54 protein-coding genes (1 of these 54 cut by a window edge) are annotated in these 56,704 nt (G+C 67.8%); 41 read left to right on the top strand and 13 right to left on the bottom strand.

The annotated features are described in order from the left end of the window. From araH to ABIC51_RS31370, 5 genes are all read left to right on the top strand, one after another. Positions 1-875 carry the 3' portion of an L-arabinose ABC transporter permease AraH gene (gene araH / locus ABIC51_RS31390; protein ID WP_060359803.1) on the top strand. It extends 142 nt beyond the left edge of the window, so only the last 875 of its 1,017 coding nucleotides appear in the window; its start codon lies off the left edge, out of view; the stop codon is at positions 873-875. 30 nt (positions 876-905) lie between these two features. Continuing rightward, positions 906-1,712 carry an SDR family NAD(P)-dependent oxidoreductase gene (locus ABIC51_RS31385; RefSeq protein WP_175897931.1) on the top strand — a complete coding sequence of 269 codons (807 nt, stop codon included), beginning with the start codon at positions 906-908 and terminating at the stop codon, positions 1,710-1,712. Positions 1,713-1,761: 49 nt separating this feature from the next. Next, a complete protein-coding gene (locus tag ABIC51_RS31380; protein ID WP_059697857.1) occupies positions 1,762-2,823 on the top strand; it encodes an aldose 1-epimerase in 1,062 nt (353 codons plus the stop codon). A 39-nt stretch (positions 2,824-2,862) separates the two neighbouring features. Continuing rightward, positions 2,863-3,690: an orotidine-5'-phosphate decarboxylase gene (pyrF, locus tag ABIC51_RS31375; protein ID WP_059697855.1), complete on the top strand. Its 828-nt coding sequence runs from the start codon at positions 2,863-2,865 to the stop codon at positions 3,688-3,690. A gap of 232 nt (positions 3,691-3,922) precedes the next feature. Next, positions 3,923-4,981: a hypothetical protein gene (locus tag ABIC51_RS31370; RefSeq protein ID WP_027788409.1), complete on the top strand. Its 1,059-nt coding sequence runs from the start codon at positions 3,923-3,925 to the stop codon at positions 4,979-4,981. Positions 4,982-5,016: 35 nt separating this feature from the next. Here ABIC51_RS31370 and ABIC51_RS31365 read toward each other — a convergent pair whose 3' ends face one another. Genes ABIC51_RS31365 through thiL form a run of 3 tightly spaced genes read right to left on the bottom strand, consistent with a single transcriptional unit; the run spans position 5,017 to position 7,088 of the window. Next, positions 5,017-5,517 carry a CinA family protein gene (locus tag ABIC51_RS31365; protein ID WP_021161868.1) on the bottom strand — a complete coding sequence of 167 codons (501 nt, stop codon included), beginning with the start codon at positions 5,515-5,517 and terminating at the stop codon, positions 5,017-5,019. A 31-nt stretch (positions 5,518-5,548) separates the two neighbouring features. Next, positions 5,549-6,100: a phosphatidylglycerophosphatase A family protein gene (locus ABIC51_RS31360; RefSeq protein WP_175897930.1), complete on the bottom strand. Its 552-nt coding sequence runs from the start codon at positions 6,098-6,100 to the stop codon at positions 5,549-5,551. Next, entirely contained in the window at positions 6,090-7,088 is a 999-nt protein-coding gene (thiL, locus tag ABIC51_RS31355) for a thiamine-phosphate kinase (protein WP_175897929.1), read from the bottom strand. The genes ABIC51_RS31360 and thiL overlap by 11 nt, the downstream gene beginning before the upstream one ends. Positions 7,089-7,222: 134 nt before the next feature. On the opposite strand from thiL, the gene ABIC51_RS31350 reads away from it, so the two are divergent. The 6 genes from ABIC51_RS31350 to ABIC51_RS31325 all read left to right on the top strand — a co-directional run bounded on the left by ABIC51_RS31350 (position 7,223) and on the right by ABIC51_RS31325 (position 13,590). Then, the gene (locus tag ABIC51_RS31350; protein ID WP_027788406.1) at positions 7,223-9,565 is read left to right on the top strand and encodes an NADP-dependent malic enzyme; all 2,343 of its coding nucleotides are present in this window, start codon (positions 7,223-7,225) and stop codon (positions 9,563-9,565) included. A gap of 376 nt (positions 9,566-9,941) precedes the next feature. After that, positions 9,942-10,373, top strand: a complete 432-nt coding sequence (locus ABIC51_RS31345; RefSeq protein ID WP_006476946.1) for a guanyl-specific ribonuclease — start codon at positions 9,942-9,944, stop codon at positions 10,371-10,373. A gap of 16 nt (positions 10,374-10,389) precedes the next feature. After that, positions 10,390-10,953 (top strand): barstar family protein, encoded by a 564-nt coding sequence (locus ABIC51_RS31340; protein WP_021159266.1) that lies wholly within the window; start codon positions 10,390-10,392, stop codon positions 10,951-10,953. Between the two features lie 215 nt (positions 10,954-11,168). Then, on the top strand, positions 11,169-11,906 hold the full coding sequence (locus ABIC51_RS31335) for a hypothetical protein (protein WP_175862010.1): 738 nt from the start codon (positions 11,169-11,171) through the stop codon (positions 11,904-11,906). A 35-nt stretch (positions 11,907-11,941) separates the two neighbouring features. Then, complete coding sequence (locus ABIC51_RS31330) at positions 11,942-12,697, top strand: hypothetical protein (RefSeq protein WP_226129132.1); 756 nt, start codon at positions 11,942-11,944, stop codon at positions 12,695-12,697. A 62-nt stretch (positions 12,698-12,759) separates the two neighbouring features. Further along, entirely contained in the window at positions 12,760-13,590 is an 831-nt protein-coding gene (locus tag ABIC51_RS31325; protein WP_175862011.1) for a hypothetical protein, read from the top strand. Positions 13,591-13,647: 57 nt separating this feature from the next. On the opposite strand, the gene ABIC51_RS31320 is transcribed toward ABIC51_RS31325, so the two are convergent. From ABIC51_RS31320 to speE, 3 genes are all read right to left on the bottom strand, one after another. After that, positions 13,648-14,415, bottom strand: a complete 768-nt coding sequence (locus ABIC51_RS31320) for a 16S rRNA (uracil(1498)-N(3))-methyltransferase (RefSeq protein WP_027788401.1) — start codon at positions 14,413-14,415, stop codon at positions 13,648-13,650. Positions 14,416-14,432: 17 nt separating this feature from the next. Next, on the bottom strand, positions 14,433-14,849 hold the full coding sequence (locus ABIC51_RS31315) for a VOC family protein (protein WP_021159271.1): 417 nt from the start codon (positions 14,847-14,849) through the stop codon (positions 14,433-14,435). 159 nt (positions 14,850-15,008) lie between these two features. Further along, positions 15,009-15,866, bottom strand: coding sequence for a polyamine aminopropyltransferase (gene speE / locus ABIC51_RS31310; RefSeq protein WP_027788400.1), 858 nt, complete (start codon positions 15,864-15,866; stop codon positions 15,009-15,011). Between the two features lie 259 nt (positions 15,867-16,125). On the opposite strand from speE, the gene tkt reads away from it, so the two are divergent. Both tkt and gap read left to right on the top strand, forming a co-directional pair. Continuing rightward, entirely contained in the window at positions 16,126-18,153 is a 2,028-nt protein-coding gene (gene tkt, locus ABIC51_RS31305) for a transketolase (RefSeq protein WP_175897926.1), read from the top strand. Between the two features lie 86 nt (positions 18,154-18,239). Then, complete coding sequence (gene gap, locus ABIC51_RS31300; RefSeq protein ID WP_006485712.1) at positions 18,240-19,250, top strand: type I glyceraldehyde-3-phosphate dehydrogenase; 1,011 nt, start codon at positions 18,240-18,242, stop codon at positions 19,248-19,250. A 75-nt stretch (positions 19,251-19,325) separates the two neighbouring features. Here the strand turns inward: gap and ABIC51_RS31295 are convergent, their stop codons facing one another. After that, positions 19,326-20,216 (bottom strand): LysR substrate-binding domain-containing protein, encoded by an 891-nt coding sequence (locus ABIC51_RS31295; RefSeq protein ID WP_021159274.1) that lies wholly within the window; start codon positions 20,214-20,216, stop codon positions 19,326-19,328. 151 nt (positions 20,217-20,367) lie between these two features. Here ABIC51_RS31295 and ABIC51_RS31290 point away from each other — a divergent pair, with 151 nt between their 5' ends. The 4 genes from ABIC51_RS31290 to ABIC51_RS31275 all read left to right on the top strand — a co-directional run bounded on the left by ABIC51_RS31290 (position 20,368) and on the right by ABIC51_RS31275 (position 24,838). Beyond that, positions 20,368-21,141, top strand: a complete 774-nt coding sequence (locus ABIC51_RS31290; RefSeq protein WP_027788397.1) for an SDR family NAD(P)-dependent oxidoreductase — start codon at positions 20,368-20,370, stop codon at positions 21,139-21,141. 153 nt (positions 21,142-21,294) lie between these two features. Next, the gene (locus tag ABIC51_RS31285) at positions 21,295-22,743 is read left to right on the top strand and encodes an MFS transporter (protein WP_175862012.1); all 1,449 of its coding nucleotides are present in this window, start codon (positions 21,295-21,297) and stop codon (positions 22,741-22,743) included. Positions 22,744-22,812: 69 nt separating this feature from the next. Further along, on the top strand, positions 22,813-23,769 hold the full coding sequence (locus tag ABIC51_RS31280) for a 2-hydroxyacid dehydrogenase (RefSeq protein WP_059697838.1): 957 nt from the start codon (positions 22,813-22,815) through the stop codon (positions 23,767-23,769). A 10-nt stretch (positions 23,770-23,779) separates the two neighbouring features. Continuing rightward, positions 23,780-24,838, top strand: a complete 1,059-nt coding sequence (locus tag ABIC51_RS31275; RefSeq protein ID WP_226129130.1) for an L-idonate 5-dehydrogenase — start codon at positions 23,780-23,782, stop codon at positions 24,836-24,838. A 105-nt stretch (positions 24,839-24,943) separates the two neighbouring features. Here the strand turns inward: ABIC51_RS31275 and ABIC51_RS31270 are convergent, their stop codons facing one another. Beyond that, a complete protein-coding gene (locus ABIC51_RS31270) occupies positions 24,944-26,143 on the bottom strand; it encodes an MFS transporter (protein ID WP_027788393.1) in 1,200 nt (399 codons plus the stop codon). Positions 26,144-26,455: 312 nt separating this feature from the next. On the opposite strand from ABIC51_RS31270, the gene cynR reads away from it, so the two are divergent. Beyond that, positions 26,456-27,346 carry a transcriptional regulator CynR gene (gene cynR, locus ABIC51_RS31265; protein ID WP_027788392.1) on the top strand — a complete coding sequence of 297 codons (891 nt, stop codon included), beginning with the start codon at positions 26,456-26,458 and terminating at the stop codon, positions 27,344-27,346. A gap of 45 nt (positions 27,347-27,391) precedes the next feature. Here cynR and ABIC51_RS31260 read toward each other — a convergent pair whose 3' ends face one another. Next, on the bottom strand, positions 27,392-28,114 hold the full coding sequence (locus tag ABIC51_RS31260; protein WP_021159281.1) for a FadR/GntR family transcriptional regulator: 723 nt from the start codon (positions 28,112-28,114) through the stop codon (positions 27,392-27,394). 213 nt (positions 28,115-28,327) lie between these two features. Between ABIC51_RS31260 and ABIC51_RS31255 the strand changes: the two genes are divergently transcribed. From ABIC51_RS31255 to ABIC51_RS31245, 3 genes are all read left to right on the top strand, one after another. Next, positions 28,328-29,650: a C4-dicarboxylate transporter DctA gene (locus ABIC51_RS31255; protein WP_021159282.1), complete on the top strand. Its 1,323-nt coding sequence runs from the start codon at positions 28,328-28,330 to the stop codon at positions 29,648-29,650. A 106-nt stretch (positions 29,651-29,756) separates the two neighbouring features. Next, complete coding sequence (alc, locus tag ABIC51_RS31250; RefSeq protein WP_175897920.1) at positions 29,757-30,764, top strand: allantoicase; 1,008 nt, start codon at positions 29,757-29,759, stop codon at positions 30,762-30,764. A gap of 14 nt (positions 30,765-30,778) precedes the next feature. Further along, positions 30,779-31,303: an ureidoglycolate lyase gene (locus ABIC51_RS31245; RefSeq protein ID WP_027788390.1), complete on the top strand. Its 525-nt coding sequence runs from the start codon at positions 30,779-30,781 to the stop codon at positions 31,301-31,303. 222 nt (positions 31,304-31,525) lie between these two features. Here ABIC51_RS31245 and fur read toward each other — a convergent pair whose 3' ends face one another. Further along, positions 31,526-31,954 carry a ferric iron uptake transcriptional regulator gene (gene fur / locus ABIC51_RS31240; protein ID WP_006400349.1) on the bottom strand — a complete coding sequence of 143 codons (429 nt, stop codon included), beginning with the start codon at positions 31,952-31,954 and terminating at the stop codon, positions 31,526-31,528. A 142-nt stretch (positions 31,955-32,096) separates the two neighbouring features. Here fur and ABIC51_RS31235 point away from each other — a divergent pair, with 142 nt between their 5' ends. From ABIC51_RS31235 to ABIC51_RS31195, 9 genes are all read left to right on the top strand, one after another. Beyond that, on the top strand, positions 32,097-32,912 hold the full coding sequence (locus tag ABIC51_RS31235) for an outer membrane protein assembly factor BamE (RefSeq protein WP_059697831.1): 816 nt from the start codon (positions 32,097-32,099) through the stop codon (positions 32,910-32,912). A gap of 62 nt (positions 32,913-32,974) precedes the next feature. Continuing rightward, positions 32,975-33,772, top strand: coding sequence for a 4-hydroxy-tetrahydrodipicolinate reductase (dapB, locus tag ABIC51_RS31230; protein ID WP_021159286.1), 798 nt, complete (start codon positions 32,975-32,977; stop codon positions 33,770-33,772). Positions 33,773-33,790: 18 nt separating this feature from the next. Then, a complete protein-coding gene (locus ABIC51_RS31225; RefSeq protein WP_027788388.1) occupies positions 33,791-34,459 on the top strand; it encodes a MotA/TolQ/ExbB proton channel family protein in 669 nt (222 codons plus the stop codon). Positions 34,460-34,483: 24 nt separating this feature from the next. After that, positions 34,484-34,945 carry an ExbD/TolR family protein gene (locus tag ABIC51_RS31220; protein ID WP_175897919.1) on the top strand — a complete coding sequence of 154 codons (462 nt, stop codon included), beginning with the start codon at positions 34,484-34,486 and terminating at the stop codon, positions 34,943-34,945. Positions 34,946-35,235: 290 nt separating this feature from the next. Beyond that, positions 35,236-37,830 (top strand): leucine--tRNA ligase, encoded by a 2,595-nt coding sequence (gene leuS, locus ABIC51_RS31215; protein WP_059697827.1) that lies wholly within the window; start codon positions 35,236-35,238, stop codon positions 37,828-37,830. A gap of 38 nt (positions 37,831-37,868) precedes the next feature. Further along, a complete protein-coding gene (locus ABIC51_RS31210; protein WP_027788385.1) occupies positions 37,869-38,423 on the top strand; it encodes an LPS-assembly lipoprotein LptE in 555 nt (184 codons plus the stop codon). An 18-nt stretch (positions 38,424-38,441) separates the two neighbouring features. After that, the gene (gene holA / locus ABIC51_RS31205) at positions 38,442-39,536 is read left to right on the top strand and encodes a DNA polymerase III subunit delta (protein ID WP_027788384.1); all 1,095 of its coding nucleotides are present in this window, start codon (positions 38,442-38,444) and stop codon (positions 39,534-39,536) included. Positions 39,537-39,671: 135 nt separating this feature from the next. Continuing rightward, positions 39,672-40,943 carry a glutamate-5-semialdehyde dehydrogenase gene (locus ABIC51_RS31200; protein ID WP_354006770.1) on the top strand — a complete coding sequence of 424 codons (1,272 nt, stop codon included), beginning with the start codon at positions 39,672-39,674 and terminating at the stop codon, positions 40,941-40,943. Between the two features lie 19 nt (positions 40,944-40,962). Continuing rightward, entirely contained in the window at positions 40,963-41,385 is a 423-nt protein-coding gene (locus ABIC51_RS31195) for a CopD family protein (RefSeq protein WP_011350935.1), read from the top strand. 96 nt (positions 41,386-41,481) lie between these two features. Here the strand turns inward: ABIC51_RS31195 and ABIC51_RS31190 are convergent, their stop codons facing one another. After that, positions 41,482-42,330, bottom strand: a complete 849-nt coding sequence (locus ABIC51_RS31190) for a MurR/RpiR family transcriptional regulator (protein WP_021158790.1) — start codon at positions 42,328-42,330, stop codon at positions 41,482-41,484. A gap of 294 nt (positions 42,331-42,624) precedes the next feature. Between ABIC51_RS31190 and edd the strand changes: the two genes are divergently transcribed. The 4 genes from edd (at position 42,625) to ABIC51_RS31170 (ending at position 47,226) form a co-directional block, all read left to right on the top strand. Continuing rightward, positions 42,625-44,481 (top strand): phosphogluconate dehydratase, encoded by a 1,857-nt coding sequence (edd, locus tag ABIC51_RS31185; RefSeq protein WP_175897918.1) that lies wholly within the window; start codon positions 42,625-42,627, stop codon positions 44,479-44,481. A 19-nt stretch (positions 44,482-44,500) separates the two neighbouring features. Further along, positions 44,501-45,127: a bifunctional 4-hydroxy-2-oxoglutarate aldolase/2-dehydro-3-deoxy-phosphogluconate aldolase gene (gene eda, locus ABIC51_RS31180; protein ID WP_175897917.1), complete on the top strand. Its 627-nt coding sequence runs from the start codon at positions 44,501-44,503 to the stop codon at positions 45,125-45,127. Between the two features lie 220 nt (positions 45,128-45,347). Further along, complete coding sequence (locus ABIC51_RS31175; protein ID WP_027788381.1) at positions 45,348-46,709, top strand: GntP family permease; 1,362 nt, start codon at positions 45,348-45,350, stop codon at positions 46,707-46,709. A 13-nt stretch (positions 46,710-46,722) separates the two neighbouring features. Next, positions 46,723-47,226: a gluconokinase gene (locus tag ABIC51_RS31170; protein ID WP_027788380.1), complete on the top strand. Its 504-nt coding sequence runs from the start codon at positions 46,723-46,725 to the stop codon at positions 47,224-47,226. 73 nt (positions 47,227-47,299) lie between these two features. Here ABIC51_RS31170 and ABIC51_RS31165 read toward each other — a convergent pair whose 3' ends face one another. Further along, positions 47,300-47,947 (bottom strand): TetR/AcrR family transcriptional regulator, encoded by a 648-nt coding sequence (locus ABIC51_RS31165; RefSeq protein WP_027788379.1) that lies wholly within the window; start codon positions 47,945-47,947, stop codon positions 47,300-47,302. Positions 47,948-48,223: 276 nt separating this feature from the next. Between ABIC51_RS31165 and ABIC51_RS31160 the strand changes: the two genes are divergently transcribed. Then, a complete protein-coding gene (locus ABIC51_RS31160) occupies positions 48,224-49,645 on the top strand; it encodes an NAD(P)/FAD-dependent oxidoreductase (RefSeq protein ID WP_226129128.1) in 1,422 nt (473 codons plus the stop codon). Positions 49,646-49,720: 75 nt separating this feature from the next. Here ABIC51_RS31160 and purB read toward each other — a convergent pair whose 3' ends face one another. Beyond that, on the bottom strand, positions 49,721-51,109 hold the full coding sequence (purB, locus tag ABIC51_RS31155; RefSeq protein ID WP_027788377.1) for an adenylosuccinate lyase: 1,389 nt from the start codon (positions 51,107-51,109) through the stop codon (positions 49,721-49,723). A 230-nt stretch (positions 51,110-51,339) separates the two neighbouring features. Between purB and ABIC51_RS31150 the strand changes: the two genes are divergently transcribed. The 6 genes from ABIC51_RS31150 to ABIC51_RS31125 form a co-directional block, all read left to right on the top strand. Further along, a complete protein-coding gene (locus ABIC51_RS31150; RefSeq protein WP_027788376.1) occupies positions 51,340-52,293 on the top strand; it encodes a LysR substrate-binding domain-containing protein in 954 nt (317 codons plus the stop codon). Positions 52,294-52,571: 278 nt separating this feature from the next. Next, complete coding sequence (locus ABIC51_RS31145; RefSeq protein ID WP_175897915.1) at positions 52,572-53,858, top strand: Glu/Leu/Phe/Val family dehydrogenase; 1,287 nt, start codon at positions 52,572-52,574, stop codon at positions 53,856-53,858. Between the two features lie 218 nt (positions 53,859-54,076). After that, positions 54,077-54,970, top strand: coding sequence for a glutamate/aspartate ABC transporter substrate-binding protein (locus ABIC51_RS31140; protein ID WP_027788375.1), 894 nt, complete (start codon positions 54,077-54,079; stop codon positions 54,968-54,970). Positions 54,971-55,054: 84 nt separating this feature from the next. Continuing rightward, positions 55,055-55,795, top strand: a complete 741-nt coding sequence (locus tag ABIC51_RS31135; RefSeq protein WP_027788374.1) for an amino acid ABC transporter permease — start codon at positions 55,055-55,057, stop codon at positions 55,793-55,795. Next, positions 55,795-56,472, top strand: a complete 678-nt coding sequence (gene gltK / locus ABIC51_RS31130; RefSeq protein ID WP_027788373.1) for a glutamate/aspartate ABC transporter permease GltK — start codon at positions 55,795-55,797, stop codon at positions 56,470-56,472. The genes ABIC51_RS31135 and gltK overlap by 1 nt, the downstream gene beginning before the upstream one ends. After that, positions 56,469-56,704 (top strand): ATP-binding cassette domain-containing protein (locus ABIC51_RS31125; RefSeq protein ID WP_354006769.1); only part of this gene is annotated, 236 nt, incomplete at its 3' end. The genes gltK and ABIC51_RS31125, both read left to right, overlap by 4 nt.

Here is a 56,704-nt window from a genome sequence, read left to right as displayed (position 1 = left end):
CGATGTCGCTGACGGTCGATCATTTCTTCTCGATCGACAACATGCTCGGCCTCGCGCTGTCGATCTCGCAGATCGGCATGGTCGCGTGCACGATGATGTTCTGTCTGGCGTCGCGCGACTTCGACCTGTCGATCGGCTCGACCGTCGCGTTCTCGGGCGTGCTGTGCGCGATGGTGCTGAACGCGACCGACAACACGTTCGTCGCGATCGTCGCCGCGGTCGCGGCCGGCGCCGCGATCGGCTTCGTGAACGGCGCGGTGATCGCGTACCTGCGCATCAACGCGCTGATCACGACGCTCGCGACGATGGAGATCGTGCGCGGGCTCGGCTTCATCGTGTCGAAGGGGCAGGCGGTCGGCGTGTCGTCGGATACGTTCATCGCGCTCGGCGGGCTGTCGCTTTTCGGCGTGTCGCTGCCGATCTGGGTCACGCTGCTGTGCTTCATCGCGTTCGGCGTGCTGTTGAACCAGACGGTGTATGGCCGCAACACGCTCGCGATCGGCGGCAATCCCGAGGCGTCGCGTCTCGCGGGGATCAACGTCGAACGCACGCGCGTGTACATCTTCCTGATCCAGGGCGCGGTGACGGCGCTCGCGGGCGTGATCCTCGCGTCGCGCATCACGTCGGGCCAGCCGAACGCCGCGCAGGGCTTCGAGCTGAACGTGATCTCCGCGTGCGTGCTCGGCGGCGTGTCGCTGATGGGCGGCCGCGCGACGATCTCCGGCGTCGTGATCGGCGTGCTGATCATGGGCACCGTCGAGAACGTGATGAACCTGCTGAACATTGACGCGTTCTACCAGTACCTGGTGCGCGGCGCGATCCTGCTCGCGGCCGTGCTGCTCGACCAGCTGAAGAACCGCGGCGTACGCGACTGACCCCGGCCTGCCCTGACGGAGACGAACCGCATGACCATCGACACTTCCGCGCACGACGCGCACACCACGAGCCACGCGCGCTATGCACGGTATCCGAGCCTCGAGGATCGCGCGGTGCTGATCACGGGCGGCGCGACCGGCATCGGCGCGGCGTTCGTCGAACACTTCGCGTTGCAGGGCGCACGCGTCGCGTTCGTCGACCTCGACGCGAGCGCCGGCGCCGCGCTGGCGGACAGCCTCGCGCACGTACGCCATGCGCCGCTGTTCATCCAGTGCGACCTGACCGACGTCGGCGCGCTGCGCCATGCGATCGACGCGATCCGCGCGCGCATCGGCGCGATCGCGGTGCTCGTGAACAACGCGGCGAACGACGCGCGCCACGCGATCGGCGACGTGACGCCCGAATCGTTCGACGCGGGCATCGCGGTGAACCTGCGTCACCAGTTCTTCGCCGCGCAGGCGGTGATCGACGACATGAAGCGGCAGGGCGGCGGCGCGATCATCAATCTCGGCTCGATCAGCTGGATGCTGAAGAACGGCGGTTATCCCGTCTACGTGATGGCGAAGGCGGCCGTGCAGGGCCTGACGCGCGGCCTCGCGCGCGACCTCGGCCCGTTCGGCATCCGCGTGAATTCGCTGGTGCCGGGCTGGGTGATGACCGACAAGCAGCGCCGGCTGTGGCTCGACGACGCGGGCCGCGCGGCGATCAAGGCCGGCCAGTGCATCGACGCCGAACTGCTGCCCGCCGATCTCGCGCGGATGGCGCTGTTCCTCGCGGCCGACGACAGCCGGATGATCACCGCGCAGGACGTGATCGTCGACGGCGGCTGGGCCTGACCGTTCGCACGACCCGCATTGTTTCTTCGACGAAGGAAAGGAGTTCATCATGACCGCCACGTCCTCGCGCGCATCGTCGTCCACCAGCCAGTCGCGACGCGCGCGCCTGGCCGCCGCCGCGCAGCCGGTCAGCCCCGGCCCGCAGACGGCCGCCTTCGCGCAGGGCGTCGGCGCCGCGCATGCGGCGGCCGTCACGCTGTCGAACGCGGCGCTGCGGCTCGACGTGCTGCCGCATCTCGGCGGCGGCATCGCGCGCTTCGACTGGCGCGGCGACAACGGCGCGTTGATGCCGGTGTTCCGCCGCTGCGACCACCCGGAGACGGCGACGGACCCGAACCAGCTCGCGTGCTACCCACTGCTGCCTTACTCGAACCGCATCGGCGGCGCGCGTTTCGAATGCGACGGGCGCAGCGTCGCGGTGCCGCGCAACCGCCGCGACGAGCCGCTGCCGATCCATGGCGACGGCTGGCTCGCGCCATGGCAGGTGGACGATGCGACCGCCACGTCGCTGCAGCTGTCGCTCGATCGCACCGCCGGTGCGCCGTATGCGTTCCGCGCGATCCAGTCGTTCGAGCTCGACGATACGACGCTGTCGATCGCGCTGACGATCGAGAATGCGGGGCGCGCGCGATTGCCGTTCGGGCTCGGTGTGCATCCGTTCCTGGTGCGCGACGACGTGACCGAGCTGGCCGCGGCCGCCGGCGGGCTGTGGCTGTCGGGCGCCGATTTCCTGCCGGTGCGGCACGTGAGCGTGCCGCCGGCCTGGCAGTTCGGCGTCGCGTATCCGCTGCCGGCCGCGCTCGTCAATCACGCATTCACCGGCTGGGGCGGCCACGCGACGGTGAGCTGGCCGCGCCGCGGACTGTCGCTGACGGTGGCGGCCGACGCCGATGCGTACGTGCTCTATACCCCGCCCGGCGAGGATTTTTTCTGCTTCGAGCCGGTCGATCATCCGATCAACGCGGTGAACCTGCCGGGCGGCGCGACCGCGCACGGGATGACGCTGCTCGCGCCCGGCGAGCGGCTCACGCGGCGGTTCGCGTTCACCGTCGAGCGCGCCGATGCGCGCGGCAATGGCGCGACACGCGAGGCGCGCCGGCGACGCGGGTAAAATACGCGGTCTACCAACGGTTTGCCGCGAGTACCCGCCATGTCTTCCCCGCTTACTTTCATCGAATCGCTGCGCGCCGCGTGGCAGCGCACGAATTCGCTGCTGTGCGTCGGCCTCGATCCCGAGCCGTCGCGCTTTCCCGTGCAGTTCGAGGGCCAGCCCGACGCGATCTTCGAATTCTGCCGGCAGATCGTCGACGCGACCGCGCAATACGCGAGCGCGTTCAAGCCGCAAATCGCCTACTTCGCCGCGCATCGCGCGGAAGACCAGCTCGAGCGCCTGATCGCGCACATCCACCTCCAGCACCCGGGCCTGCCCGTGATCCTCGACGCGAAGCGCGGCGACATCGGCAGCACGGCCGAGCAGTACGCGCGCGAAGCGTTCGAGCGCTATCGGGCGGACGCCGTCACGGTGAACCCGTACATGGGCTACGACTCGGTCGAGCCGTACTTCGAGCACGAAGGCAAGGGCGTGATCGTGCTGTGCCGCACGTCGAACCCGGGCGGCTCCGACCTGCAGTTCCTCGACACGAACGGCCGGCCGCTGTACCAGGTCGTGGCCGATCTCGCGGCGAACAAGTGGAACGCGAAGAACGGCCAGCTCGGCCTCGTGGTCGGCGCGACGTTCCCGAAGGAAATCGAGATCGTGCGCGGGATCGTCGGCGACATGCCGTTGCTGATCCCCGGCATCGGCGCGCAGGGCGGCGACGTGCAGGCGACCGTCAACGCAGGCCGCACGGCCGACGGCACCGGCATGATGATCAACTCGTCGCGCGCGATCCTGTACGCGAGCAAGGGCGAGGATTTCGCCGAAGCCGCGGCGCTCGCCGCGCAGAAGACCCGCGACACGATCAACGCGCATCGCTGATCGAGAATGGCGCCGGCTGCCCGCGCGGGCAGCCGGTTCCGGCAGGCCCGCGTTCGCGGGCCCGTGCCGCTTTCTCCGCCTTACCGCGTCCGTTTCCCGCCTTCCCGGCCGTCGCACTGACGCGCACGGGCAATTTCCCGTCGTTTCCGCACCGCATGTCCGCGCGCCAATCGCGCGATGCTCGCGCTTGTCATCGATCTGTAACGAAACCGTCAAGAAAGGGAGTGACGCCATGCCCAAGCTGTCCCGACGTCTTCTGAGCGCGCTTGCCGCGTCGTTGTGCATGAGCTTCGCCCACGCGGCGGACCTGTCGCACTGGCCGGCCGACAGCGCGAAGGCGTTGAACGCGATGATCGCCGCGCACGCGAACCGCGGCGACTACGCGGTGTTCGACGCCGACAACACGACCTATCGCTACGACCTCGAGGAGTCGCTGCTGCCGTACCTGGAGAACCGCGGCGTGCTGACGCGCGACACGCTCGACCCGTCGCTGAAGCTGATCCCGTTCAAGGATTCCGCCGACTACAAGGAATCGCTGACGAGCTATTACTACCGGCTCTGCGAGATCGACGACCTGGTCTGCTACCCGTGGATCGCGCAGGCATTCGCCGGGCAGTCGCTGGCCGACCTGAAGCGCCACGTCGACGCGATGCTCGCCGACGGCAAGCCGATCCCGATCCGCTACTGGCAGGGCGACAAGGTGGCCGACGGCACGGTGAACCCACCGCGTTTCTTCCGCGGGATGCAGGAGCTGTACAACGCGCTGCGCGAGAACGGGATCGAGGTCTACGTGATGACGGCCGCGCACGAGGAGCTCGCGCGGCTCGTGCTGTCCGACCCGAAGTACGGCTACAACGTGAAGCCGCAGAACGTGATCGGCGTGACGACGCTGCTGCGCAACCCGGCGACCGGCGCGCTGACGACGTCCCGGTTGCAGATCAAGGCGGGCAAGTACGACGAGGCCGCGAACCGCAGCCTCGTGATCACGCCGTTCCTGATGAACCCGATGACGTGGTACGAAGGCAAGCTCGGCTCGATCGTCGGCTGGATCGACCAGTGGAAGAAGCCGGTGCTCGTCGCGGGCGACACGCCGACGTCCGACGGCTACATGCTGCTGAACGCGACCGACGTCGCGCGCGGCGGCGTGCGCGTGTGGGTGAACAAGAAGGACAAGCAGATGGCGCAGATCCGCGCGTGGTCGGATGAATCGGCCGCGCGGCAGAAGTCGCTCGGCCTGCCGGTCACGGCGGACAAGAACTGGATCGTCGTGAAGCCCGACGCGATCCAGTAAGCGGGCCGGCAGGGCGCGGCGGGCGCCCCGGCCGGTCAGCCCTCGCGCTCGTCGAGCAGCTTCAGCAGCCCGCGCAGGGCATGCGCGGCCGCCTGCGTGCGGATCTGATCGCGGTCGCCCTTGAACACGAGCGTCTCGACGTCGGTATGCAGCCGGTTGCTCCAGCCGAACGACACGGTGCCGACCGGTTTCTTCTCGCTGCCGCCGGCCGGGCCCGCGATACCGGTGACGGACAGCGCGACCTGCGCGCGGCTGTTGCGCAGCGCGCCTTCGGCCATCGCGCGCGCGACGGGCTCGCTGACGGCGCCGTGCTTGTCGATCAGGTCGGGCGGCACGCCGATCATGTCGATCTTGGCCTGGTTCGAGTACGTGACGAAGCCGCGCTCGAACCACTGGCTGCTGCCGGAGATGTCGGTGATCGCGGTGGCGATCATGCCGCCGGTGCAGGATTCGGCGGTGGCGAGCGTCAGGTGCTCGTCACGCAGCTTGTTGCCTGCGCGGATCGCAAGCTGGTGGACGACGGAATCGGTTGGCATGCGCGTCGGGAAACGGGAGTCGGGAAATCGGTCAGCCGACGACGGAGCGCCACAGGGCGATCACGAGCAGCGTCATGAACGCGGCGACCAGGTCGTCGACCATGATGCCGAGCCCGCCTTTCAGGCGGCGCTCGAAATAGCGGATCGGCGGCGGCTTGAGCATGTCGAAGATGCGGAACGCGACGAACGCCCATAGCTGGCCGATGAAGGTCGCGGGCGTGACGAACAGCATCACGAGCCAGATCGCGACGATTTCGTCCCAGACGACGGCGCCCGGATCGGACGTGCCCATCTTTCTCGCGGTGAAGCCGGTGAGCCACGTGCCCGCCACGAAGCCGACCGCGATCAGCGCCCACCATTCGGGCACCGTCAGGTAGCGGTTGAGCACGACGAACGTGAGCCAGCCGAACAGCGAGCCGAACGTGCCGGGCATGAGCGGCGCGAGCCCGCTGCCGAAGCCGAGCGACACGAGGTGCGCGGGGTGCGACAGCATGAAGCGCGCGGTCGCGCGCCGCGGCGCGTGTCCGCCAGGTGCGGAGCCGGGCTCGGCCGCAGCGTGCGGGGGCGTCGGGTCAGTCTGCATGGAAGTGGTCGAAGCCGTGCAACGTGAGGGCGAGGGGCGCGCCGGCGGCGTCGCGCCACGCGATCGCGGGCTGTTCCGACGGCGCGGACAACGCGCGTATTGTACCGATTCGCGTGACCGGCACGCCGGCCGTCAGGCCGGCCGCTTCGACCGCCGCGCGGGCCGCCGCCGGCGCGGTGAAGCACAGTTCGTAGTCGTCGCCGCCGGCCAGCGTGCAGCGTCGCTGCACGTCGGGCGGCAGCGTCGTGAGCGCGGCCGAGCGCGGCACCGCGTCGGCATCGATCTCGGCGCGCACGTGCGAGCGGGCAAGGATGTGCTGCAGGTCGCCGGCGAGGCCGTCCGAGATGTCGAGCGCCGCGTGCGCGACGCCCGCGAGCGCCAGGCCGAGCGCGATGCGCGGCTCGGGGCGCTCGAGCGCGTGCCGGAACGCAGCCGCTTCGGCCGCGCCGGCCACCCATTCGCCGCGCGCGACGCCGAGGCCGGCGCGCGCATCGCCGAGCGTGCCGGACACCCAGACGTCGTCGCCGTCGCGCGCGGCATCGCGCCGCAGTGCGGCGTCGGGCGCGACTTCGCCGAATACGGTGACGCACAGGTTCAGCGGGCCGCTCGTGGTGTCGCCGCCGATCAGCTCGCAGCCGTAGCGCTCGGCGAGCGCGAACAGCCCGTTGCTGAATGCTTCCAGCCACGCCGCGTCGGCACGCGGCAGCGCGCACGCGAGCGTGAAGGCACGCGGTTCGGCGCCCATCGCCGCGAGGTCGGACAGGTTGACCGCGAGCGTCTTGTGGCCGAGCGCATCGGGCGCGACATCGGGAAAGAAGTGGCGGCCTTCCACCAGCATGTCCGTCGAAATGGCCAGCAATTTCCCGGATCGCGGCGCGATCAGCGCGCAATCGTCGCCGATGCCGAGCGTCGACGCGCGCGCGCCCTGCGCGGCGCGGCGCGTGAAGAAGCGTTCGATCAGTGAAAACTCGGAGAGGGCGGCTGGCACGGCGGGCGATCCGGAACGGTTGAAGGAACGGCATTGTACGAGGCGAACGGCGGCGCTTCTGCACCATCCGGTACATTTTTGTCGCGGCTGTTGCACCCGAATCGCCGGTCTGGCGGCCGATGATTGGCGCTACAATGCCGTCGAACAGTTATTCTAATCCGCCCGTCACGAGACACATGTCCACCCAATCCTCCTCCAAAGCCAAGCTCCGCGAAGCCGCCCTCGACTATCACGAATTCCCGACCCCCGGGAAAATCGCGATCGCCCCGACCAAGCAGATGATCAACCAGCGCGACCTCGCGCTCGCGTACTCGCCGGGTGTGGCGTACGCGTGCGAGGAGATCGTCGAGAATCCGCTCAACGCGGCACGCTTCACCGCGCGCAGCAACCTGGTCGGCGTCGTCACGAACGGCACGGCGGTGCTCGGCCTCGGCAACATCGGGCCGCTCGCGTCGAAGCCGGTGATGGAAGGCAAGGCGGTGCTGTTCAAGAAGTTCGCGGGCATCGACGTGTTCGACATCGAGCTGAACGAGTCGGATCCGCACAAGCTCGTCGACGTGATCGCCGCGCTGGAGCCCACCTTCGGCGGGATCAACCTGGAAGACATCAAGGCACCTGACTGCTTCATCGTCGAGCGCGAAGCGCGCAAGCGGATGAAGATCCCGGTGTTCCACGACGACCAGCACGGCACCGCGATCGTCGTGGCCGCCGCCGTCACGAACGGGCTGAAGGTCGTCGGCAAGGACATCAAGAAGGTCAAGCTCGTCGCGTCCGGCGCGGGCGCGGCCGCGCTCGCGTGTCTCGACCTGCTGGTCGACATCGGCCTGCCGCTCGAGAACATCACGGTGACCGACCTGGCCGGCGTGGTCTACAAGGGCCGCACCGAGCTGATGGACCCGGACAAGGAGCGTTTCGCCCGCGAAACGGAAGCCCGGACGCTGGCCGAAGTGATCGACGGCGCGGACATCTTCCTCGGCCTGTCGGCCGCCGGCGTGCTGAAGCCGGAGATGGTGAAGGGCATGGCCGAGCGCCCGCTGATCCTCGCGCTCGCGAACCCGACGCCGGAAATCCTGCCGGAAGCGGCGCTCGAAGTGCGCCCCGACGCGATCCTCGCGACCGGCCGCACCGACTACCCGAACCAGGTCAACAACGTCCTGTGCTTCCCGTTCATCTTCCGTGGCGCACTCGACGTCGGCGCGACGACGATCACGCGTGAAATGGAGATCGCGGCCGTCAACGCGATCGCCGAGCTCGCGCAGCACGAGCAGAGCGACATCGTCGCGACCGCGTACGGCATCCAGGATCTGTCGTTCGGGCCCGAATACCTGATTCCGAAGCCGTTCGATCCGCGCCTGATCGTGAAGATCGCGCCGGCCGTCGCGCAGGCCGCGATGGACGGCGGCGTCGCGACGCGCCCGATCGAGGACATGGAAGCCTACAAGCAGCACCTGCAGCAGTTCGTGTACCACAGCGGCACGACGATGAAGCCGATCTTCCAGATCGCGCGCGCTGCGCCGGAAGAGAAGAAGCGCGTTGTATTCGCGGAAGGCGAAGAAGAGCGCGTGTTGCGTGCCGTTCAGATCATCGTCGACGAAAAACTCGCGAAGCCGATCCTGATCGGCCGCCCGTCGGTGATCGAGCACCGTATCCAGCGCTATGGCCTGCGCCTGACGCCGGGCACCGATTTCACGGTCGTCAACACCGAGCACGACGAGCGCTACCGCGACTTCTGGCAGACGTACTACAAGATGATGGCGCGCAAGGGCATCAGCGAGCAGCTCGCGCGCGTCGAGATGCGCCGCCGCACCACGCTGATCGGCTCGATGCTGGTGAAGAAGGGCGAAGCGGACGGGATGATCTGCGGCACGATCAGCACCACGCACCGCCACCTGCACTTCATCGACCAGGTGATCGGCAAGCGCCCGGGCTGCAGCGTGTATGCGGCGATGAACGGCCTCGTGCTGCCGGGCCGCCAGATCTTCCTCGTCGACACTCACGTGAACGTCGATCCGACCCCGGAGGAACTGGCGGAGATCACGATCATGGCCGCGGAAGAAGTGCGCCGCTTCGGCATCGAGCCGAAGGTCGCGCTGGTGTCGCACTCGAATTTCGGCACGAGCAACGCACCTTCGGCGAAGAAGATGCGCGATACGCTCGCGATCCTGCAGGAACGTGCACCGGAGCTGAAGGTCGATGGCGAGATGCACGGCGACGTCGCGCTCGACGCGGCGCTGCGCAAGGAAATCCTGCCGGAATCGACGCTGGAAGGCGAAGCGAACCTGCTGATCCTGCCGAACATCGACGCCGCGAACATCGCGTACAACCTGCTGAAGACGGCTGCGGGCAACAACATCGCGATCGGGCCGATCCTGCTGGGTGCCGCACAGCCGGTGCACGTGCTGACCGAATCGGCGACCGTTCGTCGCATCGTCAACATGGCGGCGCTGCTGGTCGCCGACGTGAACGCCGCGCGCTGAGCCAAAACGAACGCGCCAGGCCGGTCGAACCGGCGTGGCGCGTCGGGCGAAATTGTAAACAAAAGCAAAAAGAGGCGTGCCCGCAATGGGCACGCCGCGGGCAGGGCGCAAACGCGCTTCCCTCAAGGCAACAGCAGCATCTCTCCACTCCTGGTAGCGAGCGCAGCAAGGAGGCAGGTCTTGCCGTACGAGAGATGCCGCCTTTATTTTATCCTGTGTAAGATAAATGTAGTGTGATTTCGGTAAAAAATGCGTAATTCCGGACATCGCGATGCTTTCGATTCCCAAACGGACATTGATTCGCGCGGCCAATAACGCTACGCTAACGCCTTTGTTGGTCGTCAACTACTTGATTTAACAGCGGGAACCCTGGTTCATGGCACGCAAGTGGCTCCGCAACGGCGCGCTCGCGTCCGTCTTCGCGATGTTCGCGATGGGTATCGTCGGCACGCCGACGGGCAGTCTGGTTTCCGCCGCTTACGCACGGGAGGCCGTTCCGGCCGACGTCGCGGCGAGCGGGCTCGATACGATCCCGACCGCCAGTCTTCCGCGCGAGGCCGTGACCACGCTGGGCCTGATCGGCGCCGGCGGCCCCTATCCGTACGAGAAAGACGGCGTCGTGTTTGGCAACCGCGAGCGGATCCTGCCAAAAGCGAAGCGCGGCTACTACCATGAGTACACGGTACCGACGCCGCGTGCCCGCAATCGCGGCGCGCGCCGGATCGTCTGTGGCGGGCCGTTGCGCCGGATCGACAACTGTTATTACACGGGCGACCACTACAACAGTTTTAAACGTATTGTTGAATGACTTCGGGACGAATGGCATGAGCGACTCCATCTACGCGCACGAAACGGCGGCGGCGGAACTGTTCGCGGCCGGCGACGGCAACCTGTTTCAGCGCGTGATTCAACTGCACGCGGCGGCGCAGGCCGGCGGCACGCCGGAGCAACAGGAAGCCGAGCCCGGGCTTTCATCGAACGAGGAGCCTATGAGCCTTTTCACGACCGTGCGACCCAATCTCGTGCAGTCGATCCGCGCGTTCCGCGTGCAGGATCTTGCCGACGAAGCCGGCCGGCTCGGCCAGCATTTCCTGTATGCATATTGCGGCGCCGCGCAGTCGAAGCAGGAAGTGATGGAAACGATCGCGACATCGTTCCTGTTCCCGAAACATTTCGGGAAGAACTACGACGCGCTGTACGACTGCCTGACCGACCTCGTCGCGAAGGCCGGCGCGCAGCCCGGTTTCGTGATCGTCCTCGAAGGGCTGCCGATCGCGCAGAAATTCGACAAGGAAGGGCGCGAGACGCTGCTCGACGTGTTCCGCGAGGCGGCCGAATTCTGGGCCGAGCGCAAGGTCGCGTTCCGCGTGTTCTACTCGTTCGCATAAGCACGGGTCGGCCAACGGCCGATCCGGTGAAACACCTGCCCAAAGCCCGCTTCGAGCGGGCTTTTTTGCGTCCGCGCGCGATGCGCTGCACGCGCCGCGCCCGGCCCGACAAAAGCCTTTCATCGCGCACCTTTTTCCGCGACAATCGGTCAGCCCGGCCGCGGCCGCCGCGCCGGGCGCACAACACCAATCATTCGAGAGAGGGCCGTTTTCCCATGACCGCTACCCGATTTGCGGCGCGCGCCCGTGCGCGCCGCCCGCTCGTCCGCGCGCTGGCCACGTGTGCGCTGTCGCTCGGCATCCCGCTTGCCGCGCAGGCCGCGGCGCTCACACCCGAACAGACCGTCGACGTTTATCTGGGCGCCATCGTCAACAACGACGCGGCCAAGGTCGAGCAATTCAACGACACGGTGCGCGAGACCGCCGATCCGAAGGAGGCCCGGAACATGCTGCTGCCGGCCGACATGTACGGCGACATGCGCGAACAGATGCTCGGGCAGACGCTGGCATTGATGTCGGAATCCGCGCGCGAAGCGCTGGCGCCGTCGCTCGACTCGATGCTGGTCGCGTACACGGGCGCGTTGCGGCGCTCGCAATGCAACGTCACCGGCGTCAAGCGCACGCCGGGTGCAGGCGGGAAGGGGCAGGAACGCGCCACGGTCAGTTTCGAGTGCAAGGTGGCCGATGTCACGCCGCCGGGCGACGCGGCCACGAAAGCGCGCGCGGACGCGAAAACCGACCAGCAGCGCTTCGCGGCTGTCAGGACGACGTTCACGGACGTGGCGCGCGCGTTCAACGACGCCCCGGTCAGCCGGCGCATCAAGGGGCAGGTGGAGATGGTCGGTTCGGACAGCAAGGGCTGGACGACCGACAGCCCCGAAAGCCTGCTGAAGCCCGTCGTCGATGCGCTGTCCGGCCCGGTTGTCGCGGCGGTCGCCGCCAGCCAGCAATGAGGCTGCCGCGCCGGCCCGATCGATTCGATACCGACATGACCCGACCGATGGACGTTTCCCTTCATGCGCGCCGCGGCGCGCGTTTTCCGTTGTTCCGCGCGACGCGCGCGGCTGTGCTGTCCGCGCTCGTCGCGGGCGGTGCCGCGCACGCGGCGGTGCTGACGCCCGAGCAGACCACCGATCTGTATCTCGGCACCTTCGTCAACGGCGACGTCGCCAAGGCGGCGCAGTTCAACGATGCCATGCGCACGCGCTTCGACGGCAAGGACGCACTCGACGTCGCGGCGATCCCGAAGCTCGGCGACACGATGCGCGACAACATGATCGCCGCGCTGCTGTCGAAGATGCCGGCCAGGTCTCGCGCGGCATTGCGCGAACCGATCAGCGCGTCGATCACGTCGTATCAGCATGTGCTGGCGCGTTCCGAATGCAAGGCGACCGGTTCGACGCAGAAGCCGAACGAGTACGTGGCGGGCGAATCGATCGCGACGGTCGATTTTTCGTGCCGTGTCGTCGATGTGGAGCCCGGCGTGAAGGCGCTGAAGGAGAAGCTGGGCAACCCGCGCCTGAAGACCGACAAGGCCCGGACGGCCTTCCTCGCCGCGTTTTTCTCGGGCATGGCGCGCGTCTACGACGAGGCCCCGATGGGCCGCCCCGTGACGGGGCAGGTCGATCTCTACGGCACGAACGAGAAGGGCTGGCTCACGGGTTCTCCGGGTGACGTGCTGTCGCCGCTGGTTGATGCGCTGCTGGGGCCGATCGGCTCGGCGGGCGGAGAAGCCGACAAGTAAGCGACGCGATCCCGGCCGCTGCACATGGCCGGCATGCCGTGCATTCGAACGGGGAGTGAACGATGAAGATCCTCACGCGAGGGATGCTGGTTGTCGCGGTGGCTGTTTCGATGTGCGGAGCGGCTGTGGCGGGCGACAACGCCGCCGAGCCGGTCGCGCTGCCGGTTTCGCCGACGGCGCACGCGGCCGTCGAGCGGCTGCTCGCCGATCTGCGCACGCGCTCGACACCGGACCAGTACGCGGCGGTGGCCGCCGCGATTCACGCGTCGCCGGCGCTGGCGGCGCAACTGGACGAACTGGTCGACGCCGGCCTGCTGACGCGCATCGCGGTCGACAGCGGCGAGCCCGCGCTCGGCAGGACGACCGGCGCGTTGCGCAACGGGAGCGTGTGGATCCTGACGCCGGCGTTCGTCGCGCAACAGGCGCCGCGGCGCCTGTTCGACGTCGTGCAGGACGACGACATCCTGCCGGACAACATGGTGTTCGCGCTCGGCTACATGGCATGGCGCGCGAAGCACGATGCCGACGTGAGCCGCGCGTCCGACGCGCTGCGGGCGTCGGACGACAGCGCGGACGCGAAGAAGCAGCGGTGGATCGACCTGAACACGCGGATCGACGCCGGCGGCTTCATCCAGGGCTGGAACGACACGGTGGACGCGGCCACGTTCCAGCAGGGCGGCCGATCGGTCAGCATCGTGCAGGCGGTGCAGATGATGATGAACCTGCGCTATCGCGGCCCGCTGATCACGGCGATCCGGGCGACGCCGCCGGCGCGCAAGCTGCGGATCACCGGGCCGGCGCTCGCGCTCGACGCGGACAACCTCGACGCGCTGGCATCCGCGCTCCAGACTTCCCCCGTCATCGACATCGAGCCGTTCAGCGCGGCGCGCTGACACGCGTCGCCGTGCGCCGGCGTCATGCCGCGGGGCGTGCCCGGCCGCGCCTCGCGATCACCACCCGCCCCAGCGCGCGGCGAGCGCGGCGAGCACGGCCGCGCCGGCCGTCTCGGTGCGCAGCACGCGGGGCCCGAGCGACAGCGCGGTGAACCCGCGTGCGCGGGCCGCGTTTTCCTCGTCGGGCGACAGCCCGCCTTCCGGCCCGATCAGCAGCGTGACGGTTGCCGCAGGCGGCGCGTCGGGCAGCGACGCGAACGGGATGCTCGCGCGCGGCGACAGCAGCAGCCGCAGCTCGCCGTCGGCCGGCGCGGCCGGCAGCGTATCGAGCCACGCGTTGAAGCCGGCGATCTGCGCGACGTCGGGCACGCGGTTGCGCCCGCATTGTTCGCACGACGCGCGCACGACGCCGCGCCAGTGCGCGACGCGCTTGTCCGCGCGCTCGCCGGCGAGCTTCACGACGCCGCGCGCGGTCGACAGCGGCACGACCGCGGCAACGCCGAGCTCGACGGCTTTCTCGATCACCCAGTCCATCTTGTCGCCGCCGGCGATGCCTTGCGCGAGCGTCACGCGATAAGGCGGCTCGGCTTCGGCCGGGTCGAACGTGTCGATCTGCGCGAGCGCGCTGCGCTTGTCGATCTCGACGAGCCGCGCGCGGTACTGGCCGCCCGTGCCGTCGAACAGCGCGAGCACGTCGCCGGGCTGCAGGCGCAGCACCTGCGCGTGGCGCGCGACATCGGCCGGCAACGCGAGCGTGGCGTCGGCGCGCAGTGCCGCGTCGACGAAAAAGCGCGGCACGGCCGCGGTGGTGGTGGCTTCGTTCATGCGTGTAGCGGTTGGGGTCATGCGTCGAGACGGCGCCCGAGCGCCCATCGGTAGCCGTCGAGATCCTCGATCTGCGCGAACCGGTCGCCCCAGAACTGATCCTGCGGCGGGCTCAGCGATTTCGCGCCCGCGTCGAGCGCGCGCTGCCAGGTGGCGTCGACGTCGTCGACATACAGGTAGAACGACTGCGGCGCGGTGGCGTTCGCGCTCTTCGGCGTGAGTGCGGTCGAGCCGAACGCACCCTCGGGCGCGAACATCACGATCAGCTGGCCGCGGTAGGCCATCTCGACGTGCATGATCGCGCCGTCCTCGTCGTGCACGTCGCGCAGCTCGAAGCCGAATGCGGCCTTGAAGAAATCGATGGCCGCGCGCGCGTTGCGTACGGCCAGGTAGGGTGTCAACCAAGGCACGTTGGCCGGACGTGGATCGGTCATGAAAATCTCCTGTGTGGGCGCTTCGGCGCTTGCGCTGATTCCATGCTTCGGCGTTCGTTCAGGGGGCGGCGCGGCGTCCGGGGCGATTCGCCCCGTGCCGCACGTCACGCATTTTGCGAAGACACGACGGGAAAGCGGAGCGAGGCGCCGCGCCGACGCTCAGCGGCGAACGCCCAGTGTATCGCGCAGCGCGCGCGGCAGGGCAAAGAGGGACGCATGCAGCCGGGCGTCGTAGTAACGCAAACCCTGGACGCGGCGGGCGGCGAGCCGCTCGTCGACGTCGTGCGCGAACAGCGCGGCCGCGTCGAGCGTGTCGCTCGCGATCGCCATCAGCCACTGCGAGCCGTACAGCGGCACGTGCGCGGACAACGGATCGACGACCGAGAAGCTCGCGCGCAGGTCGTCGAGCAGCGCGGCGATGCGCGCCGTGTGGAACAGCGGCGAGCCGAGGTGCATCGAGATCGCGCCGCACGGCGTGAGGATCCGCTTGAGTCGCGCGTAGAACTCGCGCGTATAGAGGCCGGCCGCCGGCGAATCGGGCGGCGTGAGGTCGAACACGACGAGATCGAAGTGTTCGACGGTCGACGTGACGAAATGCGCGGCGTCGCCGATCACGACCTCGACGCGCGGATCGTCGAGCGCGCCCTGGTGCACGTCGTCGAGATAACGACGCGCCATGCCGACCACCTCGTCGTCGAGCTCCGCGACGACGATCCGCTCGATGCATGCGTGCTTGAGCAACTGGCGCGCCGCGCCGCCGTCGCCGCCGCCGAGCACGAGCGCCTTCCTCGGGCACGGATGCGCGAGCGCGGCCGGGTGCGTCATGCACTCGTGATACACGTATTCGTCGCCGACCGACGTCATCGGCCGGCCGTCGAGCGTAAACAGGCGGCCGAGCTGCGGCGTTTCCCAGACTTCGATCTGCTGGTGCGGCGATGCGACGTGCGCGAGCCGACGGGCGTTCGGGAAGCCGTACGCGGCGTCGGGCGTGGGATGAAAGAGAAGGGTCGTGCTCACGGGCGGGCCGCCAGGGCAGGGAGTTCCGACGTCTGAATTATAGGAGGCGGGCGGTTTGACGGAAAACCGTGCCGGAACACTACGCGCCGACAAGGGAAATGTCAGGCCATCTGTTAAAATGACGAGCTTTGCAGCCTCGTCCGTAGGCTCCGTCCGCTTCGCGTCCGTCAGGCGCCGCACCGCGCGCCGGGAACGATCGACGCCCGAGCTTCCGGATGCCGCCGTGCCCCGTTTCCTCGACTCGTTCTCCGGACTCGACATGACGACTTCGTCTCCCGCCTCCACCACCCTGATGGCCAACGCGATCCGCGCGCTCGCGATGGACGCCGTCCAGCAAGCGAACTCCGGCCACCCCGGCATGCCGATGGGCATGGCCGAAATCGGCGTCGCGCTCTGGTCGCGCCACCTGAAGCACAACCCGACGAACCCGCACTGGGCGGACCGCGACCGCTTCGTGCTGTCGAACGGCCATGGCTCGATGCTGCTGTACTCGCTGCTGCACCTGACCGGCTACGACCTGCCGATGGAAGAGCTGAAGAACTTCCGCCAGCTGCACTCGAAGACGCCGGGCCACCCGGAATACGGCATCACGCCGGGCGTCGAGACGACCACCGGCCCGCTCGGCCAGGGTCTCGCGAACGCGGTCGGCATGGCGCTCGGCGAAGCGCTGATGGCCGACGAGTTCAACCGTGACGGCACGAAGATCGTCGATCACCACACGTACGTGTTCCTCGGCGACGGCTGCCTGATGGAAGGCATCTCGCACGAAGCCTGCTCGCTCGCCGGCACGCTGAAGCTGAACAAGCTGATCGCGCTGTACGACGACAACGGCATCTCGATCGACGGCGACGTCGTGAACTGGTTCCACGACGACACCCCGAAGCGCTTCGAAGCCTACGGCTGGAACGTGATCCCGAACGTGAACGGCCATGACGTCGACGCGGTCGACGCGGCCATCGCGAAGGCGAAGCTGTCGGACAAGCCGACGCTGATCTGCTGCAAGACGGTGATCGGCCAGGGCGCGGCGACCAAGGCCGGCGGCCACGACGTGCACGGCGCGGCGCTCGGCGCGGAAGAAATCGCGAAGACGCGCGAAGCGCTCGGCTGGAAGTGGGAGCCGTTCGTGATCCCGCAGGAAGTCTACGCGGCCTGGGATGCGAAGGAAGCCGGCAAGCGCGCCGAAACCGAATGGGATGCGACGTTCGCCGCCTATCGCGCGAAGTTCCCGGCAGAAGCCGCCGAATTCGAGCGCCGGATGGCCAACAAGCTGCCGGCCGACTGGGCTGAAAAGGCCGCGGCGATCATCGCCGGCGCGAACGAGCGCGCCGAGACGGTTGCGACCCGCAAGGCGTCGCAGCAGGCGATCGAAGGGCTGGCTGCCGCGCTGCCGGAGCTGCTCGGCGGCTCGGCCGACCTGACCGGCTCGAACCTGACCAACTGGAAGGCGTCGAAGGCCGTCCGCGCGAATCCGGAAGGCCCGGGCGTCGTGCTGGGCAACCACATCAACTACGGCGTGCGCGAATTCGGCATGAGCGCCGCGATCAACGGCCTCGCGCTGCACGGCGGCCACAAGCCGTTCGGCGGCACGTTCCTGACGTTCTCCGACTACAGCCGCAACGCGCTGCGCGTGGCCGCGCTGATGAAGGTGCCGTCGATCTTCGTGTTCACGCACGATTCGATCGGCCTCGGCGAAGACGGCCCGACGCACCAGTCGATCGAGCACGTGTCGAGCCTGCGCCTGATCCCGAACCACGACGTGTGGCGTCCGGCCGACACGGTCGAGACGGCCGTCGCGTGGACCCACGCGGTCGCCGCCGACCGTCCGTCGAGCCTGATCTTCAGCCGCCAGAACCTGGCATTCAACCCGCGTACCGATGCGCAGATCGCGAACATCGACAAGGGCGGCTACGTGCTGAAGGACTGGGACGAAGAGATCGTCGCGCGCAAGATCATCCTGATCGCGACGGGCTCGGAAGTCGAACTCGCGATGAAGGCCGTCGAGCCGCTCGCGCAGCAAGGCATCGCGGCACGCGTCGTGTCGATGCCGTCGACCAACGTGTTCGACCGCCAGGACGCCGAATACCGTGAACGCGTGCTGCCGCACGGCGTGCGCCGTGTCGCGATCGAAGCGGGCGTGACCGCGTTCTGGCACAAGTACGTCGGCCTCGAAGGCGGCGTCGTCGGGATCGACACGTTCGGCGAATCGGCACCGGCCGGCGTACTGTTCAAGTACTTCGGCTTCACCGTCGAGCACGTCGTCGAGACCGCCAAGGCCGTGCTGGCCTAAAGACATACGCGACGCGCGCCGCCCCTCGCGCGCGTCGCACGTGAAGCTGCACGAAACGAATTTTTTCAGCCATCAGGAGATAGACCATGACGATTCGCGTCGCAATCAACGGCTACGGCCGTATCGGCCGCAACACGCTGCGCGCGTTCTATGAAAACGGCAAGAAGCACGATCTCGAGATCGTCGCGATCAACGACCTGGGCGATGCGAAGACCAACGCGCACCTGACCCAGTACGACACCGCGCACGGCAAGTTCCCGGGCGAAGTGTCGGTCGACGGCGATTACCTCGTCGTGAACGGCGACAAGATCCGCGTGCTGGCGAACCGCAACCCGGCAGAACTGCCGTGGGGCGAGCTTGGCGTCGACGTCGTGATGGAATGCACGGGCTTCTTCACGACGAAGGAAAAGGCGAGCGCGCACCTGAAGGGCGGCGCGAAGAAGGTCATCATCTCGGCACCGGGCGGCAAGGACGTCGACGCGACGATCGTCTACGGCGTGAACCACGACGTGCTGAAGGCCGAGCACACCGTCATCTCGAACGCATCGTGCACGACGAACTGCCTCGCGCCGCTCGTCAAGCCGCTGAACGACAAGATCGGCCTCGAAACCGGCCTGATGACGACGATCCACGCTTACACCAACGACCAGGTGCTGACGGACGTCTATCACGAAGACCTCCGCCGCGCGCGTTCGGCTACCCACAGCCAGATCCCGACGAAGACGGGCGCGGCTTCGGCCGTCGGCCTCGTGCTGCCGGAACTGAACGGCAAGCTCGACGGTTACGCGATCCGCGTCCCGACGATCAACGTGTCGATCGTCGACCTGTCGTTCATCGCGAAGCGCGACACGACGGTCGAGGAAGTCAACGCGATCATGAAGGAAGCATCGGAAGGCGCGCTGAAGGGCATCCTCGGCTACAACGACGCACCGCTGGTGTCGATCGACTTCAACCACAACCCGGCTTCGTCGACGTTCGACGCAACGCTGACCAAGGTGTCGGGCCGCCTCGTGAAGGTGTCGAGCTGGTACGACAACGAGTGGGGTTTCTCGAACCGCATGCTGGATACGGCTGTCGCATTCGCGAACGCGAAGTAATCCCGTACGTTGCGCGGCCGCCGCAAGGCGGCCGGCGTGGCGAACGAGCCCGGCCCGGTTTTCCGGCCGGGTTTTTTATTGCCCGGCGTTCGCCGTCACGTGTTCGAGCGCGTCGACGAACGCGCGCTTCAGCGGGCTGTCGAGATCGGTCCATGCGAGGCCGATACCGGTGCGGTGCCCGGCCAGGTCGAGCGGCCGCGCGAGCACGTTCGGCGGCAGCGCGCTGGCAGCCTCCGCCGGCATCAGCCCGATTCCCATCCCCGCCGCGACGAGCGCGAGCATCGTCGTGAACTCCCCGAACTCCTGTGCGATCTCGAGCGTCGTGCCCGCGCGGCTCAGCGCGAGCAGCATGTCGTCGTGAAAGCCCGGCGCGTAGCGGCGCGCGAGCACGAACGCGGGCTGGCCGCGCAGCGCGGCCGGCGGGATGGCGTCGTGCGCGGCGAGCGGATGGTCGAGCGGCAGCGCGACGACGAAGCCTTCCTCGAGCACCACGCGCGTGTCGATGCCCGCATACGCGGCCGGCAGCCGGATCATCCCGAAATCGATCCGCCGGTCGCGCAGCGCGGCGACCTGGTCGGGCGTCGGCATGTCCTTCAGTTCGAGTGTGATCAGCGGATAACGCTCGCGCATCGTGCGCAGTACGGCCGGCAGCAGCGCGGGCAGCACCGACGACACGAACGCGATCCGCAGCGTGCCGATCTCGCCGCGGCTCGACAGCCGCGCCATCTGTTCCGCGCGCGCGGCCTGCTGCAGCGTGGCACGCGCCTCGGGCAGGAACACGCGCCCGGTCTCGCTCAGTTCGACCTTGTGGCGGTCGCGCTCGAACAGGCGTGCGCCGAGTTCTTCCTCGAGCGCCTTGATCTGCATGCTCAGCGCGGGCTGCACGATGAACAGGCGCTGCGCGGCGCGCCCGAAATGCAGTTCTTCCGCGAGCGTGACGAAGGCGCGCAATTGCTTGAGTTCCATGGGCGGCGGGCAGGCGTGGGCGGTAATCAGATTTCATGATAACCGGATCAAAAAAGACCATTGGCGCGGTACCCGGCCGGCGGCCGAAGATACCGTCAACGCGAGACCGGCCGCGATGGGCCGCCGGCTCGACTGGCACGAGGAGACACGCATGACCCACGCGCTCGAACGGTTCCGCCTCGACGGCCGCCGCGCACTGATTACCGGTTCCGGACGCGGGATCGGGCTGACGCTCGCCCGCGGGCTGGCCGAAGCCGGCGCGGCGATCGTCATCAACGATCGCAATGAGGAGAAGGCCGCGACGCTCGTGCGGCACCTGCGCGAGGAAGGTTTCACGGCCGACTACGCGGTATTCGACGTCGCCGAGCACGCGCAGGTGCGTGCGGCGATCGACGATTTCGAGGCGCGCGTCGGCGCGATCGACATCCTCGTGAACAACGCGGGCATCCAGCGCCGCGCGCCGCTCGACGCATTCGAACCCGACGACTGGCAGGCGCTGATGCGCGTGAACCTCGACGGCGTGTTCAACGTCGCGCAGGCGGTGGCGCGGCACATGATCGCGCGCGGCCGCGGGAAGATCATCAACATCTGCTCGGTGCAGAGCGAGCTCGCGCGGCCGACGATCGCGCCGTATGCCGCGACCAAGGGCGCGGTGCGGATGCTGACCAAAGGGATGTGCGCCGACTGGGCGCGCCACGGCATCCAGGCGAACGGCCTCGCGCCCGGCTATTTCGAAACCGAACTCAACCGCGCGCTGGTCGACGACGCCGCGTTCTCGGACTGGCTGTGCAAGCGCACGCCGGCCGGCCGCTGGGGGCGCGTCGACGAGCTGTGCGGGGCGGCGATCTTCCTCGCATCGGCCGCGTCCGATTTCGTGAACGGCCAGACGCTGTTCGTCGACGGCGGCCTGACCAGCGCCGTCTGAGCGGCGGCGCGAGCGCGCCATGCGCGCAGCGCCGTTGCGCCGGCCGCGGCCGGCATCCGAATTCCCAGAAGAGCCCGCCGCACGAGCGGGCCGATGTCCCGGTCGCGGTACGCGCCGGGTTCCGGAACGGAAGGCAGGAGACAGGAGACAACGATGGATCGCATTTCCCCGCCGCCCGCGCGGCACGATGCAGGGTCCGGTGCGCCGGGCGAGACCGTCGAGCGCCGCGGCGTCGACACGAAGCAGCTCAACCGCGCGGCATGGACCTGCTCGCTCGGCAGCGCGCTCGAATACTACGATTTCGCGTTGTACACGCTCGCATCGGCGCTGGTTTTCGGGCCGCTGTTCTTTCCCGCGCAGACCGCCGAGATGCGGCTGATCGCGAGCTTCGGCACCTATTTCGTCGGGTTTGCGGTGCGCCCGCTCGGCGGGGTCGTGTTCGGCGTGCTCGGCGACCGGATCGGCCGCAAGTTCGTGCTGACGGCGACGGTGCTGCTGATGGGCGTCGCGAGCACGCTGATCGGCGTGCTGCCGACCTTCGAAACGGCGGGCTACTGGGCCCCCGGGCTGCTCGTGCTGCTGCGCATCCTGCAGGGCCTCGGTGCCGGTGCCGAGCAGGCCGGCGCCGCGGTGCTGATGACCGAATACGCGCCGCCCGGCAAGCGCGGCTTCTATGCGTCGCTGCCGTTCCTGGGCATCCAGCTCGGCACGGTGCTGGCGGCCGCGGTCTATTTCCTGCTGCTCGCGAACCTCGACCGCGTCACCGACGGCTGGGGCTGGCGCGTGCCGTTCCTGTTCAGCGCGGTGATCGTCGCGGTCGGGATCTACATGCGCGTGCGGCTGCACGAGTCGCCGACCTTCGTGCGGCTCGAAAAGCGTGCGCAGGTATTGGCGAATCCGCTGAAGAGCGCCGTGCAGCATTCGAAGCGCTCGCTGCTGATCGGCATCGGCCTGCGGATGGCCGAGAACGGCGGCTCGTCGATCTACCAGGCACTCGCCGTCAGCTATCTCGCGGGCGTGATCGGCATGAAGGGGCCGATCGGCGCGCTCGCGCTGGTGTGCGCGGCGACCGTCGGCGCGTGTACGGTGCCGCTGGCGGGCCGGCTCAGCGACCGCTTCGGCCGCGTGCGCGTGTATCGCACGTTCGCGTGGCTGCAGCTCGCGCTCGCGTTCCCGGTGTGGTGGATCTTCAGCCAGGGGAACGTGGTCGCCAGCGTGATCGCGATCTCGGTCGCGCAGGGCTTCGCGAACTGGGGGATGCTCGGCGCGCAGGCCGCGCTGCTGCCCGAACTGTTCGGCGCGCGGCATCGCTACATGGGCGTGTCGTTCTCGCGCGAAGTGTCGGCTGTGCTCGCGGGCGGGATTGCGCCGCTCGTCGGCGCGACGATCATCGCGACCGTGATCGCGCTGCACGGCGGCGATCACGCGGCCGGCGTGCGCGCCTGGGTGCCGATCGCCGCGTACCTGGTGCTGCTGACGCTGATCACGCTGTTCACGACGTCGCGGATGCCCGAAACGCTGAACCGCGATCTCGACGATCCGCTCGACGCGGCACAGGTGGCGCAGGCCCCGGGCACCGATGCGCTCGCGCGGCACGCATGAACGGGCCGGGCGGCTGACGCGGCCCGGCCTGCCTTTGCATTCAACTTACCTCGACAGGAGCAAGCGCAGATGGCGCACGAATCGACCCAGCGGCCCGAACTGCTGATGACGGGCCCTTACCAGCCGTGGGACGACGCATGGCTGTCGGCAGGCTATGACGTCCACCGGCTGTGGGAAGCCGCCGACCGCGCGGCGTTCCTCGCCGAGCACGGCGCCGGCGTGCGCGCGATCGCGACGCGCGGCGATCTCGGCGCGAATGCCGCGCTGATCGCCGCGCTGCCGAAGCTCGAGATCATCGCGTGCTACGGCGTCGGCACCGATGCGATCGACCTGGCCGCCGCGCGCGAGCGCGGCATCCGCGTGACGAACACGCCCGACGTGCTGACCGGCGACGTGGCCGACCTCGGCGTCGGGCTCGCGCTCGCGATGATGCGCCGCATCGGCGCCGGCGACGCGTACGTGCGTTCCGGTGCCTGGCGCGACGGCGACATGCCGCTCGTCACGCGGCTGTACGGCAAGCGCGTCGGCGTGGTCGGCTTCGGCCGGATCGGCTCGACGATCGCGCGCCGGCTGTCGGGCTTCGACGTCGAGCTCGGCTACTTCGATGTCGCGCCGCGCGCGGACAGCCCGCACCGCTTCTTCGGCGACCTCGCCGAGCTGGCCGGCTGGTGCGACCTGCTGATCGTCACGCTCGCGGGCGGGCCGGCGACGCGTCACCTCGTCGGCGCCGCCGTGCTCGACGCACTCGGGCCGCAAGGCTATCTGGTGAACGTGTCGCGCGGCACGACCGTCGACGAACCCGCGCTGCTCGACGCGCTCGAGCGTGGTGCGATCGCCGGTGCGGCGCTCGACGTGTTCTGGAACGAGCCGCGCATCGACCCGCGTTTCCTCGCGTTGCCGAACGTGCTGCTGCAGCCGCACCATGCGAGCGGCACGATCGAGACGCGCCAGGCGATGGGCTGGCTGGTGCGCGACAACCTTGCCGCGCACTTCGCCGGCGCGCCGCTGGTCACGCCGGTCGTCTGAGGAGGCTGTCATGCGTATGCGTTGCATGTGTGTCGTGATCCACGGGCCGAACGACCTGCGGGTGGAAGAACAGGACGCGGGCGAGATCGGCCCGGGTCAGGTGCGCGTCGAGGTCGCGATGGGCGGCATCTGCGGCTCCGATCTCCATTACTTCCGGCACGGCGGCTTCGGTGCGATCCGGCTGCAGCAGCCGATGGTGCTCGGCCACGAGGTCGCCGGCACGGTCGCGGAAGTCGCGCCGGACGTGACGTCGGTGAAGGTCGGCGATCGCGTCGCGGTCAATCCGAGCCGGCCGTGCGGTGCGTGCCGCTACTGCCTCGAAGGGCTGCCGAACCAGTGCCTCGACATGCGTTTCTACGGCAGCGCGATGCGGATGCCGCACGTGCAGGGCGCATTCCGCAACGCGCTCGTGTGCGACGCGGTGCAGTGCGTGAAGGTTGCCGATCACGTGCCGATGTCGCTCGCGGCGCTCGCCGAACCGTTCGCGGTCGGGCTGCACGCGGTGTCGCGCGCGGGCCCGCTGATCGGCAAGCGCGTGCTCGTGTCGGGCTGCGGGCCGATCGGCGTGCTCGCCGTCGCGGCGGCGCGCGTGCACGGCGCGGCGGAGATCATCGCGACCGACGTCGTCGAGGCGCCGCTGGAAGTGGCGAGCGCGCTCGGCGCCGACCGCACGATCAACGCGGCGGCCGACGCCGGATGGGTCGAGCGCTACAGCGCCGACAAGGGCACGTTCGACGTGATGATCGAGTGTTCGGGCAATGCGCGCGCGCTGCGCGACGGGCTGGACGTGATGCGTCCGCGCGGGGTCGTCGTGCAGCTCGGGCTCGGCGGCGACGTCAGCCTGCCGCAGAACGTCGTGGTCGCGAAGGAGCTGTCGATCTGCGGTTCGTTCCGTTTTCACGCGGAATTCGCGCTCGCGGTGCAGCTCATCAATGCGGGACGCGTCGACCTGCGGCCGGCCGTCACGCGCGTGTTCCCGATGCGCGACGCGAACCTCGCGTTCGAACTGGCCGGCGACCGGCAGCGTGCGATGAAGGTGCTGATCGATTTCGTCGACGAGGCTGCGTGACGGTCACGCACTGGCGCGACTGTCTCGACGCGATCGTGAAAAGGGCACGCCCGCGCTTCGCGGGGCGTGCCCTTTTTCATGGTGACGAGAAAACGCCCCGCTGAATTACTGCGTGACCTGCCGCGCGCCGGCGCGCTGCGACGCGAGCCACAACACGACCAGCACGCCCGCGAGCGCCGCGCCCGCGATGCACACGCCGCGCCAGCCGTCGATGCCGTACGCGACGCTCGCCGCGAACGACCCGAGCGCGCCGCCGATGAAGTAGCTTGTCAGGTAGATCGTCGTCACGCGGCTGCGCGCGTTGCCGGCCAGCGCATAGATCACGCTCTGGTTCGAGATGTGGACGCCCTGCACGCCGACGTCGAGCAGCAGGATGCCCGCGATCAGCGCCGCCAGCGAGTGCGCGCCGGTCGCGATCAGCGCGAACGACGCGAGCACGGCCGCCGCGAACAAGCCCGTCGCGGCATTGCCGTGTCCGCGATCGACCAGCCGGCCGGCCGACGTCGCCGCGAGCGCGCCTACCGCGCCGACGACGCCGAACAGGCCGATCTGCCCTTCGGAATAGCTGTACGGCGGCTGGCTCAGCAGGAACGTGAGGCCCGTCCACAGCAGGCTGAAGCACGCGAACACGAGCGCGCCGTAGGCGGAGCGCAGCGCGATCAGCGGTTGCGCGCGCACCAGCGCGACGAGCGACTTCATCAGCGCCGCATAGTCGAGGCGCGCGTCGCGGCGATCCTTCGGCAGCTTCACGGCGAGCACGGCCGTCAGCGCGAGCACCATCACCGCGGCGATGCCGTACACGGCCCGCCAGCCGAACCCGTCGGCGATCGCACCGGCCGCGACGCGCGCGAGCAGGATGCCGAGCAGCAGCCCGCTCATCACGGTGCCGACCGCGCGGCCGCGCGAGCGCGCGTCGGCGAGCGACGCCGCGAACGGCACCAGCAACTGCGTCGAACAGGTGACGAAGCCGACCGCGACGTTCGCGACGACGAACATCGTGAAGTTCGTGCTGAACGTGACCGCGGCCAGCGCGACGACGTTGAGCATCAGCAGCCGCACGATCAGCGTGTGGCGATTGACCGCGTCGCCGAGCGGGACGATCAGCAGCAGGCTCGCCGCATACCCGAGCTGCGTCAGCGTGACGAGATAGCCGAGTTCGGTCGGCGCGCGGCCGAAGCTGTGCGCGATCGCGGCGAGCAGCGGCTGCGCGTAATAGATGTTGCCGATGACGATGCCGCACGCGCACGCGAACAGCAGCGTCATGCCGCGGGTCAGGGGAGGATGGTTGTCTTGATGCGGTTCCATGGTCGCGAAAAACAGCAGCGCCGGCCGGCAGCACGGGGCCGTCGGCTGCGCGGGGTGACGGAAATCGGGGCCGGCGTCAACGGATCGGCGGTGAACCGATGCGCGCCGGGCGGATCGCGGCCGGGCCCGGATCGGGCGGGCGGCGGATCGTCGTGCGGCGGGCGCAGGCAGGCGGGCCCGGGCGGGCCGTTCCGATGCGCAAAGCAGGTGCGATGCGCCGGAACGGATGTGCGTATGATGCGGGAATCGAACCATAGCGTCCAAGACTGGATCGTTATGCTCTTTATTGGCAAAACCAATACGTCGGCCGTCATGCTACTCCGCCACATCCGCTATTTCCTGGCCGTCGCCGAGCAGCGCAGTTTCACGCGCGCGGCCGACGCGCTGCACGTGTCGCAGCCGACGCTGTCGCAGCAGGTCCGCCAGCTCGAGGAAACGCTCGGCGTGCAGCTGTTCGACCGCTCGGGCCGCACGGTGCAGCTCACCGAGTTCGGCGAGGTCTATGCGCGCCACGCGCGTGCCGCGCTGCATGAGCTCGATACGGGGCAGCGCGCGTTGCACGACGTCGCCGGCCTCGGCGGCGGGTCGTTGCGGCTCGCGATGATGCCGACCTTCGCGGCCTACCTGAGCGGCTCGCTGATCGACGCGTTCCATGCCGACTATCCGAACGTCGCGCTGACGATCGACGCGATGCCGCAGGAACGCATCGAGGCGCTGCTCGCCGACGACCGGCTCGACGCGGGCTTCGCGTTCATGCCGCCGCGCGCGCCGGACGTCGACGCACTGCCGCTGTGGGACGAGCCGCTCGCGCTCGTGACGGGCCGCACGCACCGTCTTGCGCGGCGGCGCCGCGCGCTGACGCCGGCCGAGCTCGGCGGCGAGCCGCTGGTGCTGCTGAGCCGCGCGTTCGCGACGCGCGAGAGCATCGACCGCTATTTCATCGAGCACGGCGCGAGGCCGAAGATCGCGATCGAGACGAATACGGTCAGCGCGGTGCTGGAGCTCGTGCGGTGCGGCCGGCTCGCGACGGTGCTGCCCGACGCGGTCGCGCGCGAGAGTGCCGACCTGTGCGCGCTGGAGATCGATCCGCCGCTGCCCGCGCGCACGGCGGCGCTGCTGACACGCAAGGGCGCGTACCGCAGCGTCGCGGCGCGCGCGTTCATCGAGCGTGCGCTCGCGTATCGGGATCCGTCGGGAGGTTGACCGGTACGACGGGGCGGCGCGCGCGGCGCGCGGCCGCCCGGGCCGTCAGGTGCGCGGTGTCGGGAAGAAGATGCCCGCGCGCTGCGCGGCGTTCGCGATGTGCGTTTCGATCGCGGTGCCCGCGGCGGCCGCATCGCGTGCGATCAGCGCGTCGACGATCGCGCGGTGCTCGGTCCACGTCGACAGCAGCAGCTCGCGCCGGTAGAACGGCATGCGCTGGCTTTCCTTCATGATGTCGGCGCTGCTGCGCAGGATCGATTCGATCGCCGCGTTGCCCGCGAGATGGATGATCCGCATGTGGAAGTCGAAGTCGAGCTGCGATGCCGCGTCGAGTTCGCTTTCGGTGAGCGCGACGTGCAGGTCGGCGAGATTGTCTTCGAACCACGCGATGTCGTCGTCGGTGACGACGTGCGCGGCCATTCGCGCGGCGAATCCTTCGAGCGCGTAGCGCATCTGGTAGGTATCGGGCGGCGACGACTGCTCGGCGAACCGCCACGCATGGGCGGCCGTGGCCTGCGCGCTTTCGACATACACGCCCTTGCCCGCGCGGATGCGCAGCATCCCGAGCGCCTCGAGCGTCGACAGCGCCTCGCGCAGCGACGCGCGGCTGATCTCCAGCTCCTCGGAGAGCTGGCGCTGGGCCGGCAGCAGGCTGCCGACCGGATACACGCCTGCCTCGATCCGGTCGCGGATCGTCGCGATGGCGGCGTCGGTCACGGTATGCGGAACGTTTTTCATGAGGTGAACTTTGGCCGGTCTGACCGGCATTGTAATCCGCACGCGGGCGGTGCATGGACGCCCTACGGGAAAGCCACGATCTGCCCCTGTCCGGTGCGTGTCAGGCGGGTGGGGAGGGGGCGGGAAATCCCTATTTTGTCCGTCCTTGACGCCACTATATCGGCTTCCTACTATCGACCATAACATCACTGGTCTTACCAGTATGAACAGACGAAACTGCAACCGTTGGATCGGGAGAGCGCCGTGTCGAAATTCCTCAATTCGCTGTTTGGCCGGGTAGTCGTCGCATTGATCCTGGGGATCGCGCTAGGCGCGTTCTTCCCGCATTTCGCCGAGTCGCTGCGACCGCTCGGCGACGGCTTCCTGAAGCTCATCAAGATGGTGATCGGGCCGATCGTGTTCTGCGTCGTGGTCAGCGGGATGGCGAACGCGGGCGACCTGAAGAAGGTCGGCCGGGTCGGCCTGAAGGCCGTCATCTACTTCGAGGTGATGACGACGCTCGCGCTCGGCATCGGCCTCGTGCTCGCGTGGGTCACGCGCCCGGGCGTCGGGATGAACATCGACCTGCGCTCGCTCGACGCGTCGTCGCTCGCGTCGTACGCGAAGAACGCCGAGAGCCTGAAGGACACGGCCGGCTACCTGATGAAGATCATCCCCGAGACCGCGATCGACGCGTTCGCGAAGGGCGACATCCTGCAGATCCTCGTGTTCGCGGTGCTGTTCGGTTCCGCGCTGTCGCTGCTCGGCGACAAGGCGCAACGCGTCAACTCGCTGATCGAGGAGCTGTCGCACGTGTTCTTCCGGATCATCGGCTTCATCATCAAGCTCGCGCCGCTCGGCGTGCTCGGCGCGATCGCGTTCACGACCGGCAAGTACGGCGTCGCGTCGCTCAAGCAGCTCGGCTACCTGGTCGCGGTGTTCTACCTGAGCTGCTTCGTGTTCGTCACGGTCGTGCTCGGCGTGGTGATGCGGCTCGCGGGCTTCTCGGTGTTCAAGCTGATCCGCTACCTGCGCGAGGAACTGTCGATCGTGCTCGGCACGGCGTCGTCGGACGCGGTGCTGCCGCAGGTGATGCGCAAGCTCGAATACATGGGCGTGAAGGATTCGACGGTCGGCCTCGTGATCCCGACCGGCTATTCGTTCAACCTCGACGGCTTCTCGATCTACCTGACGCTCGCCGTGCTGTTCATCGCGCAGGCCACCAACACGCCGCTGTCGACGCACGATCTGATCGTCGTGCTGCTCGTGTCGCTCGTCACGTCGAAGGGCGCGCACGGGATCCCGGGCTCGGCGATCGTGATCCTCGCGGCGACGCTGTCGGCGATCCCCGCGATTCCCGTGCTCGGCCTCGTGCTGATCCTGCCGGTCGACTGGTTCGTCGGCATCGCCCGTGCGCTGACCAACCTGATCGGCAACTGCGTCGCGACGGTGGTCGTCGCGGTGTGGGAGAACGACATCGACCGGGCGCGCGCGAAGCGCGTGCTGAACCGCGAGCTGCGCTACGTGCCGGCCGAAGAGGAAGACCGCACGGCGCCGGTCGCCGGCGATCAGGCTCACGCGCTCTGAGCGCGACCCCGCGCGGGCGGCCTTGCCCCGGGCCGCCCCGCGCACCTGGCATTCATGTGGCCGGCGCCTCGATGCGCCGGCCCTTCATCAAACTACAGGAGACGACATGGCAGCCCCCATCCTCGATCCGGATGCGCCGGCGTTTACGCGGCGTTACATGAACCTCGCCGACCCGCGCCTCGGGGCGCAGGCGCTTGTTGCCAGCGACGAGTTCTTCGCGCCGAAGGAGCGCATGCTGAATCCCGAGCCGGCCGTGTTCATCCCCGGCAAGTACGACGACCACGGCAAGTGGATGGACGGCTGGGAAACGCGCCGCAAGCGCACGACCGGCCACGACTTCTGCGTGGTGCGGCTCGCGCGGCCGGGCGTGATTCACGGCGTCGACCTCGACACGAGCCATTTCACCGGCAACTTCCCGCCGGCCGCATCGATCGACGCGTGCGTCGCGGAAGGCGACACGCCGTCCGACAACGCCGAATGGCGCACGATCGTCCCGGCGACGACGCTGCAGGGCAATTCGCATCGCTACGTGAGCGTCGACGATGCGCAGCCTTATACGCACCTGCGCGTGAACCTGTACCCGGACGGCGGCCTCGCGCGGCTGCGCGTGTACGGCCAGCCGCAGCGCGACTGGCGCCAGGTGCCGGCCGGCGAGCTCGTCGATCTCGCGGCGATCGAGAACGGCGGCTACCTGGTGGCCGCGAACAACCAGCACTTCGGCCCGGCATCGCAGATGCTGATGCCGGGGCGCGGCGCGAACATGGGCGACGGCTGGGAAACGCGGCGCCGCCGCGAGCCCGGCAACGACTGGGCGATCGTCGCGCTCGCGCGGCCGGGCATCATCCGGCGCGTCGAGGTCGATACCGCGTTCTTCAAGGGCAATTTCCCCGACCGCTGCTCGCTGCAGGCCGCGAGGGTGGCGGGCGGCACCGACGACTCGCTCGTCACGCAGGCGATGTTCTGGGCCGAACTGCTCGGCGAGCAGAAGCTGTCGATGGACCACGCCCACACGTTCGACCAGCTTGCGGCGCTCGGCCCCGTCACGCACGTGCGTTTCAACATCTTCCCGGACGGCGGCGTGTCGCGCCTGCGTCTGTGGGGCGAGCCGGCTTGAAGGAGGGCAACGGCATGAGCGGATCCCGCATCCTGCGCGTCGAGCGCCTGACCCGCGAAGCGTTCGCGCCGTTCGGCGACGTGATCGCGCTCGAAGGCGCGCGCCATTTCCCGATCAACGGCGGCACGACCGAGCGCTTCCACGATCTCGCGACGATCGACGTGTGCGCGGACGGCGGCCGCCCGCTCGTCAGCGTGTTCCGCGCGCAGCCGCGTGCGCTGCCGGTTGCGGTCACGCTGATGGAGCGCCATCCGCATGGCAGCCAGGCGTTCATCCCGCTCGCGGCGGTGTCGCGTTACGCGATCGTCGTCGCGCCGGCCGGCGAGTTCCGGCCCGACGCGATGCGCGCGTTCCTCGCGGAAGGCTGGCAGGGCGTGAACTATGCGAAGGGCGTCTGGCACCATCCGCTGCTCGCGCTGGATGCGGTCAGCGATTTCGTGATCGTCGATCGCGGCGGCCCGCAGCCGAACTGCGACGAAATCCCGCTCGAGTGCGCATGGGCGCTGGAGTTCGAACCGGCCTGCGCGGGCGCGGCATGACGAAGGCGGGCAGGCCGGCCCCTCCGGCGGCCTGATGTCACCCGGGGCCGCCCGGGCAGGCAACGCGAAGGGTGTGCGAAAGCCTGGGCGGGCCCGCCCGTGGGGCGGCGGTGCGCCGCCGGTTTCCCCGGGCGGGCGCCTCCTGCGTATCCCGAAAAGAAGACGGCCCGGAAGGCGAATCGCCGTCCGGGCCGTCCTGCATGCGCCGCGCGCGGCTGGATCTCAGTGCTTGCGGTGCGGGCAGTTCTCGGTCGTGCAGGAACCGTACATCGCGAGCGAGTGCTCCTGGAGCCGGAAGCCGCGCTCCTTCGCGATCGCCTGCTGGCGGCTTTCGATCTCGGCGTCGAAGAATTCCTCGACCCGGCCGCAATCGAGGCACACGAGGTGGTCGTGGTGCGAGCCTTCGTTCAGTTCGAACACGGCCTTGCCGGATTCGAAGTTGCTGCGCGACAGCAGCCCGGCCTGCTCGAACTGCGTCAGCACGCGGTAGACGGTGGCAAGCCCGATGTCGAGCTGCTCGTTGAGCAGGTTCCGGTAGACGTCTTCTGCGGTCAGATGGCGCACCGGGCTTTGCTGGAAGATCTCGAGAATCTTGAGGCGCGGTAGGGTGGCCTTTAGCCCGATATTCTTGAGATCCGTCGGATTGGTCATGGCTAGGCATCCCTAGAGTACAATGCAGGGCTTCAATGTTACCGGCTTTTCGCCGTTCCAGAAACACGCGCGGCCTGCGACGCGGGCCTGCACGGTGAGGGAAATGATTCCAGAATCTCTTTCGCACTTTCAGAGGAGCCGCATGCGGAGTGTCATCATCGCTGCCGCCGCCGTTGCCGCGCTGGCTGGTTGTTCGTCGTACGACAGCGTGACGCAGCGCATCGCGCAGAGCATCACCCCCTACCGGATCACCGTCGTGCAAGGCAACTTCGTGTCGCAGGAGAAAGCCTCGCAGCTGCAGGTCGGCATGTCGCGCGAGCAGGTACGCGCGCTGCTCGGCACCCCGCTGCTGGCGGACATGTTCCACGCCGACCGCTGGGATTACCTCTTCTACTTCAAGCGCGGCTCGACGGCGGTCGTCCAGCAGCGCGATCTCGTCGTGACGTTCTCGGGCGATCGCGTCGCGGGCTGGACGGGGGCGGACAACCTGCCTTCGGAACTCGACCTGCTGGCCGACATCGACGGCGACCGTGGCGGCAAGAAGGCGAAGGCGGCCGCAGCGGCGAAGAAGGCCGCCGAGGCTGCCGCCGCCGCGAGCGCCGCGCAGGCGGCGAGCGCGCCGGCGCCGGAGACCGTCGCGAGCCCGTCCACCGTGCCGGCGTCCGGCGCGGTGGTCGACCAGGATGCGAACGCGCAGGCCGCCCGCGCGGCGAACCGCGCGACCAACCAGGTGTCGGGCCAGGGCACGGCCGCGCGGCGGTTCACGCCGTCCACGCAGGCTGCCGGCGGTGCGCCGGTGCCGGGCGGCCAGCCGCCGGGCGCGGTTCCGGCGATCCAGCCGCAGTTCCAGTTCCATCGTCCGCCGCCGCCGAACGCGTCGAACGAGGCGTCGCCGCCGGTCGGCCCGCAAGGCTCCGACACGCTGCAGAACCAGCCGCTCACCGCGCCGGCGCAATAAGCCCGCGCGCGGAAACAGGGCGGCATGTGCCGCCCGCCTTTAGACCTGTCGTGTAGAAAGCCATGAAGATTGCGATTGCCGGCGCATCGGGCCGTATGGGCCGGATGCTGATCGAAGCCGTTCTCAACGATTCCGACGCGCAGCTCGTCGGCGCGCTCGACCGCGCCGATTCGCCGTTCCTCGGCCAGGACGCCGGCGCGTTCCTCGGCAAGGAAACCGGGGTCAGGCTGACCGCCGATCTCGACGCCGTGTTCGCGCAGGCCGACTACCTGATCGACTTCACGCGTCCGGAAGGCACGATGGCCCATATCGAGGCCGCGCTGCGCCACGACGTGAAGCTCGTGATCGGCACGACCGGCTTCACCGCCGAGCAGAAGGCCGGGCTGCAGGCCGCGGCGGGCAAGATCGGCATCGTGTTCGCGGCGAACATGAGCGTCGGCGTGAACGTCACGCTGAAGCTGCTCGAATTCGCGGCGAAGCACTTCTCGCACGGCTACGACATCGAGATCATCGAGGCGCATCACCGCCACAAGGTCGACGCGCCGTCGGGCACCGCGCTGATGATGGGCGAAGCGGTCGCCGGCGCGCTCGGGCGCTCGCTCGACGATTGCGCGGTGTACGGCCGCCACGGCGTGACGGGCGAACGCGATCCGTCGTCGATCGGCTTCGCGGCGGTGCGCGGCGGCGACATCGTCGGCGATCACACCGTGCTGTTCGCCGGGATCGGCGAGCGCATCGAGATCACGCACAAGTCGTCGAGCCGCGTGTCGTATGCGCAGGGCGCGCTGCGCGCGGTCCGCTTCCTGTCGGCGCGCGGCGCCGGCCTGTTCGACATGCAGGACGTGCTCGGCCTGCGCTGACCCCACGGGGAAACTCCGATGGCGATACCCACCGGCGTTGTCCACTACCTCGAAAGCGGCGATGCGATCACGCATGCCGTCGCCTATGTGCTGCTGGCGATGTCCGTCGCCAGCTGGTGCTTCCTCCTCATGAAAGCCTGGCTGCTGGTCCGCGCGAAGCGGCAGGGGCCGCGCGCGCTCGCCGCGTTCTGGCGCGCGCCGTCGCTCGACGCGGGCATAACCGCGCTCGCCGGCGCCGATCGCGAGCGCGTGTTCGTGCCGCTCGCCGAAGCCGCGCGCGATGCGGCCGACGATCACGACCCGGCCGCGCTGGCCGCGCGCGTCGAGCGCGGCGAACGCGTGCTGCGTGCGTTGCGGCACGCGATGCTGCGCTCGCAGCGGCGCCTCGAATTCGGCCAGGTGCTGCTCGCGTCGATCGGCAGCACCGCGCCGTTCGTCGGGCTGCTCGGCACCGTGTGGGGCATCTATCACGCGCTCGGCAGCATCGCCGCGAGCGGGCAGGCGCAGATCGAGAGCGTCGCGGGGCCGGTCGGCGAGGCGCTGATCATGACCGCGTTCGGGCTCGTGGTCGCGATTCCCGCGGTACTGGCCTACAACATCCTCGGGCGGCTCGTGCGGCAACTCGCCGAGGAACTCGACGGTTTCGCGCGCGACCTGCACGTGTTCGTCTGCGCGCAGGAAGCCTGACGCGTCCATTCCGGAGGAGCGACCATGGCATTCGGCGGACTCGAGCACCACAAGACGTCCGCGCCGATGGCGGAGATCAACATGACGCCGCTGATCGACGTGATGCTGGTGCTGCTCGTCATTTTCATCATCACCGCGCCGCTGATGACGCACGCGATCCGGCTCGACCTGCCGAAGGTCGCGGCCAGCGTCGCGCGCGACACGCCGCAATCCGTCACCTTGTCGATCGACGACGCGGGCAGGCTGTACTGGGACGACACGCCGGTGGCGCTCGACGCGCTGCCCGCGCGCTTCCGGGCCGCCGCCGCGGGCGGCGCGCCGCCCGAGCTGCGGCTGCGAGCGTCGCGCGCGACCCGCTACGACGTGATCGCGCAGGTGATGGGCGCCGCGCAGGCCGCCGGCCTGACGCGGATCGGCTTCGTGACCGACGTGCCGCCGCAGGCGGGCGGTTCCGCGGCGGCGCCTGCCGTGCCGGCCAACCGCTGAGCGGATCCGGCGGGCCTGTCCCTGGCGCAGGATCGGGCCGCCCGCCGCAAGACCGGTCGAATGGGCCGGCGCGGGCGGTATAATCAACGTTTTTCCCGGTTGGCAGGCTCTTTTCAGGTAACCCGGAATTTTCCAGGCTACCCGGGCATGCTGCGGGTTGCCCGGAAAATTCCCGGAAACCGTGAACAGGTCCGGCAACAGCGAACCTGCCGGTCCGCCGGGCAAGCACGATTTTCGATCCACTCCTGCGCGCGCCGTCGCGCCGCTTAAAGCCTAGTCCGAACCACACCATGCACGAGAGATACGTACCCGCCGACGTCGAAGCCGCCGCCCAGGGCGACTGGCGCGCAGCCGATGCCTACAAGACGCAGGAAGATTCGCAGAAGCCGAAGTTCTACTGCGTATCGATGCTGCCGTACCCGTCCGGCAAGCTGCACATGGGTCACGTGCGCAACTACACGATCAACGACGTGATGTACCGCTATCTGCGGATGAACGGCTACAACACGCTGATGCCGATGGGCTGGGACGCGTTCGGGATGCCGGCCGAGAACGCCGCGATGGCGAACGGCGTGCCGCCCGCGAAGTGGACCTACGACAACATCGACTACATGAAGGGCCAGATGCAGTCGATGGGCCTCGCGATCGACTGGTCGCGCGAGATCGCGACGTGCAAGCCGGACTACTACAAGTGGAACCAGTGGCTGTTCCTGAAGATGCTCGAGAAGGGCATCGCGTACAAGAAGACGGGCACCGTGAACTGGGACCCGGTCGACCAGACCGTGCTCGCGAACGAGCAGGTGATCGACGGCCGCGGCTGGCGCTCGGGCGCGCTCGTCGAGAAGCGCGAGATCCCGATGTACTACCTGCGCATCACGCAGTACGCGGATGAGCTGCTGAACGACCTCGACGGCCTCGGCTGGCCCGAGCGCGTGAAGATCATGCAGCAGAACTGGATCGGCAAGAGCTTCGGCGTGAACTTCGGCTTCCCGTACGAACTCGACGGCGAGAAGAAGCTGCTGCGCGTGTTCACGACGCGCGCCGATACCATCATGGGCGTCACGTTCTGCGCGATCGCGGCCGAGCATCCGCTGGCCACGCGCCTCGCGCAGGACAAGCCCGAGCTGCTCGCGTTCATCGACGAATGCAAGCGCGGCGGTGTCGCCGAGGCCGACGTCGCGACGATGGAGAAGAAGGGCGTCGCGACGGGCTTCTCGGTCACGCACCCGCTGACCGGCGAGCCGGTCGAGGTGTGGATCGGCAACTACGTGCTGATGAGCTATGGCGAAGGCGCGGTGATGGGCGTGCCGGGCCACGACGAGCGCGATTTCGCGTTCGCGAAGAAATACGACCTGCCGATCAGGCAGGTGATCTCGGCCGAAGGCCAGCAGTACTCGCTCGACGCGTGGCAGGAGTGGTACGGCGACAAGGAAACCGCGGTCTGCGTGAACAGCGGCAAGTACGACGGCCTGCGCTACACGGAAGCCGTCGACGCGGTCGCGGCCGACCTGAATGCCGGCGGTTTCGGCGACAAGCAGGTCACGTGGCGCCTGCGCGACTGGGGCGTATCGCGCCAGCGCTACTGGGGCACGCCGATCCCGATCATCCACTGCCCGTCGTGCGGCGACGTGCCGGTGCCCGAGCAGGATCTGCCCGTCGTGCTGCCGGAAGACCTCGTGCCGGACGGCTCGGGCAACCCGCTCGCGAAGTCGGAAGCGTTCCTGAACTGTTCGTGCCCGAAGTGCGGCGCGGCCGCGAAGCGCGAAACCGACACGATGGACACCTTCGTCGATTCGTCGTGGTACTTCTCGCGCTACACGGCGCCGGACGCCGAGACCATGGTCGACGCGCGCACCGATTACTGGATGCCGATGGATCAATACATCGGCGGCATCGAGCACGCGATCCTGCACCTGCTGTATTCGCGCTTCTGGACCAAGGTGATGCGCGACCTCGGCCTCGTGAAGTTCGGCGAGCCGGCGAAGAACCTGCTCACGCAGGGGATGGTGCTGAACGAGACGTTCTACCGTGAAGACGCTTCCGGCAAGAAGACCTGGTACAACCCGGCCGACGTGACGGTCACGCACGACGACAAGGGCCGCCCGGTCGGCGCGACGCTGAATACGGACGGCCAGCCGGTCGTGCTCGGCGGCATCGAGAAGATGTCGAAGTCGAAGAACAACGGTGTCGATCCGCAGGTGCTGATCGACCAGTACGGTGCCGATACCGCGCGCCTGTTCACGATGTTCGCCGCGCCGCCCGAGCAGCAGCTCGAGTGGTCGGGCGCGGGCGTCGAGGGCGCGAGCCGCTTCCTGCGCCGCGTGTGGAGCTTCGGTGCGACGAACCGTGAAGCGCTCGCCGCGCGCGCGGGCTTCGATGCGGCCGCGCTCGGCGAAGCCGACAAGGCGCTGCGCCGCGAAATCTACAGCGTGCTGAAGCAGGCCGATTTCGATTACCAGCGCCTGCAATACAACACGGTCGTGTCGGCCGCGATGAAGATGCTGAACGCGATCGACGGCGCGAAGGGCGCGACGCCCGGCGTGCTGCGCGAAACGTACGGCGTGCTGCTGCGCGTGCTGTACCCGGTCGTGCCGCACGTCACGTTCGAGCTGTGGAAGGCGCTCGGCTATGCGGACGAATTCGGCCCGCTGCTCGACGCACCGTGGCCGAAGGTCGACGAGGCCGCGCTCGAGCAGGCCGAGATCGAACTCGTGCTGCAGGTGAACGGCAAGGTGCGCGGCGCGCTGAAGGTCGCGAAGGACGCGAGCCGCGAGGCGATCGAAGCTGCGGCGGTGGCCGACGAAGCGTTCGCGAAGTTCAGCGACGGCAAGCCGGCGAAGAAGATCGTCGTCGTGCCGGGCCGCCTCGTGAACATCGTCGTCTGACGGCCGCCGGCCGTCGGACGTACCCAGAAGGAGCGAAGGTGATCCGCAGATCGTTTTTGATGCTCGCCGTCGGCAGCGCGGTCGCGCTGTCGGCATGCGGCTTCCAGTTGCGCGGCCAGCAGGACTACGCGTTCAAGCACCTGCTGATCGTCGGCGCGCCGGCGCCGGTCGAGGCGCGCTTCGTGCGCCTCGTCGAGGCCGGCAGCGACACGAAGATCGTCAAGTCGGCGGACGACGCCGACGCCGTGCTGCGCATGTGGGAGTCGCGCGGGCAGAATACGCTGACGCTCAACAAGTTCGGCTCGGCGCAGGAATACGCACTGTTCTATACGCTGAGCTACACGCTCACGAGCAAGGACGGTACCGTGCTGATCCCGCCGAGCGCGATCGCGCTGAATCGCGCGATGACGTACAGCGACCAGTACACGAACGCGAAGGCGCAGGAAGCCGACATCCTGTACGGCGACATGCAGAACGACGCGGTCGACCAGCTGATGCGGCGTCTCGCGATCGTCCACTCGCTGACGCCGGCGCCGGAAGACGTGGTGCCGGGTGTCGCGCCGCGCGCGCCGTTGCCGCCGCCGCCGCTCTGATCGACGGCATACGCACCGATGCAATTGCGACTTGATGCACTGGAGCCGCACCTCGCGAAGGGGTTGGCCGGGCTCTATACCGTGTACGGCGACGAGCCGCTGCTCGCGCAGGAGGCGTGCGACCGCATTCGTGCGGCCGCGCGTGCGGCCGGCTTCACCGAGCGTTCGGTGCATACGGTCGAGCGCGGTTTCGACTGGAGCGTGCTGCTCGGCGCGACCCAGGCGATGTCGCTGTTCGGCGAGCGCCAGCTGATCGAGCTGCGCATTCCGTCGGGCAAGCCCGGCAAGGAAGGCGCCGACGCACTGAAGACGCTCGCGGCCACGCCCAACCCCGACGCGCTGATGCTCGTCACGTTGCCGCGCCTCGACGCGGCCACGCAGAAATCCGCCTGGTTTACCGCGCTGCAGAACGGTGGCGTCGCGCTGAAGATCGATCCGGTCGACCGCGCGCAGCTGCCGAACTGGATCGGCCAGCGTCTCGCGATGCAGGGCCAGCGCGCCGCGCCCGGCGAGGACGGGCGGCGCGCGCTGCAGTTCATCGCCGAGCGCGTCGAAGGCAACCTGCTCGCCGCGCACCAGGAAATCCAGAAGCTCGGGCTGCTGTATCCGCAGGGCGCGCTGTCGTTCGAACAGGTGCACGACGCGGTGCTGAACGTCGCGCGTTACGACGTCTTCAAGCTGAACGAAGCGATGCTCGCCGGCGACGCCGCGCGGCTCGCACGGATGATCGACGGGCTGAAGGGCGAGGGCGAGGCGATCGTGCTGGTGATGTGGGCCGTCGTCGAGGAACTGCGCACGCTGCTGCGGATCAAGCGCGGCACGACGGCCGGCAAGCCGCTGGCGACGCTGCTGCGCGAGAACCGCGTGTGGGGGCCGCGCGAGCGGCTGATCGGCCCCGCGCTGAACCGTGTGTCGGAAGCCGTGCTCGAGAAGGCACTTGCGTTTGCCGCGAAGCTCGACCGGCAGGTCAAGGGGCTCACGGCCGTCGTGCCGGGCCGGCGCACGCAGGACGAGCCGCCGCCCGATCCGTGGGACGGGCTGTTCCAGCTCGCGATGACGGTGGCCGGTGCCCGCGGCGAGCGACCGCCGACCGCGGGTCGCGTGCGACGCTAAGTCCCGTCCGGGCCTTCAGCGCGCGCTGCGCAACCCGCATACAATGTTTCGATCACGGGCGCGGCTCTCCGGCCGCCGTCCACGCTTCCCCACGAATTCATGCCGCCCAGCGCGGCGCGCTTCTCGAGTCACACGATGGATATCGATCAGTACATGACCGACCTGGGCCGTCGCGCCCGGCACGCTTCCCGCGCGATGGCGCGCGCCAGCACGGCCGCGAAGAACGCGGCACTCGACGCCGTGGCTTGCGCGATCGAACGCGACGCGCAGGCACTGAAGGACGCGAATGCCCGCGACGTCGCCCGTGCCCGTGAAAAGGGGCTCGATGCAGCGTTCGTCGATCGCCTGACGCTGTCGGACAAGGCGCTGAAGACGATGGTCGAGGGCTTGCGCCAGGTTGCGTCGCTGGCCGATCCGATCGGCGAGATCGGCAACCTCAAGTACCGCCCGAGCGGAATCCAGGTGGGCCAGATGCGGGTGCCGCTCGGCGTGATCGGCATCATCTACGAATCGCGCCCGAACGTGACGATCGACGCGGCCGCGCTGTGCCTGAAGTCGGGCAACGCGACGATTCTGCGCGGCGGCTCCGAAGCGCTCGAATCGAACGCGGCGCTCGCGAAGCTGATCGGCGAAGGGCTCGAAGCCGCCGGCCTGCCGCAGGATGCGGTGCAGGTCGTCGCGACGGCCGATCGCGCGGCGGTCGGCAAGCTGATCACGATGACCGAATACGTCGACGTGATCGTGCCGCGCGGCGGCAAGAGCCTGATCGAGCGCCTGATCAACGAGGCGCGCGTGCCGATGATCAAGCACCTCGACGGCATTTGCCACGTGTACGTCGACGATCGCGCCGACCTCGGCAAGGCGCTGACCGTCTGCGACAACGCGAAGACGCACCGCTACGGCACCTGCAACACGATGGAGACGCTGCTCGTCGCGAGCGGTGTCGCGGCGAAGCTGCTGCCGCCGCTCGGCAAACTGTATCGCGACAAGCAGGTCGAGCTGCGCGTCGATGCGGCCGCGCGCGCGTTGCTCGCCGATGCGGGCGTCGGCCCGCTCGTCGATGCCACCGAGGAAGACTGGCACACCGAGTATCTCGCGCCGGTGCTCGCGATCAAGGTCGTCGACGGCCTCGACGCCGCGATCGAGCACATCAACCATTACGGCTCGCATCACACGGATGCGATCGTCACCGAGGATCACGACCGCGCGATGCGGTTCCTGCGCGAAGTCGATTCGGCGAGCGTGATGGTCAACGCGTCGACGCGTTTCGCGGACGGTTTCGAATTCGGCCTCGGCGCGGAAATCGGCATCTCGAACGACAAGCTGCATGCACGCGGCCCCGTCGGCCTGGAGGGGCTGACGTCGCTGAAGTACGTCGTGCTCGGGCACGGCGAAGGCCGCCAATAACAAGCGAGGCACACAACCGATGGCGATGCTCTGGGTCAAGACGTTCCATATCGTTCTGATCGCCGCGTGGTTCGCGGGGCTCTTCTACCTGCCGCGCATCTACGTGAACCTGGCGATGGAAACCGATCCGGCCGCCGTGCGGCGCCTGTTGCTGATGGCGCGCAAGCTGTTCCGCTTCATGACGATGATCGCGGTGCCGGCGCTGGCCTGCGGGTTGTGGCTGTGGCTTTCGATCGGCATCGGGCAGGGGCAGGGCTGGATCCACGCGAAGGTGACGGTCGTGCTGCTGCTCATCGTCTATCACGCCTATTGCGGGCACCTGCTGCGGGTGTTCGAGCGTGGCGAGAACCGCCGCACCGACAAGTGGTATCGCGTGTTCAACGAGCTGCCGGTGCTCGGCATGCTCGCGGCGGTCGCGCTGGTCGTGATCAAGCCGTTTTGAGCGGCGCGGCCGGCGCGGTTGCCGGTGCGGAACCCTGCGCAACGGCGCCCCTCGGGGCGCCGTTCGTCGTTTACGCGCGCGCTGCCTGCCGCCTGCTCAATCCTTCGTGCCGTCGTCGATCCGGCGCCGCGTGATCGCCTCCTTCGCGCGGCCGACCCGTTCCATGAGCGCGGGGCCGCGCGACAGCGCGACGCCGACCGCGAGAATGTCGCCGATCGCGAGATGCGACATCCGCGACGTCATCGGCGAGAACACGTCGGTTTCCTCCGCGACGTTCGACGCGAGGCTCACCGTCGCGAGCTTCGCGAGCGGCGAATGGCTCTGCGTGATCGCGACGACTTTCGCGCCGCACGCGAGCGCGGAGCGCGCGGCGTCGACGATGTCGCGCGTGCGGCCGGTGTTCGAGATCGCGACGACGACGTCGTGCGGCCCGAGCAGCGCCGACGACATCGAGAACGTGTGCGGGTCCGAATACGCGACGCTCGGCACGCCGAGCCGGAAGAACTTGTGCTGGATGTCCTGCGCGGCGATGCCGGAGCCGCCGGCGCCGTAGAACTCGATCCGCGATGCGTTCGACAGCAGCGCGATCGCTTCGGCGACGCTGCCGGCCGACAGGCTGTTGCGCACCTCGATCAGCGCGCCGATCGTACGGTCGAACACCTTGCCGATGATGCCGGGCGCCGGTTCGTCGGGCTCGACGTCGCGATAGACCGACGACACGCCCGGCGCGACGCTCTGCGCGAGCCGGATCTTGAATTCGCGGAAACCGCTGCAGCCGAGCGCCTGGCAGAACCGCGCGATCGTTGGCTGGCTGACGCCCGCGCGCGTCGACAGCTCGGTCATCGCGAGGTCGAGCACCTCGCGCGGCGCGGCGAGGATGTAGTCGGCGAGCTTGCGCTCGGACGGGCGCAACTCGGCGCGGATCGCTTCAATGCGGGGCAGCATGGGACGGGCAGGCAGAAATCGGGTTCGGATGAGCGAGTGTATCGCAATCGAATTGTAGAAAATCTACATCAAATTACTAGCTGATTTGTCGGCATTTCATGGCGCGTGGGATACCGATGATTAGGGTTTTCACTAGGTAAAGCCTTGCTGGTGGCGGGAATAAGGGTTGCGCGCACGCGGATCGACATTGCGCGCTTGTAGTTTTTCTACTAGACTGGCTTCGTTCGTTCGACGCACTCGATCGTTCCCACGATTCCAACCGCCGGTGTCGGCCGGCATACAGGAGCGCCCAGCATGACATCGCTGCACCCCACTCTGGCGAAGGTCACCGAACGCGTGATCGCCCGCAGCCAATCGACCCGTTCCGCCTATCTGCAGCGCATCGACGGCGCGCAGGGCAAGTTCCCGGCACGCGGCGCACTGTCGTGCGCGAACCTCGCGCATGGTTTCGCGGGCCTCGAGGGCAACGACAAGTTCTCGATCAAGGCGATCCGCGAGCCGAACATCGGCATCGTGTCCTCGTACAACGAGATGCTGTCCGCGCACGCGCCGTACAAGGATTTCCCCGAGATCATCAAGGCGGCCGCGCGCGAGAACGGCGGCGTCGCGCAGTTCGCGGGCGGCGTGCCGGCGATGTGCGACGGCGTCACGCAGGGCAACCCGGGGATGGAGCTGTCGCTGTTCTCGCGCGAGGCAATCGCGATGGGCACGGCGATCGCGCTCACGCACAACATGTTCGACGCGGCGCTCTGCCTCGGCATCTGCGACAAGATCGTGCCGGGCCTGCTGATCGGCGCGCTGCAGTTCGGCCACCTGCCGACGATCTTCGTGCCGGCCGGCCCGATGACGAGCGGCCTGTCGAACGACGACAAGGCGAAGATCCGCCAGCAGTTCGCGACCGGCCAGGTCGGCCGCGACGCACTGCTCGAAGCCGAATCGGCCGCGTATCACGGCCACGGCACCTGCACGTTCTACGGCACCGCGAACAGCAACCAGATGCTGATGGAGCTGATGGGGTTGCACCTGCCGGGCTCGGCATTCGTTCATCCGCACACGCCGCTGCGCACCGCGCTGACGGCCGAGGCCGCGCGCCGCGTGCTCGACCTGACCGTCGAACGCGGCCACTACACGCCGATCGGCCATGTGATCGACGAGAAGGCGATCGTCAACGGGATCGTCGCGCTGCTCGCGACGGGCGGCTCGACCAACCACACGCTGCACCTCGTCGCGATCGCACGCGCGGCCGGCATCCTGATCGACTGGAACGACTTCGACGAACTGTCGGCCGTCGTGCCGCTGCTCGCGAAGATCTACCCGAACGGCAAGGCCGACGTGAACCACTTCCACGCGGCGGGCGGCGTGGCCTTCCTGGTGCGCAACCTGCTCGAAGGCGGGCTGCTGCATGAAGACGTGACGACCGTCGCGGGCAAGGGCCTGTCGCACTACACGAAGGAGCCGAAGCTGATCGACGGCAAGCTGACGTGGGTCGACGGCGCGGCCGAGAGCCACGACACGAAGGTGCTGCGCGGCATCCGCGACCCGTTCCAGCCGGACGGCGGCCTGCGCCTGATGCAGGGCCGGCTCGGCCGCGGCGTGATCAAGATTTCGGCGGTCGCGCCCGAGCACCGCAAGGTGACGGCGCCCGCGATCGTGTTCGATTCGCAGGAGGCCGTGCAGGAAGCCTTCGATCGCGGCGAGCTGAAGCGCGATTTCGTCGCGGTCGTGCGCTTCCAGGGCGCGCGCGCGAACGGGATGCCCGAGCTGCACCGTTTGACGCCGCTGCTCGGCGTGCTGCAGGATCAGGGCTTCCACGTCGCGCTCGTCACCGACGGCCGCATGTCGGGTGCGTCGGGCAAGGTGCCGGCCGTGATCCACGTGTCGCCGGAAGCGCTGCTGGCCGGCCCGCTCGGCAAGGTGAAGACGGGCGATACGCTCGTGATCGACGCCGAAGCCGGCGTGCTCGACATCGAGGTCGACGCCGCCGAGTGGCAGGCGCGCCCGGTCGCGCAGCCGCAGCACCAGGCCGAGAACGAGGTCGGTTTCGGGCGCGAACTGTTCGGCGTGTTCCGCGCGGCCGCGGCGCCGGCCGAGCAGGGCGCATCGGTATTCGGCGCGCTGGTCGGCGAATCGGCCGCCCACGTCGCCGCATGAATTTCAAGGAGCCAATTCAATGAAGACGATTGCTGAAATCGTGAAGCTGGGCCCGGTCATCCCGGTGCTCGCATTCGACTCGGTCGACCAGGGTGAACACGTGTCGCGCGCGTTGCACGCGGGCGGCGTGAAGGTACTCGAGATCACGCTGCGCACGCCGGCCGGCCTGGAAGCGATCCAGCGCGCGAGCCAGCTCGCGGACGACATCGTCGTCGGCGTCGGCACGATCACGAAGCCCGAGCATTGCGAGCAGGCGAAGCGCGCGGGCGCGAAGTTCGGCGTGTCGCCGGGCCTGACGAAAGAGCTGCACCTCGCGTCGCTCGACGCGGGCCTGCCGCTGCTGCCGGGCGTGATGACGCCGAGCGACATCATCCAGGCACTCGAATTCGGCTACGAGATCGTGAAGTTCTTCCCCGCTCAACAAGCGGGCGGCGTGCCGATGCTGCAGGCGTTCCACGGCCCGTTCCCGGCGCTGAAGTTCTGCCCGACCGGCGGCATCACAGTCGAAACCGCCCCGAATTTCCTGAAGCTGCCGAACGTGGTGTGCGTCGGCGGCTCGTGGCTCACGCCGAAGGCTGCGCTCGCCGCGCAGGACTGGGCCGAAGTCACGCGCCTCGCACAAGCTGCGAGCCAGCTGCCCCGTTAAGACTTGTACGGAATGACGGTTTGACCCTCGGAAGGCAAGCGCTTAGTGCTTGTTTTACCGAGGGTTTTTGCTGATGGAACCGGTTCTATCCGCGAACCGTAAAGATAAGTAAAATTCAGCGTCCTGACGGTGGGGGTCTCCCCGCTGTTTCGGAGACCTGCATAGCCGGGCATACTCGCAACGATCCGCCCGGTTCGAATAATCCCAAGGAGGAGTCCACATGGGGGCTGTCCAAGGCAGCATGCTGCTCATCTATACCGTGATCGCGATCGTGGCGTTGATCGTGATGATCGCGCGGTTCAAGATCTATCCGTTCCTGGTGCTCATCATCGTGTCGCTCGGCCTCGGCCTGGTGGTCGGGATGCCGATGGACAAGATCGTCAAGTCGTTCGAGACGGGCAACGGCAATACGCTCGGCCACATCGCGATCGTCGTCGGCCTCGGCACGATGCTCGGCAAGATGATGGCCGAATCGGGCGGCGCCGAACGGATCGCGACCACGCTGATCGACTGGTTCGGTGAAAAGAACATCCACTGGGCGATGATGTTCGTCGCGATCATCGTCGGCCTGCCGGTGTTCTTCGAAGTCGGCTTCGTGCTGCTGATCCCGATCGCGTTCAACGTCGCGAAGCGCACCGGCAAGTCGCTGCTCGTCGTCGGCCTGCCGATGGTGGCCGGCCTGTCGGTCGTGCACGGGCTGATCCCGCCGCACCCGGCCGCGCTGCTCGCGGTCCAGCAGTACGGCGCCGATATCGGCAAGACGATCGCATTCGGCCTGATCGTCGGCGTGCCGACCGCGATCGTCGCGGGCCCGCTGTTCGCGCTGACGATCTCGAAGTTCGTGAAGCTGCCGGAGAACAACCCGCTCGCCGCGCAATTCGTCGACACGCATACCGAAGGCAAGAAGCGCGAACTGCCGGGCTTCGGCATCACGCTGTTCACGATCCTGCTGCCGGTGATCCTGATGCTGGTCGGCAGCTGGGCCGACCTGCTGTTCGCGCCGAAGACGCTGCCGAACAACCTGCTGCGCTTTGCCGGCAACTCGGACGTCGCGCTGCTGATCGCCGTGCTCGTGAGCTTCTTCACGTTCGGCAAGCTGCAGGGCTTCAACCGCGACCAGATCCAGAAGTTCTGCGGCGAGTGCCTGGCGCCGATCGCCGGGATCACGCTGATCGTCGGCGCGGGCGGCGGCTTTGGCGGTATCCTGCGTGATAGCGGGATCTCGCAGCAGATCGTCGCAACGGCCACGCAGGCGCACCTGTCGCCGCTGCTGCTCGGCTGGTTCGTCGCCGCGCTGATTCGTCTGGCCACGGGCTCGGCAACGGTCGCGATGACGACGGCCTGCGGCATCGTCGCGCCGATCGCGGCGGCATCGGGGGCGGCGGTCCGTCCGGAACTGCTGGTGCTCGCAACGGGCTCGGGCTCGCTGATCTTCTCGCACGTGAACGACGGCGGCTTCTGGCTGATCAAGGAATATTTCGGGATGACGGTCGGCCAGACGTTCAAGACCTGGACGCTGCTCGAAACGATCATCTCGATTCTCGGCCTGAGCTTCACGCTGCTGCTGAGCATGGTTTTGTAACAAGGGGTAGTCAATGATTCTGATCGCAATGGGCGTGTCGGGCGCGGGCAAGTCGCGAATCGGCGAAATGCTGGCGGAACGCCTGTCGTGCAGCTATACCGACGGCGACGCGTTTCACAGCGCGGCGAACAAGGAAAAGATGCACCACGGCATTCCGCTGACCGACGACGACCGCTGGCCGTGGCTGCGCACGATCCGCGCGGCCATCGAGGAAAAGCAGCGCGCGGGCGAGACGGCCGTGTTCACGTGCTCGTCGCTGAAGCGGTCGTACCGCGACGTGCTGCGCGGCACCGACACCGACGTGCGGTTCGTGTATCTGAAGGGTTCGTTCGAGGTGCTGCACGAGCGCCTGAAGAGCCGCACCGGCCATTTCTTCGATCCGTCGCTGCTGAAGAGCCAGCTCGACACGCTCGAGGAGCCGGGCCCGGACGAAGCGATCGAGGTCAGCATCGAGCTGACGCCCGAACAGATCGTCGATCAGGTCATGCTGAAGATCGGCATCGCGCAGCAGCACTGAGCGCGGTTCGCTGCATTCATCACGCAAAAGGCGCCCCGAGGGGCGCCTTTTGCGTTGGTGGCCGGCGGGCCGGTCAGGCCGTGGGCGCCTGTTTCGCGATGCCGTCGAGCAGCACGTCGAGCATCGTGTCGTGCACGGCTGCCGGATCGAGCTGCGCGTAGAGCGGGGCGGCCGCCTTGACGAGCGGATGCGCGGCGTCCGACAGCGCCTCCATTTCCGCGAGCTCGACGTCGTTCGCGGCGCGCGTGAGGCCGCCGGCTTCGGCCGCGGCAAGCCCGATCACGCTCGCATACCAGCCGACGCAAACCGATGGCAGCGCCGCGCGCGGGATGCCGGCGTCGGCCAGCGCGCGATGCACGGCCTCGATGTGCGCGAGATCGGCCGGCCCGGTACTCATGTGCCGCTGCAGCAGTGCGAACGCGGCCGGGTAGCGCAGCGCGAGCGCGCGGTACTGGCGCGCGAGGTCTCGCAGCCGTTCGCGCCACGGCAGGGTGGCGTCGACCGGCACGAGCGAGCGCGACAGCGCGTTCGCGATCGCGCGGCTCAGGCCTTCCTTCGACTTGAAGTGGTACAGCACGCTCATCGGGTCGCAGCCGACCGACTGCGCGAGCTTGCGCACGCTGAACGCGGCTTCGCCGACGTCTTCGAGCAGCGCGAGCGCTGCCGCGACGATCGCATCCTTGTCGAGGCCGCGCGGGCCCTGGGCGGGTTTGTCTTTCATCGATACGGGCCGGTGTGCCGGTGCGGCACCGGCTGTAAACTTGACGAAAGCAGATTCTACACTGTAGAATTATTTCTGCGGTGTAGAAATTGGGTGTCCCGGCACCTTTCAATACGTGCTTTCGCACAGTCCGGGATCCAGGCGGCACGAGCGTGTCCGCCGTCAACACGGGCCATCGCGCCCCTTTTCTCGTTGACACCCATGTGGAACCGGCTGCCCCACACGCAAAGCCAGAAGGCTCTTCGACAGGCGGCCCAAGACCATGCAAGTGCAATCATGACTTTCAACAATCAACCCCTGATCCAGGGCGAATCGCGTTTCGAGCAAACGCAACTGAACATCGAAAAAGACAACTGGAACTGGTGCGATCCGGCCCGCCACGACGGCGAGCGCCCGGCGAACTGGTACGAGGCGTCGCTGTCGCGCCATGAAAACACCGCGCCGCTCACGCACGACGCGGTATGCGACGTGCTCGTGATCGGCGCGGGTCTGCTCGGCGCATCGGCCGCACTGCATCTCGCCGAAGCGGGCGTCGACACGATCCTCGTCGACAAGCACCACGTCGGCTCGGCCGCATCGGGCCGCAACGGTGGGCAACTGACGCCCGGCCTCGCGCGCTGGGAAGCGGCCGACATGATCGACCACCTGTCGCACGACGACGCGAAGCGGCTGTGGCGCTTCGCGTCGGCCGAATCGATGGACCTGATCGATACGATCGGTGCGCGTTACGCGCTCGAGCTTGACCGCAAACGCGGGCACATCACGGCGGCCGTCCACCCCGGCCACATGAGTGCGCTGCTGGACGGCGCGGATGCGCGCCGTCATCTCGGCGACGCGGGCGTGACGCTCGTCGGCCGCCATCAGTTGCACGACGAATACGTGCGTTCGGGGCTGTACCACGGCGCGGCGATCGATGCGATCGGCGGGCAGATCCATCCGCTCGCACTGGTGCGCGGGCTCGTCCACGGTTTCCGCCTTAACGGCGGCACGCTGTACGAAGGCACCGAGGTACTCGAGCTCGACGAGACGCCCGCGGGCGTCGTCGCGACGACGCCGGGCGGCACGATCACCGCACGCAAGGGCGTCGTGCTCGCGCTGCACAACACGACGTTCCGGCTGCTCGACGACGGCGCCGCGACGACCGTGCCGTTCTTTACCTATGTGAGCGTGACGGCGCCGCTCGACGTCGACGTCGCGACGCTGATGCCGGCCGGCATGCCCGTGTACGACACGCAGTTCCAGATCGACTACTACCGGCCGGTACGCGGCAACCGCCTGCTGTTCGGCGGGCAGGGCACCGGCACGTGCTGGGCGCAGCCCGACGTCAACGCGTATCTGCTGACGCGGCTGAACACGGTGTTCCCGCAGGTCGACGGCCAGTTCGCGCTCGATTATTGCTGGAGCGGCGTCAGCGACTTCACGCTGAACGGCGCGACCGACAGCCGCAAGACCGACGGCCGCGTGCCGATGTACATGGTGCAGGGCTGGAGCGGCCACGGCGTCGCGCAGACGGTGCGGATCGGCAAGGCGATCTGCGACGATTTCGTCGGACGCAACGACGATTTCTCGATGCTGACCGGCATCGACCATCGCGCGATTCCGCTCGGCCGCCAGTTGTCGCCGATCGCGATCCCGGCCGCGAAGGCTGCGATGAGCGTGATGAGCGCGCTCAATCCGGGGCGGATGATTTCGTTCTGAGCGGACGCGGCACGCCATGAAAAAGCCCGATGCGATTGCTCGCATCGGGCTTTTTTTACGTACGGAGACGGGCGCTTACGCGATCCGCTTCGCGAGTTCGACGGCCTTGCCGATGTACGACGCAGGCGTCATCGCGAGCAGGCGATCCTTCGCGTCCTGCGGAATCGCGAGCGTGCCGACGAATTCCTGCAGCGCTTCGCGCGTGATGCCCTTGCCGCGCGTCAGTTCCTTCAGCTGCTCGTACGGGTTCTCGATGCCGTAGCGGCGCATCACCGTCTGCACCGGCTCGGCGAGCACTTCCCAGCAGTTGTCGAGATCTTCGTTCAGGCGCTGCGGGTTCACTTCGAGCTTGTCGAGGCCGCGGATCAGCGAGTCGTATGCGAGCAGCGAGTAGCCGAGCGCGACGCCCATGTTGCGCAGTACCGTCGAGTCGGTCAGGTCGCGCTGCCAGCGCGACACCGGCAGCTTGTCGGCGAGGTGGCGCAGTGTCGCGTTCGCGAGGCCGAGGTTGCCTTCCGAGTTCTCGAAGTCGATCGGGTTGACCTTGTGCGGCATCGTCGACGAGCCGATCTCGCCGGCCTTCGTCTTCTGCTTGAAGTAGCCGACCGAGATGTAGCCCCACACGTCGCGGTCGAGGTCGAGCAGGATCGTGTTCGCGCGTGCGACCGCGTCGAACAGCTCGGCCATGTAGTCGTGCGGCTCGATCTGGATCGTGTACGGGTTGAACGTGAGCTTCAGGCGGTTCTCGATCACGTCGCGCGAGAACGCTTCCCAGTCGAATTCCGGATACGCGGACAGGTGCGCGTTGAAGTTGCCGACCGCGCCGTTCATCTTGCCGAGGATCTCGACCTTCTCGATGCGCGCGATCGCGCGGTCGAGACGGGCCGCGACGTTCGCGAGTTCCTTGCCGAGCGTCGTCGGGCTGGCCGGCTGGCCGTGCGTGCGCGACAGCATCGGCTGGTCGGCCAGCGCGTGCGCGAGCGCGACGAGGCGCTGGTGGACCGTGCGCAGCGCCGGCACGATTACGTGCGTGCGCGCGCCGGCGAGCATCATCCCGTGCGACGTGTTGTTGATGTCCTCGGACGTGCACGCGAAGTGGATGAATTCGCTGGCCTTTTCGAGTTCTTCCTGGCCCTTCACCGATTCCTTCAGCCAGTATTCGACGGCCTTCACGTCGTGGTTCGTCACGCGCTCGATTTCCTTGATGCGCGCGGCGTCGTGGGCGGTGAAGCGCTCGGCGAGCTGCAGCAGGAACTGCTCGGAGGCTTCCGAGAAGCGCGGGACTTCCGCGAAGCCGGCGCGCGACAGCGCGATCAGCCAGTGCACCTCGACGGTGACACGGTGGCGCATGAAGGCGGCTTCGGAGAGCCAGTCGCGCAGCGCTTCGGTCTTGCTGGCGTAGCGGCCGTCGATGGGCGAGAGCGCGGTGAGGGCGAAAAGCGTATCGGGACGAGTGTCGGACATGATCGGGCGGGCTTTGAGGGCCGGGTCGAGCGAGGAGGGAGAATCCGGCATTTTACCATCGGCGCGGGACGATTCCGGCCGCGCCCGGCGAGCTGCCGCCGCCGCGTGCCGACGCCATGCCGGCGCCCGCATCCGGCAGCGCGCCGGGCCGCTTGCGCGGCCGCCGGCCGGGCCCGCCCGCCGGTAGAATGCAGGCTTCTTCCCGACCGCCGCCCGCCGCGCCCGCCTGCATGGAACTGAAATGGCTCGAAGACTTCGTTTCGCTCGCGGAAACGCGCAGCTTTAGCCGGTCCGCCGAGCTGCGGCACGTGTCGCAGCCGGCGTTTTCGCGGCGCATCCAGGCGCTTGAGGCATGGCTCGCGACCGAATTGATCGATCGTTCGGTCTATCCGACGCGGCTGACGCAGGCCGGGCAGATCTTCTACGAGCAGGCGCTGACGATGCTGTCGCAGGCGCACGAGGCGCGCACGCTGCTGCGCGGCCACGTCGGCGCGCCGGTGCCGACGATCGAGTTCGCGGTGCCGCACACGCTGTCGCTCACGTATTTCCCGCGCTGGCTGCAGCGGATCGAGGCGAAGATGGGCCAGGTTCACACGCGGCTGCGCGCGCTGAACGTGCACGATGCGGTGCTGTCGCTCGTCGAGGGCGGCTGCGATCTCGTGATGGGCTACCACCACCCGAGCCACCCCGTCGCGCTCGACCCGGCGCGCTACGACATGCTGATCCTCGGCAGCGAGCCGATCAGCCCGTTCTCGGCGCCGGGCCGCGCGGGGCGGCCGCGCTATACGCTGCCCGGCACGGCCGACGCGCGCGTGCCGTACCTGTCATATACGCCGAACGCGTATCTCGGCCGGATGACGGAGGTCATCGTCGCGAATGCGTCGACGCCGCTGTTCCTCGATCGCGTCTATGAAACCGACATGGCCGAAGGGCTGAAGGCGATGGCGCTCGCGGGCCACGGCGTCGCGTTCTTGCCGCACAGCGCGGTCGAGGATGCGGTGGCGGGCGGCCGCCTGATCCGGCTCGACCGGTCGGTGCGCGGCGGCGCGCATCCGTTCACGCTGACGATGGAGATCCGGCTGTACTGCGACAAGCTCGCGCTGCAGGGCGACGATCCACGACAGAAGCTCGTGCGTGCGTTGTGGGACGTCGTGCGCGACGAACTGCGCGAATCCGCGGGTTAACCGTGGGCGGTTAACCGTCGATCGTCCGGCCCGGCCGGCTGTCGTCGGGCTTGCGGCGCCAGTCGGGCACCCGCCCGGCGGCCGGCCTGCGCCCGCGCAACACGATTTTTCGAGCACGCGATGCACGGCCGATCGCGGGCGTTCTTGCGCAAATCGACCGCAGATTTGCGAAAAATCGCGATCATGCAAGAAACGCATAATCGAATAAGCAAACGGCATTGGATAAAAAAAACGGGTTTTTCGACAATGTGCGCACTTCGTTGAACGTTGGAGCATCCATGTCTTCGCAACAGCAGTCCATCCCGTCCTACCTGCACGCCGACGATCTCGGCCCGTGGGGCAACTACCTTCAGCAGGTCGATCGCGTCGCACCGTACCTCGGCTCGCTGTCGCGCTGGCTCGAAACGCTGAAGCGTCCGAAGCGTATCCTGATCGTCGACTGCCCCATCGAGCTCGACAACGGTACCGTCGCGCACTTCGAAGGCTATCGCGTGCAGCACAACGTGTCGCGCGGCCCGGGCAAGGGCGGCGTGCGCTACCACCAGGACGTGACGCTGTCGGAAGTGATGGCGCTGTCGGCATGGATGTCCGTGAAGAACGCAGCAGTGAACGTGCCGTACGGCGGCGCGAAGGGCGGCATCCGCGTCGACCCGCGCAAGCTGTCGCGTGGTGAGCTCGAGCGCGTCACGCGCCGCTACACCAGCGAAATCGGCATCATCATCGGCCCGAACACCGACATTCCGGCACCGGACGTCAACACCAACGAACAGGTGATGGCGTGGATGATGGACACGTACTCGATGAACCAGGGCCAGACGTCGACCGGCGTCGTGACCGGCAAGCCGATCGCGCTCGGCGGATCGCTCGGCCGCAAGGAAGCAACGGGCCGCGGCGTGTTCGTCGTCGGCTCCGAAGCGGCGAAGAAGAAGGGCCTGGAAATCGAAGGCGCACGCGTCGCGGTGCAGGGCTTCGGCAACGTCGGCGGCATCGCGGCGAAGCTGTTCCAGGAAGCGGGTTCGAAGGTGATCGCGGTGCAGGATCACACGGGCACGATCTACCAGCCGGCCGGCCTCGATTCGAACAAGCTGCTCGACCACGTTGCCCGCACGGGCGGCGTCGCGGGCTTCGAAGGCGCGGAGCCGATGCCGAACGACGAGTTCTGGACGGTCGAAACCGACATCCTGATCCCGGCGGCACTGGAAAACCAGATCACCGAGAAGAACGCGGCGAAGATCCGCACGAAGATCATCGTCGAAGGCGCGAACGGCCCGACGACGACGGCGGCGGACGACATCCTGACCGCGAACGGCGTGCTCGTGATCCCCGACGTGATCGCGAATGCGGGCGGCGTGACCGTGTCGTACTTCGAGTGGGTGCAGGATTTCTCGAGCTTCTTCTGGACGGAAGACGAGATCAACCACCGTCTCGAGCGCGTGATGCGCGAAGCGTTCTCCGGCGTGTGGGCGGTCGCGGAAGAGCACAAGGTGTCGGTGCGTACGGCGGCGTTCATCGTGGCGTGCAAGCGCATCCTGATGGCGCGCGAAATGCGTGGCCTCTACCCCTGATCATTGACTATGATCCATTCATGACGCAATCCACCCGGTTGCGGATATGAACCCTCGCGGGCGGTGCCGAATCCGGCATCGCCCGCGCGCGCATTCGGGGCGCCTGGAGCCGGGAGGAAGGCTTTGTCAGGGGCGCTGCGACGTGCGGTAAACAACAGTACTTTCAAAAATATTACTTTGATACACTGGCGCGGGTTTTAGCCAAGGAGATGACCAAAATGAAATACCAAAAGGCAGTCCTGATGGTCGCGGCGCTTTGCGCGTTCGCAAGCGGCGCGCATGCTCAGGAGACGGGCACGCTGAAGAAGATCAAGGACACGGGCGTGATCTCGCTGGGCCACCGCGAATCGTCGATTCCGTTCTCCTACTACGACCAGAACCAGCAGGTTGTCGGCTATTCGCGCGAATTCCAGCTGAAGGTGGTCGACGCGGTGAAGAAGAAGCTGAACCTGCCGAACCTGCAGGTCAAGAACATCCCGGTCACGTCGCAGAACCGCATCCCGCTCGTGCAGAACGGCACGGTGGACATCGAGTGCGGCTCGACGACCAACAACACCGAGCGTCAGCAGCAGGCCGCGTTCTCCGACACGATCTTCGTGATCGGCACGCGCCTGATGACGAAGAAGGATTCGGGCGTCAAGGATTTCGCCGACCTGAAGGGCAAGACGGTCGTGACGACTGCCGGCACGACGTCGGAGCGCCTGCTGCGCAAGATGAACAACGACAAGCAACTCGGCATGAACATCATCAGCGCGAAGGATCACGGCGATTCCTTCAACACGCTGGAATCGGGCCGCGCGGTCGCGTTCATGATGGATGACGCGCTGCTCGCAGGCGAGCGCGCGAAGGCGAAGCAGCCGGGCGAGTGGGTGATCGTCGGCACGCCGCAATCGGAAGAAGCGTACGGCTGCATGATGCGCAAGGGCGATGCGGACTTCAAGAAGGTCGTCGACGACGCGATCTCGCAAGTCGAGAAGTCGGGCGAAGCCGCGAAGATCTACGCGAAGTGGTTCGAGAACCCGATCCCGCCGAAGGGGCTGAACCTGAACTTCCCGCTGTCCGATTCGATGAAGAAGCTGTACGCGAACCCGAACGACAAGGCGCTCGACTGACCGCACGGCCGTTGATGCAGAAATGACGCTAATGAGACGGAAGAGGCCACGCTTCTTCCGTCTCTTTTTGCTGGAGTCTTGCCCATGTCTTACCACTGGAACTGGGGCATCTTCCTGAGCCCCGTGTCGACCGGCGAGCCGACGACTTATTTCGGATGGCTGATGTCCGGTTTCTGGGTGACGATCGAAGTGTCGCTCGTCGCCTGGGTCATCGCGCTGATCGTCGGGTCGCTGTTCGGCGTGCTGCGCACCGTGCCGAACAAATGGCTGTCCGCGATCGGCACCGTGTACGTGTCGATCTTCCGGAACATTCCGCTGATCGTGCAGTTCTTCGTCTGGTATCTCGTGATACCCGAGCTGCTGCCCGCGTCGATCGGCACCTGGATCAAGCAGTTGCCGCCCACCACGCAGTTCTTCACCGCGTCGATCATCTGTCTCGGCCTGTTCACGGGCGCGCGCGTGTGCGAACAGGTGCGCTCGGGGATCAACGCGCTGCCGAAGGGCCAGCGCGCCGCCGGCCTCGCGATGGGCTTCACGCAATGGCAGACGTACCGCTATGTGCTGCTGCCCGTCGCGTACCGGATCATCGTGCCGCCGCTTACGTCGGAATTCCTGAATATCTTCAAGAACTCCGCGGTCGCGTCGACGATCGGCCTGCTCGACCTGTCCGCGCAAGCGCGCCAGCTCGTCGACTACACCGCGCAGACGTATGAATCCTTCATCGCGGTGACGCTCGCCTACGTGATCATCAACCTCGTCGTGATGGCGTTCATGCGCTGGATCGAAGGCCGCACGCGGCTGCCCGGCTATATCGGAGGCAAGTGATGCATCAGTTCGACTGGAGTAGTATTCCCGGCGCGATACCGACGCTGTGGACGGGCGCGATCGTCACGTTCAAGATCACGCTGATCGCGATCGTCGTCGGCATCGTCTGGGGCACGCTGCTGGCGCTGCTGCGGCTGTCCGGCGTGAAGCCGCTCGCGTGGTTCGCGAAGGCGTACGTGACGGTGTTCCGCTCGATCCCGCTCGTGATGGTGCTGCTGTGGTTCTTCCTGATCGTGCCGCAGGTGCTGCAGGGCGTGCTCGGGCTGTCGCCGACGATCGACATCCGGCTTGCATCGGCGATGGTCGCGTTCTCGCTGTTCGAAGCCGCGTATTATTCCGAGATCATCCGCGCCGGTATCCAGGCGGTGCCGCGCGGGCAGGTGAACGCCGCGTTCGCGCTCGGCATGAACTACGCGCAGGCGATGCGCCTCGTGATCCTGCCGCAGGCGTTCCGCGCGATGGTGCCGCTGCTGCTCACGCAGGCGATCGTCCTGTTCCAGGATACGTCGCTCGTGTACGTGATCAGCCTCGCGGACTTCTTCCGCACGGCCGCCAACATCGGCGATCGCGACGGCACGACCGTCGAGATGGTCCTGTTCGCCGGCGCATGTTATTTCGTGATTTGCTCGTTGGCGTCTGCTCTCGTCAAGGGTCTCCAGAAAAAGGTCACAAGATGATTTCCATCAAGAACGTTTCGAAGTGGTACGGCCAGTTTCAGGTCCTCACCGACTGCACGACCGAGGTCAAGAAAGGCGAAGTGGTCGTCGTGTGCGGCCCGTCGGGTTCCGGCAAGTCGACGCTGATCAAGACCGTGAACGGTCTCGAGCCGTTCCAGCAGGGCGAGATCCTCGTGAACGGCCAGTCGGTCGGCGACAAGAAGACGAACCTGTCGAAGCTGCGCTCGAAGGT

The sequence above is a fragment of the Burkholderia sp. 572 genome (genome assembly GCF_040545135.1).
In the GTDB taxonomy this organism is placed as follows: domain Bacteria; phylum Pseudomonadota; class Gammaproteobacteria; order Burkholderiales; family Burkholderiaceae; genus Burkholderia; species Burkholderia cepacia.
The sequence above is the reverse complement of the archived record's forward strand: the minus strand, read 5'-3'. Positions and strand labels throughout refer to the sequence as shown.

Coding starts and splice junctions, on each gene's coding strand:
- purB (WP_027788377.1), bottom strand. CDS start 51,109: ATGTCCGACACTCGTCCCGATACGCTTTTCGCCCTCACCGCGCTCTCG.
- ABIC51_RS31170 (WP_027788380.1), top strand. CDS start 46,723: ATGATTCTGATCGCAATGGGCGTGTCGGGCGCGGGCAAGTCGCGAATC.
- ABIC51_RS31235 (WP_059697831.1), top strand. CDS start 32,097: ATGCGGAGTGTCATCATCGCTGCCGCCGCCGTTGCCGCGCTGGCTGGT.
- ABIC51_RS31295 (WP_021159274.1), bottom strand. CDS start 20,216: ATGGAACTCAAGCAATTGCGCGCCTTCGTCACGCTCGCGGAAGAACTG.
- alc (WP_175897920.1), top strand. CDS start 29,757: ATGGCAGCCCCCATCCTCGATCCGGATGCGCCGGCGTTTACGCGGCGT.
- cynR (WP_027788392.1), top strand. CDS start 26,456: ATGCTACTCCGCCACATCCGCTATTTCCTGGCCGTCGCCGAGCAGCGC.
- ABIC51_RS31245 (WP_027788390.1), top strand. CDS start 30,779: ATGAGCGGATCCCGCATCCTGCGCGTCGAGCGCCTGACCCGCGAAGCG.
- ABIC51_RS31225 (WP_027788388.1), top strand. CDS start 33,791: ATGGCGATACCCACCGGCGTTGTCCACTACCTCGAAAGCGGCGATGCG.
- ABIC51_RS31200 (WP_354006770.1), top strand. CDS start 39,672: ATGGATATCGATCAGTACATGACCGACCTGGGCCGTCGCGCCCGGCAC.
- ABIC51_RS31370 (WP_027788409.1), top strand. CDS start 3,923: ATGCCCAAGCTGTCCCGACGTCTTCTGAGCGCGCTTGCCGCGTCGTTG.
- ABIC51_RS31380 (WP_059697857.1), top strand. CDS start 1,762: ATGACCGCCACGTCCTCGCGCGCATCGTCGTCCACCAGCCAGTCGCGA.
- holA (WP_027788384.1), top strand. CDS start 38,442: ATGCAATTGCGACTTGATGCACTGGAGCCGCACCTCGCGAAGGGGTTG.
- ABIC51_RS31365 (WP_021161868.1), bottom strand. CDS start 5,517: ATGCCAACCGATTCCGTCGTCCACCAGCTTGCGATCCGCGCAGGCAAC.
- ABIC51_RS31150 (WP_027788376.1), top strand. CDS start 51,340: ATGGAACTGAAATGGCTCGAAGACTTCGTTTCGCTCGCGGAAACGCGC.
- ABIC51_RS31285 (WP_175862012.1), top strand. CDS start 21,295: ATGGATCGCATTTCCCCGCCGCCCGCGCGGCACGATGCAGGGTCCGGT.
- edd (WP_175897918.1), top strand. CDS start 42,625: ATGACATCGCTGCACCCCACTCTGGCGAAGGTCACCGAACGCGTGATC.
- gap (WP_006485712.1), top strand. CDS start 18,240: ATGACGATTCGCGTCGCAATCAACGGCTACGGCCGTATCGGCCGCAAC.
- dapB (WP_021159286.1), top strand. CDS start 32,975: ATGAAGATTGCGATTGCCGGCGCATCGGGCCGTATGGGCCGGATGCTG.
- ABIC51_RS31145 (WP_175897915.1), top strand. CDS start 52,572: ATGTCTTCGCAACAGCAGTCCATCCCGTCCTACCTGCACGCCGACGAT.
- ABIC51_RS31325 (WP_175862011.1), top strand. CDS start 12,760: ATGAAGATCCTCACGCGAGGGATGCTGGTTGTCGCGGTGGCTGTTTCG.
- ABIC51_RS31340 (WP_021159266.1), top strand. CDS start 10,390: ATGAGCGACTCCATCTACGCGCACGAAACGGCGGCGGCGGAACTGTTC.
- ABIC51_RS31280 (WP_059697838.1), top strand. CDS start 22,813: ATGGCGCACGAATCGACCCAGCGGCCCGAACTGCTGATGACGGGCCCT.
- ABIC51_RS31190 (WP_021158790.1), bottom strand. CDS start 42,330: ATGCTGCCCCGCATTGAAGCGATCCGCGCCGAGTTGCGCCCGTCCGAG.
- ABIC51_RS31385 (WP_175897931.1), top strand. CDS start 906: ATGACCATCGACACTTCCGCGCACGACGCGCACACCACGAGCCACGCG.
- leuS (WP_059697827.1), top strand. CDS start 35,236: ATGCACGAGAGATACGTACCCGCCGACGTCGAAGCCGCCGCCCAGGGC.
- ABIC51_RS31360 (WP_175897930.1), bottom strand. CDS start 6,100: ATGCAGACTGACCCGACGCCCCCGCACGCTGCGGCCGAGCCCGGCTCC.
- ABIC51_RS31320 (WP_027788401.1), bottom strand. CDS start 14,415: ATGAACGAAGCCACCACCACCGCGGCCGTGCCGCGCTTTTTCGTCGAC.
- ABIC51_RS31160 (WP_226129128.1), top strand. CDS start 48,224: ATGACTTTCAACAATCAACCCCTGATCCAGGGCGAATCGCGTTTCGAG.
- ABIC51_RS31350 (WP_027788406.1), top strand. CDS start 7,223: ATGCCGTCGAACAGTTATTCTAATCCGCCCGTCACGAGACACATGTCC.
- ABIC51_RS31220 (WP_175897919.1), top strand. CDS start 34,484: ATGGCATTCGGCGGACTCGAGCACCACAAGACGTCCGCGCCGATGGCG.
- gltK (WP_027788373.1), top strand. CDS start 55,795: ATGCATCAGTTCGACTGGAGTAGTATTCCCGGCGCGATACCGACGCTG.
- ABIC51_RS31315 (WP_021159271.1), bottom strand. CDS start 14,849: ATGACCGATCCACGTCCGGCCAACGTGCCTTGGTTGACACCCTACCTG.
- ABIC51_RS31135 (WP_027788374.1), top strand. CDS start 55,055: ATGTCTTACCACTGGAACTGGGGCATCTTCCTGAGCCCCGTGTCGACC.
- ABIC51_RS31290 (WP_027788397.1), top strand. CDS start 20,368: ATGACCCACGCGCTCGAACGGTTCCGCCTCGACGGCCGCCGCGCACTG.
- ABIC51_RS31140 (WP_027788375.1), top strand. CDS start 54,077: ATGAAATACCAAAAGGCAGTCCTGATGGTCGCGGCGCTTTGCGCGTTC.
- ABIC51_RS31195 (WP_011350935.1), top strand. CDS start 40,963: ATGGCGATGCTCTGGGTCAAGACGTTCCATATCGTTCTGATCGCCGCG.
- ABIC51_RS31275 (WP_226129130.1), top strand. CDS start 23,780: ATGCGTATGCGTTGCATGTGTGTCGTGATCCACGGGCCGAACGACCTG.
- ABIC51_RS31175 (WP_027788381.1), top strand. CDS start 45,348: ATGGGGGCTGTCCAAGGCAGCATGCTGCTCATCTATACCGTGATCGCG.
- ABIC51_RS31270 (WP_027788393.1), bottom strand. CDS start 26,143: ATGGAACCGCATCAAGACAACCATCCTCCCCTGACCCGCGGCATGACG.
- fur (WP_006400349.1), bottom strand. CDS start 31,954: ATGACCAATCCGACGGATCTCAAGAATATCGGGCTAAAGGCCACCCTA.
- ABIC51_RS31345 (WP_006476946.1), top strand. CDS start 9,942: ATGGCACGCAAGTGGCTCCGCAACGGCGCGCTCGCGTCCGTCTTCGCG.
- ABIC51_RS31330 (WP_226129132.1), top strand. CDS start 11,942: ATGACCCGACCGATGGACGTTTCCCTTCATGCGCGCCGCGGCGCGCGT.
- ABIC51_RS31260 (WP_021159281.1), bottom strand. CDS start 28,114: ATGCCGGTCAGACCGGCCAAAGTTCACCTCATGAAAAACGTTCCGCAT.
- ABIC51_RS31335 (WP_175862010.1), top strand. CDS start 11,169: ATGACCGCTACCCGATTTGCGGCGCGCGCCCGTGCGCGCCGCCCGCTC.
- pyrF (WP_059697855.1), top strand. CDS start 2,863: ATGTCTTCCCCGCTTACTTTCATCGAATCGCTGCGCGCCGCGTGGCAG.
- ABIC51_RS31165 (WP_027788379.1), bottom strand. CDS start 47,947: ATGAAAGACAAACCCGCCCAGGGCCCGCGCGGCCTCGACAAGGATGCG.
- eda (WP_175897917.1), top strand. CDS start 44,501: ATGAAGACGATTGCTGAAATCGTGAAGCTGGGCCCGGTCATCCCGGTG.
- tkt (WP_175897926.1), top strand. CDS start 16,126: ATGACGACTTCGTCTCCCGCCTCCACCACCCTGATGGCCAACGCGATC.